General features: G+C 68.6%; 49 protein-coding genes (2 of these 49 only partly in view). 28 read left to right on the forward strand and 21 right to left on the reverse strand.

Going from position 1 to position 57671, the window contains the following annotated elements; genetic code table 11:
* Together AC1DER_RS10400 and AC1DER_RS10405 are read right to left on the reverse strand one after the other, a co-directional pair.
* Positions 1-220: the 5' portion of a S9 family peptidase gene (locus AC1DER_RS10400; protein ID WP_477248215.1), read on the reverse strand. Its footprint begins 1991 nt before the window's first position; the window shows 220 of its 2211 coding nt (coding positions 1-220); it begins with the start codon at positions 218-220; its stop codon lies off the left edge, out of view.
* A 41-nt stretch (positions 221-261) separates the two neighbouring features.
* Positions 262-951 (reverse strand): glutathione S-transferase N-terminal domain-containing protein, encoded by a 690-nt coding sequence (locus AC1DER_RS10405; protein ID WP_477248187.1) that lies wholly within the window; start codon positions 949-951, stop codon positions 262-264.
* 152 nt (positions 952-1103) lie between these two features.
* Here AC1DER_RS10405 and AC1DER_RS10410 point away from each other — a divergent pair, with 152 nt between their 5' ends.
* The gene (locus AC1DER_RS10410; protein WP_441815458.1) at positions 1104-1712 is read left to right on the forward strand and encodes a TIGR00645 family protein; all 609 of its coding nucleotides are present in this window, start codon (positions 1104-1106) and stop codon (positions 1710-1712) included.
* Positions 1713-1718: 6 nt separating this feature from the next.
* Here the strand turns inward: AC1DER_RS10410 and AC1DER_RS10415 are convergent, their stop codons facing one another.
* Positions 1719-2672 (reverse strand): M61 family metallopeptidase, encoded by a 954-nt coding sequence (locus AC1DER_RS10415; RefSeq protein ID WP_441815457.1) that lies wholly within the window; start codon positions 2670-2672, stop codon positions 1719-1721.
* Positions 2673-2724: 52 nt separating this feature from the next.
* Between AC1DER_RS10415 and uvrD the strand changes: the two genes are divergently transcribed.
* Positions 2725-4905, forward strand: coding sequence for a DNA helicase II (uvrD, locus tag AC1DER_RS10420; RefSeq protein WP_477248190.1), 2181 nt, complete (start codon positions 2725-2727; stop codon positions 4903-4905).
* 19 nt (positions 4906-4924) lie between these two features.
* On the opposite strand, the gene AC1DER_RS10425 is transcribed toward uvrD, so the two are convergent.
* From AC1DER_RS10425 to AC1DER_RS10455, 7 genes are all read right to left on the reverse strand, one after another.
* On the reverse strand, positions 4925-5173 hold the full coding sequence (locus tag AC1DER_RS10425) for a hypothetical protein (RefSeq protein ID WP_477248192.1): 249 nt from the start codon (positions 5171-5173) through the stop codon (positions 4925-4927).
* Positions 5174-5242: 69 nt separating this feature from the next.
* On the reverse strand, positions 5243-5959 hold the full coding sequence (locus AC1DER_RS10430; RefSeq protein WP_477248194.1) for an MOSC domain-containing protein: 717 nt from the start codon (positions 5957-5959) through the stop codon (positions 5243-5245).
* 339 nt (positions 5960-6298) lie between these two features.
* Positions 6299-6943 carry a MarR family winged helix-turn-helix transcriptional regulator gene (locus tag AC1DER_RS10435; RefSeq protein WP_477248196.1) on the reverse strand — a complete coding sequence of 215 codons (645 nt, stop codon included), beginning with the start codon at positions 6941-6943 and terminating at the stop codon, positions 6299-6301.
* A 59-nt stretch (positions 6944-7002) separates the two neighbouring features.
* Positions 7003-7743, reverse strand: coding sequence for a 2OG-Fe(II) oxygenase (locus AC1DER_RS10440; RefSeq protein ID WP_477248198.1), 741 nt, complete (start codon positions 7741-7743; stop codon positions 7003-7005).
* Positions 7740-8282 carry a methylated-DNA--[protein]-cysteine S-methyltransferase gene (locus AC1DER_RS10445; protein ID WP_477248200.1) on the reverse strand — a complete coding sequence of 181 codons (543 nt, stop codon included), beginning with the start codon at positions 8280-8282 and terminating at the stop codon, positions 7740-7742. Before AC1DER_RS10445 ends, AC1DER_RS10440 begins: the two co-directional genes overlap by 4 nt.
* A 92-nt stretch (positions 8283-8374) precedes the next feature.
* Positions 8375-8833, reverse strand: coding sequence for a GNAT family N-acetyltransferase (locus AC1DER_RS10450; protein ID WP_477248203.1), 459 nt, complete (start codon positions 8831-8833; stop codon positions 8375-8377).
* 12 nt (positions 8834-8845) lie between these two features.
* A complete protein-coding gene (locus AC1DER_RS10455; RefSeq protein ID WP_441815449.1) occupies positions 8846-9145 on the reverse strand; it encodes a DUF2782 domain-containing protein in 300 nt (99 codons plus the stop codon).
* Between the two features lie 127 nt (positions 9146-9272).
* Between AC1DER_RS10455 and polA the strand changes: the two genes are divergently transcribed.
* Both polA and AC1DER_RS10465 read left to right on the forward strand, forming a co-directional pair.
* Positions 9273-12053: a DNA polymerase I gene (gene polA, locus AC1DER_RS10460; RefSeq protein ID WP_477248205.1), complete on the forward strand. Its 2781-nt coding sequence runs from the start codon at positions 9273-9275 to the stop codon at positions 12051-12053.
* A 518-nt stretch (positions 12054-12571) separates the two neighbouring features.
* Positions 12572-13060: a DUF421 domain-containing protein gene (locus tag AC1DER_RS10465; protein WP_477248207.1), complete on the forward strand. Its 489-nt coding sequence runs from the start codon at positions 12572-12574 to the stop codon at positions 13058-13060.
* A gap of 48 nt (positions 13061-13108) precedes the next feature.
* Here the strand turns inward: AC1DER_RS10465 and hemF are convergent, their stop codons facing one another.
* A complete protein-coding gene (gene hemF / locus AC1DER_RS10470; RefSeq protein WP_477248209.1) occupies positions 13109-14035 on the reverse strand; it encodes an oxygen-dependent coproporphyrinogen oxidase in 927 nt (308 codons plus the stop codon).
* A gap of 151 nt (positions 14036-14186) precedes the next feature.
* Between hemF and AC1DER_RS10475 the strand changes: the two genes are divergently transcribed.
* Positions 14187-15893 (forward strand): DUF3300 domain-containing protein, encoded by a 1707-nt coding sequence (locus AC1DER_RS10475; RefSeq protein WP_477357938.1) that lies wholly within the window; start codon positions 14187-14189, stop codon positions 15891-15893.
* Between the two features lie 13 nt (positions 15894-15906).
* Positions 15907-16809: a DUF2950 domain-containing protein gene (locus AC1DER_RS10480; protein ID WP_477248457.1), complete on the forward strand. Its 903-nt coding sequence runs from the start codon at positions 15907-15909 to the stop codon at positions 16807-16809.
* A 100-nt stretch (positions 16810-16909) separates the two neighbouring features.
* On the opposite strand, the gene AC1DER_RS10485 is transcribed toward AC1DER_RS10480, so the two are convergent.
* The gene (locus tag AC1DER_RS10485) at positions 16910-19294 is read right to left on the reverse strand and encodes a S9 family peptidase (protein WP_477248459.1); all 2385 of its coding nucleotides are present in this window, start codon (positions 19292-19294) and stop codon (positions 16910-16912) included.
* A gap of 178 nt (positions 19295-19472) precedes the next feature.
* Between AC1DER_RS10485 and AC1DER_RS10490 the strand changes: the two genes are divergently transcribed.
* The 4 genes from AC1DER_RS10490 (at position 19473) to AC1DER_RS10505 (ending at position 25670) form a co-directional block, all read left to right on the forward strand.
* Positions 19473-20921, forward strand: a complete 1449-nt coding sequence (locus AC1DER_RS10490; protein ID WP_477248461.1) for a cytochrome ubiquinol oxidase subunit I — start codon at positions 19473-19475, stop codon at positions 20919-20921.
* A complete protein-coding gene (gene cydB / locus AC1DER_RS10495; protein WP_441815441.1) occupies positions 20921-21934 on the forward strand; it encodes a cytochrome d ubiquinol oxidase subunit II in 1014 nt (337 codons plus the stop codon). Before AC1DER_RS10490 ends, cydB begins: the two co-directional genes overlap by 1 nt.
* 141 nt (positions 21935-22075) lie before the next feature.
* The gene (locus AC1DER_RS10500) at positions 22076-22345 is read left to right on the forward strand and encodes a YcgL domain-containing protein (RefSeq protein WP_477248463.1); all 270 of its coding nucleotides are present in this window, start codon (positions 22076-22078) and stop codon (positions 22343-22345) included.
* 52 nt (positions 22346-22397) lie between these two features.
* On the forward strand, positions 22398-25670 hold the full coding sequence (locus AC1DER_RS10505) for an ankyrin repeat domain-containing protein (RefSeq protein ID WP_477357991.1): 3273 nt from the start codon (positions 22398-22400) through the stop codon (positions 25668-25670).
* Positions 25671-25718: 48 nt separating this feature from the next.
* On the opposite strand, the gene AC1DER_RS10510 is transcribed toward AC1DER_RS10505, so the two are convergent.
* Complete coding sequence (locus AC1DER_RS10510) at positions 25719-27548, reverse strand: monovalent cation:proton antiporter-2 (CPA2) family protein (protein WP_477248468.1); 1830 nt, start codon at positions 27546-27548, stop codon at positions 25719-25721.
* Between the two features lie 155 nt (positions 27549-27703).
* On the opposite strand from AC1DER_RS10510, the gene AC1DER_RS10515 reads away from it, so the two are divergent.
* Both AC1DER_RS10515 and AC1DER_RS10520 read left to right on the forward strand, forming a co-directional pair.
* Positions 27704-28570: an energy transducer TonB gene (locus AC1DER_RS10515; RefSeq protein WP_477248470.1), complete on the forward strand. Its 867-nt coding sequence runs from the start codon at positions 27704-27706 to the stop codon at positions 28568-28570.
* A gap of 9 nt (positions 28571-28579) precedes the next feature.
* On the forward strand, positions 28580-29425 hold the full coding sequence (locus tag AC1DER_RS10520) for an energy transducer TonB (protein WP_441815437.1): 846 nt from the start codon (positions 28580-28582) through the stop codon (positions 29423-29425).
* Positions 29426-29490: 65 nt separating this feature from the next.
* Here AC1DER_RS10520 and rho read toward each other — a convergent pair whose 3' ends face one another.
* Both rho and trxA read right to left on the reverse strand, forming a co-directional pair.
* Positions 29491-31263, reverse strand: coding sequence for a transcription termination factor Rho (gene rho / locus AC1DER_RS10525; RefSeq protein ID WP_477248472.1), 1773 nt, complete (start codon positions 31261-31263; stop codon positions 29491-29493).
* Positions 31264-31522: 259 nt separating this feature from the next.
* Positions 31523-31849, reverse strand: a complete 327-nt coding sequence (gene trxA / locus AC1DER_RS10530; protein ID WP_441815435.1) for a thioredoxin TrxA — start codon at positions 31847-31849, stop codon at positions 31523-31525.
* Positions 31850-32136: 287 nt separating this feature from the next.
* On the opposite strand from trxA, the gene rhlB reads away from it, so the two are divergent.
* The 6 genes from rhlB to rpoH all read left to right on the forward strand — a co-directional run bounded on the left by rhlB (position 32137) and on the right by rpoH (position 38362).
* Positions 32137-33876, forward strand: a complete 1740-nt coding sequence (gene rhlB, locus AC1DER_RS10535; RefSeq protein ID WP_477357941.1) for an ATP-dependent RNA helicase RhlB — start codon at positions 32137-32139, stop codon at positions 33874-33876.
* Positions 33877-34096: 220 nt separating this feature from the next.
* Positions 34097-34783 (forward strand): cell division ATP-binding protein FtsE, encoded by a 687-nt coding sequence (ftsE, locus tag AC1DER_RS10540; protein ID WP_441815433.1) that lies wholly within the window; start codon positions 34097-34099, stop codon positions 34781-34783.
* 74 nt (positions 34784-34857) lie between these two features.
* On the forward strand, positions 34858-35772 hold the full coding sequence (ftsX, locus tag AC1DER_RS10545) for a permease-like cell division protein FtsX (RefSeq protein ID WP_477248438.1): 915 nt from the start codon (positions 34858-34860) through the stop codon (positions 35770-35772).
* Positions 35773-35783: 11 nt separating this feature from the next.
* Positions 35784-36626 (forward strand): response regulator, encoded by an 843-nt coding sequence (locus AC1DER_RS10550; protein WP_441815432.1) that lies wholly within the window; start codon positions 35784-35786, stop codon positions 36624-36626.
* Positions 36623-37342, forward strand: coding sequence for a uracil-DNA glycosylase (ung, locus tag AC1DER_RS10555; RefSeq protein WP_477248427.1), 720 nt, complete (start codon positions 36623-36625; stop codon positions 37340-37342). The genes AC1DER_RS10550 and ung overlap by 4 nt, the downstream gene beginning before the upstream one ends.
* 114 nt (positions 37343-37456) lie before the next feature.
* Entirely contained in the window at positions 37457-38362 is a 906-nt protein-coding gene (gene rpoH / locus AC1DER_RS10560; RefSeq protein ID WP_477248429.1) for an RNA polymerase sigma factor RpoH, read from the forward strand.
* A 66-nt stretch (positions 38363-38428) separates the two neighbouring features.
* Here the strand turns inward: rpoH and AC1DER_RS10565 are convergent, their stop codons facing one another.
* The 3 genes from AC1DER_RS10565 to tal are packed head-to-tail and all read right to left on the reverse strand — an operon-like array spanning position 38429 to position 42040.
* Positions 38429-39739: an NAD(P)/FAD-dependent oxidoreductase gene (locus AC1DER_RS10565; protein ID WP_477248431.1), complete on the reverse strand. Its 1311-nt coding sequence runs from the start codon at positions 39737-39739 to the stop codon at positions 38429-38431.
* A complete protein-coding gene (locus AC1DER_RS10570) occupies positions 39736-41070 on the reverse strand; it encodes an MFS transporter (protein WP_477248433.1) in 1335 nt (444 codons plus the stop codon). Before AC1DER_RS10570 ends, AC1DER_RS10565 begins: the two co-directional genes overlap by 4 nt.
* Before the next feature lie 19 nt (positions 41071-41089).
* A complete protein-coding gene (tal, locus tag AC1DER_RS10575) occupies positions 41090-42040 on the reverse strand; it encodes a transaldolase (RefSeq protein ID WP_441815427.1) in 951 nt (316 codons plus the stop codon).
* Between the two features lie 152 nt (positions 42041-42192).
* On the opposite strand from tal, the gene AC1DER_RS10580 reads away from it, so the two are divergent.
* Positions 42193-42948 carry an NYN domain-containing protein gene (locus tag AC1DER_RS10580; RefSeq protein ID WP_441815426.1) on the forward strand — a complete coding sequence of 252 codons (756 nt, stop codon included), beginning with the start codon at positions 42193-42195 and terminating at the stop codon, positions 42946-42948.
* Between the two features lie 29 nt (positions 42949-42977).
* Here AC1DER_RS10580 and AC1DER_RS10585 read toward each other — a convergent pair whose 3' ends face one another.
* Positions 42978-45176 (reverse strand): primosomal protein N', encoded by a 2199-nt coding sequence (locus AC1DER_RS10585; RefSeq protein ID WP_477357994.1) that lies wholly within the window; start codon positions 45174-45176, stop codon positions 42978-42980.
* A gap of 460 nt (positions 45177-45636) precedes the next feature.
* Here AC1DER_RS10585 and AC1DER_RS10590 point away from each other — a divergent pair, with 460 nt between their 5' ends.
* Positions 45637-46650: a sigma factor-like helix-turn-helix DNA-binding protein gene (locus AC1DER_RS10590; protein ID WP_477247316.1), complete on the forward strand. Its 1014-nt coding sequence runs from the start codon at positions 45637-45639 to the stop codon at positions 46648-46650.
* On the forward strand, positions 46637-47275 hold the full coding sequence (locus AC1DER_RS10595; protein ID WP_477247318.1) for a DUF3106 domain-containing protein: 639 nt from the start codon (positions 46637-46639) through the stop codon (positions 47273-47275). Before AC1DER_RS10590 ends, AC1DER_RS10595 begins: the two co-directional genes overlap by 14 nt.
* Positions 47276-47279: 4 nt before the next feature.
* Here the strand turns inward: AC1DER_RS10595 and AC1DER_RS10600 are convergent, their stop codons facing one another.
* Positions 47280-48773, reverse strand: a complete 1494-nt coding sequence (locus tag AC1DER_RS10600; protein ID WP_477247320.1) for a DUF3667 domain-containing protein — start codon at positions 48771-48773, stop codon at positions 47280-47282.
* Positions 48774-48931: 158 nt separating this feature from the next.
* Between AC1DER_RS10600 and AC1DER_RS10605 the strand changes: the two genes are divergently transcribed.
* Both AC1DER_RS10605 and sppA read left to right on the forward strand, forming a co-directional pair.
* Positions 48932-50314 carry an MATE family efflux transporter gene (locus AC1DER_RS10605; protein ID WP_477247321.1) on the forward strand — a complete coding sequence of 461 codons (1383 nt, stop codon included), beginning with the start codon at positions 48932-48934 and terminating at the stop codon, positions 50312-50314.
* A 125-nt stretch (positions 50315-50439) separates the two neighbouring features.
* On the forward strand, positions 50440-52323 hold the full coding sequence (gene sppA, locus AC1DER_RS10610; RefSeq protein WP_441815420.1) for a signal peptide peptidase SppA: 1884 nt from the start codon (positions 50440-50442) through the stop codon (positions 52321-52323).
* Positions 52324-52415: 92 nt separating this feature from the next.
* Here the strand turns inward: sppA and AC1DER_RS10615 are convergent, their stop codons facing one another.
* Positions 52416-52643, reverse strand: a complete 228-nt coding sequence (locus AC1DER_RS10615; RefSeq protein WP_441815419.1) for a hypothetical protein — start codon at positions 52641-52643, stop codon at positions 52416-52418.
* A gap of 104 nt (positions 52644-52747) precedes the next feature.
* Between AC1DER_RS10615 and AC1DER_RS10620 the strand changes: the two genes are divergently transcribed.
* The 5 genes from AC1DER_RS10620 to AC1DER_RS10640 all read left to right on the forward strand — a co-directional run.
* Positions 52748-53524 carry an SDR family oxidoreductase gene (locus tag AC1DER_RS10620; protein ID WP_441815418.1) on the forward strand — a complete coding sequence of 259 codons (777 nt, stop codon included), beginning with the start codon at positions 52748-52750 and terminating at the stop codon, positions 53522-53524.
* 221 nt (positions 53525-53745) lie between these two features.
* Positions 53746-55869 (forward strand): TonB-dependent siderophore receptor, encoded by a 2124-nt coding sequence (locus AC1DER_RS10625; protein WP_477247324.1) that lies wholly within the window; start codon positions 53746-53748, stop codon positions 55867-55869.
* A gap of 11 nt (positions 55870-55880) precedes the next feature.
* Positions 55881-56162 (forward strand): hypothetical protein, encoded by a 282-nt coding sequence (locus AC1DER_RS10630; RefSeq protein WP_441815416.1) that lies wholly within the window; start codon positions 55881-55883, stop codon positions 56160-56162.
* On the forward strand, positions 56162-56425 hold the full coding sequence (locus AC1DER_RS10635; protein WP_477247327.1) for a hypothetical protein: 264 nt from the start codon (positions 56162-56164) through the stop codon (positions 56423-56425). Before AC1DER_RS10630 ends, AC1DER_RS10635 begins: the two co-directional genes overlap by 1 nt.
* 31 nt (positions 56426-56456) lie before the next feature.
* Positions 56457-57671 carry the 5' portion of a PepSY-associated TM helix domain-containing protein gene (locus AC1DER_RS10640; RefSeq protein ID WP_477247329.1) on the forward strand. 399 nt of this gene lie beyond the right edge of the window, so the window shows 1215 of its 1614 coding nt (coding positions 1-1215); the start codon lies at positions 56457-56459; the stop codon falls past the right edge of the window.

Consider the following 57671-nt stretch of genomic DNA (forward strand, 5'->3'; position numbering starts at 1 on the left):
TCTGGCCGCTGGCGACGTCGTAGGCCCACAGGTCGAGGCGGTTCTTGTTGCTCTCCTTGCCGCGCAGGAAGGTCACCCGGCTGCCGTCGGGGGCGACCTTCGCCTTCATCAGGCTCGGCCCCGACAGCGGCGCATCGCCAGCCAACGCTTCGAGCGTCAGCTTCTGCGGCGTGGCCGGTGCGGTCTTCTGGGCGAGGGCGGGGACGGTTGCGATCGACATGGCAAGCAGGCAGGCGGCGGCGCCGCGGGCGGTGAAGTTCTTCATTTAGTCTCAGGTGTGCCGAACAGGATCTTGTGCATTTCAGGTGTCATCTCGCGCTTGGCGCCGTAGCGTTCGGCAACCGCATATGCGCGTTGCACCGCCGGCCGTGCGGCGACCTGGGCATGCCAGCGGCGCAGGTTGGCGAACGGCTCCAGGTCGAGCGGCGCCTTGGTGTAGGGATTGATCCACGGGTGCGCCGCCATGTCGGCGATGCTGAAGTGGCCGGCGATGTATTCACGGTCGGCCAGGCGCTTGTCGAGCACGCCGAGCAGGCGCAGCACTTCGCGCTTGTAGCGGTCCTTGGCGTACGGGAGGACTTCGGGCGCGTAGACGTGGAAGTGGCCGTACTGGCCCGTCATCGGTCCCAGTCCGCCCATCTGCCAGTGCAGCCACTGGTTGACCTCGACGCGGCCGCGCAGGTCGTCGGCGAAGAACTGGCCGGTCTTGTTGGCCAGGTACAGCAGGATCGCGCCGGACTCGAACACGCTGATCGGCTCGCCGCCGTCGGCGGGCGCCGTGTCGACGATCGCCGGCATCTTGTTGTTCGGCGAGATCTTCAGGTATTCGGGCCTGAACTGGTCGCCGGCGCCGATGTCGACCGGGTGGATGGTGTAGTCCAGCCCTGCTTCTTCGAGGAACAGGGTGATCTTGTGGCCGTTGGGGGTCGGCCAGTAGTGCAGGTCGATCATCAGGTGACGCCCTGGCAATGGGGAGGTCGGAGTGTAAGGCGGCCGGCCCGGTCCCGGAGCGTGCCGAACGGCCAGAAGATGCAAGGTCTGGATTGGCGGGGCCCGCGGCCGGCCGGTACCCTAGCCGGCCCGCAAACGAACGCCCCCGCCGCATGACGCAGACGTCCGAACGCCCCCTCAACCCCCTCCCGGCCCTGATCTTCAGCTCGCGCTGGATGCAGCTGCCGCTGTACCTGGGCCTGATCGTCGCCCAGGGCGTGTACGTCGTGTTGTTCATCAAGGAGCTTTGGCACCTGATCTCGCACGCGACCACGTTCAGCGAACAGCTGATCATGCTCGCCGTGCTCGGCCTGATCGACGTGGTGATGATCTCCAACCTGCTGGTGATGGTGATCGTCGGCGGCTACGAAACCTTCGTCTCGCGCCTGCGCCTTGAGGGCCACCCCGACCAGCCCGAATGGCTGAGCCACGTCAACGCCAGCGTGCTCAAGGTAAAGCTGGCGATGGCGATCATCGGCATTTCCTCGATCCACCTGCTCAAGACCTTCATCGCCATCGGGTCGCTGGGCGCCGATCCGGTCGTCGCCGCCGCAGCCACCACGGCAGCGGCCGATGCCGTGACGAAGGGAGCGGTCTACACCGAAGCCGGTGTGATGTGGCAGACCATCATCCACTGCGTGTTCATCCTGTCGGCGATCGGCATCGCCTACACCGACAGGCTGATGGCGCAGGTCGGCAAGCCGCACAAGGCGGCGCACTGACGGTCGTTACGGCTTGGCGTGCGGGCGCATGATCGCCGCACGCAGTTTCCGTGCGTCGGCGCGGTCGGAATACACCAGTCCGTCCGTGCCGCGCTCGATCCCCAGCGCCGCATAGGCCGCATCCAGCGACGGAAACTCGCGCGACTGCGCATAACGGCGGTACGCCGGCAGGAATACGGCCGCGCCTGCAAGTTCGTCGAGCTTCGCCATGAATGCCTCCGGTGCGACTTCACCGGTGCCGTGCAGGCAGCAGCGCGAATACTTCGAGAGCACCGCGTCGAGGCTGCTGCGATGCTCGCGTCGCAGCGCCAGGTCCGCCTCCAGCCAGAAGGCCGCGCCGGCCCAGTACACGCGCATCGTGCCGCGCCGGCCGAGGCCGTCCAGCGGCATGCCGCTGTGCTCGCGCTGGCCACGGCCGAAGCCTGCGTCCAGCTCCTGCCATGCCGCTTCGGGCGAGAGCAGCCCGGCCCGTGCACGCAGGACGTTCTGGTAGTAGCTGGCCAGGCCTTCGGCCAGCCAGCGGCCCTCGCGGCCAAGGTAGGGGTGGAACAGGTGCGAGAGCTCGTGCACCGCGGTCCAGTCGTCCCGCAACTCGGCCAGGTGGGCGTCGCGGCGGACGAACAGCAGCACCGCCACATCGCCTTCGCCGCGCTGGGTCTGGCCCCAGGGCACGGGGCTCTCATCGTCGCTGTCGATCTGGGTGATGCGCACGGTCGCATCGTCCAGCGGGTAGCGGCCGAATGCGGTCAGGGTCGCCGCGGCGGCCTCGGCCAGCCAGCGCTGCAGTTCGTCGACCCGGGCCGGGTCGGCGGTGTCGAGCACCTCCACGTGCAGCGAATTGCCGTCGGCCTGCAGGACGCGCGTGCTCGGGGCAGGTTCGCCGACGACCGCACCGCTGTCGTCGGCTGTCGCCGGGGTCGCCACCAGCAGGGCAAGCAATAACAGCAGCTTGGAGTGCACGGCGCGACGCTCCGGGCGGGGGGAGGGGTGACGGCCCCGCTACAATACCCGGATGGATGTCTCCCACCTGCTCGACGCGCTGAACCCTGCGCAGCGCGAGGCCGTCAGCGCTCCGCCCGGTCACTATCTGGTCCTCGCCGGCGCCGGCTCCGGCAAGACCCGCGTGCTTACCCATCGCATCGCCTGGCTGAACGAAGTCCACGGCGTGCCCACCCACGGCATCCTGGCGGTGACGTTCACCAACAAGGCCGCCGGCGAGATGCGCGCGCGCGTCGACGCGCAACTGCGCAACGGCGCCCGCGGCATGTGGATCGGCACCTTCCACGGCCTCGCCCATCGGCTGCTGCGCCTGCACTGGCAGGAAGCCAAGCTGCCCGAAGGTTTCCAGGTGCTCGACTCCGACGACCAGCTGCGCCTGGTCAAGCGCGTCGTGCAGGGCCTGGAGATCGACGAGGCGCGCTTCCCGCCGCGCCAGATCGCGTGGTGGATCAACGCCCAGAAGGACGAGGGCAAGCGCCCGCAGAACATCCAGCCCGTGGGCAACGACCCGTGGGCGGACGTGATGCTGAAGTCCTACGCCGCCTACCAGGAGCGCTGCGAGCGCGCCGGCCTGGTCGACTTCGCCGAGTTGCTGCTGCGCGCGCACGAACTGCTGCGCGACAACCCGGCGTTGCTGGCGCACTACCGCCACCGCTTCCGCGAGATCCTGGTCGACGAGTTCCAGGACACCAATGCCATCCAGTACGCATTCGTGCGCGTGCTCGCCGGCGACAGCGGCCACGTGTTCGTGGTGGGCGACGACGACCAGTCGATCTACGGCTGGCGCGGCGCCAAGGTCGAGAACATGCAGCGTTTCCTCAAGGACTTTCCCGGCACGCAGACGATCCGCCTGGAGCAGAACTACCGCTCCAGCGCCAACATCCTCGAAGCGGCCAACGCCGTCATCGCCCACAACCCCGACCGCCTCGGCAAGAACCTGTGGACCGACAGCGGCACCGGCGAGTCGATCGACCTGTACGCCGCCTACAACGAGATGGACGAGGCGCGCTTCGCGGTCGAGCGCCTGCGCCAGTGGGTGCGTGACGGCGGCAGCTTCGGCGAGGTCGCGGTCCTGTATCGCAGCAATGCGCAGTCGCGCGCCTTCGAAGAGGCGCTGCTGTCGGAGCAGGTGCCGTACCGCGTCTATGGCGGCCAGCGCTTCTTCGAGCGCGCCGAAATCAAGGACACCCTGGCGTACCTGCGCCTGATCGCCTCGCGCCTGGACGACGCCGCGTTCGAACGCGCGGTCAACACGCCCACGCGCGGCATCGGTGAGCGCACCCTCGACGAAGTGCGCCGGCGCGCGCGCACCGATGGCGTCGCGCTGTGGGAGGCGGCACGCCGCACCGTCAGCGAGAACGGCCTCACCGCGCGTGCGCGCAACGCCATTGCCGGCTTCCTCGCGTTGACCGACGACCTCGACACCGAGGTGCAGCCGATGACGCTGCCGGAGAAGATCGACCACGTGCTGATCCGTTCGGGCCTGCGCGATCACTACTTCAACGAATCGCGCGGCCAGCTCGACTCGCGCGTCGACAACCTCGACGAACTGGTCTCGGTGGCCTCGCGCTTCACCCGCAGCGACGAGGAAGACGCCGCGGCGATGCCGGAACTGGTCGCCTTCCTCAGCTACGCCGCACTCGAAGCCGGCGAAGGCCAGGCCCAGGCCGGCGAGGAAGGCGTGCAGCTCATGACGCTGCACAGCGCCAAGGGCCTGGAGTTCCCGCTGGTGTTCCTGGCCGGGATGGAAGAGGGCGTGTTCCCGAGTGGGCGCTCGACTGAGGAATCCGGGCGGCTCGAGGAAGAGCGTCGCCTGGCCTACGTCGGTATCACCCGTGCGCGGCAGAAGCTGGTGCTCAGCTACGCCGAGACCCGCCGCATCCACGGCAGCGACATGTATGGCGTGCCCTCACGTTTCCTGCGCGAGATCCCGCCGGCGCTGCTGCACGAAGTGCGGCCGAAGGTGCAGGTGTCACGGCCGATGTACAACTCGCAGCCGCGCCGCGACATGGGCCATGCCGCGATCGAGGCGCCGCCGATCAAGCTTGGCGCGATGGTGCGCCATCCCAGCTTCGGCACCGGCACGGTCACCGACTACGAGGGCGCCGGAGCGCACGCACGCGTGCAGGTCAACTTCGACGACGCCGGCAGCAAGTGGCTGGTGCTGGCGTACGCGAACCTGCAGCCGGCCTGAGGTCGGCTGAAGCGGTGGCTCAGCTGCCGCTGCGCAGGGTCGGTGTTTCGTCGAGGGTGCCGTCCGGGCGCAACGCCACGCAGCGGCGCCGGTCGCGATCGACCAGCACCGGCACCGGATCCTGGAACAGCGGTCGCCGCACGAACTGCAGCGTCCACTGGAAATGCTCCAGCGCTCCCAGCGTCCTGGCCTGCGCGTCGGTCAGGCCGGCGCGAAGGGCATCTGCGTCCAGCGGCGGGGCGGGTTTTCGTCTTTCTCGTGCGGACACACCGAATCCTGTTCTGCCTGCGTGGCATGGGATTGCCTGCTCGGTGTATCGGCCGGACCGGCGCGGACTTTAGTCCGGCTGCGGCCCTTCGATGCGCTTGCCCCAGTCCTCCACCGCACCGCGTTGCAGGCGGGTCTCGATCAGCTTTCGCCAGGACGGCACCAGCGGCAGGTCGAGGGCGGGGCGCAGCTCGGCCGGATCGAGCCGGCGCTCGAACAGCAGCGCCCCCAGCCGGCGCAGGTTCCACTGCGGGAACGGCCGCGCCTCCAGCGCGATGGTATCGCCCACGCGCACGCTGCCCGGCTGCAGTACGCGGTAGTACCAGCCGGTGCGACCACTGGCCTGCACGCGCCTGGCCATGTCGGCCACGCCGAACCGGTCGTTGAGCTTCCAGCACGGTTGCCTGCCCTGGCTCACTTCGAGCACGGCCGTACCGATGCGAAACCGGTCGCCCAGGCAGACCTCGCCTTCGTTCAGGCCCTGGCTGCTGAGGTTCTCGCCGAACGCACCCGCGAAGCGCAGCCGCTCCAGGTCGCCCAGGTCCTCGCGCCAGCGCGGGTAGTGATCGAACGGGTAATGGTGCACGGCCTTGTCCGGGCCGCCGTGGACGCGCGGATCGCCCTGCTCATCGCCCACCAGCCCGAGCGTTTCGATGCGTACCGGCTCGTCGATCGGTTGCTTGTCGATCGCGCTGACGCTGCCCGGACGCGTGTAGGGCCGTGCGTGGCCGAGCAGTACGGCGTCGATGTGCCACGGGAGTGACTTCGCGGAATGGGAGGTCTGCATGGAGGAAGTCTCGTGGAGTCGTTGCCGGCGCGGCGCACGGATGCGCCGCGCCCAGCGCCGGCACTGACCGCACGCCGGCGAGCTCGGCCTCGTCGATGCGCGAAGGCGACTCGCCCAGATGGACGACCTCCACTTCAAAACGGTCCGGATCGAGTGCGTGCGCAAGCTGCTGCTCGGCATCGACGCAGACCGGGCAACCGGCGTGATAGAAAACGGCCTTCTGCTTCATACTGATATTCCTTCATTTCGCTGTGACGCGGGGGAGGGGGTTACTACGTGGGTACTGCGTGTAGCCGGGTGGCGTCCGATGTCCGTCGGGCGCCGCCCACTTTCGCCGGCTCATGAAGGGCCGGCATCCCGGAAGCGCTGCACGGCAATGGCCAGCGCCTCCTCGGATTGGGGTTTGTGCTCGGCACAGTCCACGCGCAACGCGGCGTCGCCGAACGGCGCGCCGACATAGGCGCAGAAATGCGGTTGCTTCGGATCGGTCGAGGCGTAGGGGCGGAAGAATTCACAGCCCAGGCAAGTGCGCAGACCGCTGGCCAGGCCACGTTGCTGGGCCTCGCGCATCATCAGCTGGACCACCCGAAGCAACTGCCCGAGTTCCCGTTCCGGCAGGGCCTGCAGCAGCGGACCCAGGCCGGCGGCGGGGTCCTGCAGGCGCCGTGCGAGGGTCTTGCCGGCCCGGGTGAGCGACATGCGCCAGGCGCGGCCGTCATGCGGGTCGGGTTTGCGCTGGACCAGGCCCTTGCCCTCCAGCGTGCGCAGCGAGTCGCTGATCGTTGGCGCGGAAACGCCCAGGCGCGCCGCCAGATCGCCGCTGCGCAAGCCGTTGGCCTGGCCAGCCAGGGCCAGCAGCAACGACCGTTGCGCCGGGTGCAGCGCGGGCGCGTCGTTCGCGGCCCAGGATTGCGCCCGCAACAGCCCCGACAGCCGTTCGATGCCGATGCGGGCCTGCTGCAGCTTTTGCGGGTCGACGTCCATTGACCAATAACTTAGGACTCCTAAGTTTTAGTTGCAAGCCGGTTGTCGGGCAGGACCGCTCAGCGCGCGTCGTGGAAGATCACGCCCAGTGCGTGGCGCCGGCCCGAATGAATGCGGCTGACCCCGTGCCGCATCTGCACCCGGTAGACACCGCGCGTTCCCCGTACAGGCCGCTCGCGCACGGCGAACACCGCGGCATCGCCCTGCTGCAATGGCACCACCTCGGCACGCGACTGCATGCGCGGACGCTGCTCCGTCAGGACCAGTTCGCCGCCATCGAAGTCGTGTCCGGGCCGGGAAAGCAACACCACCAGCTGCAGCGGGAACAGATGTTCGCCATAGACGTCCTGGTGCAGGCAGTTGTAGTCGTCACTGTCATAGCGCAACAACAACGGCGTCGGCCGGCTCTGATCCGCATCGCGGCAACGCGCGATGAACCGGTCGTGCTCGTCGGGGAATCGCACGTCGATGTTCATCGCCTCATTCCAGCGGTTGGCGATGGTGGCCAGCCGCGGGTAGATCGCCGTGCGCAGGGCCGCGACCGTGGCCGGGAGCGGATACGCGAAGTAGCGATACTCGCCCCGCCCGAAACCATGGCGGGCCATGTTCACGGTGCTGCGGAAGCCGTCGGGCCGGTCGTACAGGCCTGCGATTGCATCGCAGTCGGCCGGCTCCAGCAGCGCCGGTATGCGCACGCAACCGCGGGCGTCGAGCCGTGACGACACGCCCGGCCAGTCGATCCAGTCGATCCGCTGCATCAGGCCCTGGGTCTTCCAGTGTGGTCGCAGGATCGCGCTCATGCCCAGGCCTCGCGTTCCAGCAGGGCGCGCTTGCGGGCAACGCCCCAGCGATAGCCCGACAACGCGCCATCGCGACGGACAACACGGTGGCAGGGAATGGCCACGGCCAGCGTGTTGGCGGCACAGGCGGCGGCAACGGCGCGGACCGACGCGGGCGCGCCGATGCGCGCGGCGACGTCGCTGTAGCTCGCCGTGGCTCCGGCCGGGATCGTGCGCAACGCAGCCCAGACGCGCTGCTGAAACGGACTGCCGGCGATATCCAGCGCCATGTCCAGCCCGCGCCGCGGTGTTTCGATCAGCGCGCCAACGGCCCGCACATGGCGGGACAGGCCGTCGGCGTCGGTCAGCAGATGCGCCCGTGGCCAGCGCTGCTGCAATTGGCGCGCGACTTCGTCGGCATCGTCGCCAAGCAGGATGGCGCGCAGTCCGCGGACCTCGCCGGAGGCGACTGCAACCAGGACATAGCCGAGTGTGCACGGCGCCACGGCGAAGCGGAGCGTCTCGCTGGCGGCGTCATTGTGGAGCGTGGAAGTGTTCATCGCGTGCCTCGCAGGCGGGGGACGCGAATGACTCTAGGCGGCAGACGGACCGCCCGATATCCGGTTCTTGCAACTACTTCAACGCAGCCCCTTCAGCACGGCCCCTTCAGCACGGTCCCGAAATGGAACGCCTCGATGCGCAGCCCCTCGCGCAGGTAGAAAGCATGCGCATCCTGGCGGTGCGTGCCCGAATCGAGCTGCAGGCGCGCGCAGCCCAGGCGACGTGCCTCGACCTTGAGCCAGTCGAGCATGGCCTTGCCGTAACCGCGGCTGCGCACGGTGCCGTCCACCACCAGGTCATCGACGTAGACATGCTTGCCTACCGCGAGCATCTCCATCACCCGCCAGCAGGCGAACGACCGTGGCGTGCCGCCATCGTCGAACAGCACCGTCGCGCGGCAGCCTTCGTCGATCTGCCGCAGCATCTGGGCAACGAAACGGTCCTCGTCGAACTCCGGCCGCAACTGCGAGACCAGCGGCCAGATCGCGCGCAGGTCGGTTTCGGCGGTGAGCGTGCGGATGTCGTGTCCGCGGTCTTGCAATGTCGTCATCGTGCGCTTGGGTTACCAGCTGAAGAGCTTGTACTGCACCGGCGAGATCGGACCCTCGCCCTTGCTGCTGTCGAGGATGCCGTCGCCGTTGTTGTCCACCAGGTAGTAGACAGGGCCCCGGGCCGGGGTGATCTTCACGACCCGAAGCTGGCCGGCGACGCGGTATTCCTCCAGCACGTCACCGCCTTCGACCGTCCGCGTACGTACTTCCGCGCCCTGCAGGCCGGCGGTCGGATCGTCTCCCGCGCCCATGGTCGCGCACGCCGTCAAGGTGAGCGGCAGCAACAGGAAGGCGAGCAGGCGGTTGCGCATGGCGGTCTCCAGATCCGGTGGGGGTCGCAGGGCGACAGCATACGCGCTCGTACCCACCACGGCGGTGACGCCGCGTCGACATGCCGCTCCGCGAGCGACCCCGCAAACGACCCCGTAGAATCGGCCCATGAACCAGCCGACCCCCCGCCTCGTCCTGATCGATGGCTCCAGCTATCTGTACCGCGCCTTCCATGCGCTGCCGCCGCTGACCAACGACGCCGGCGAGCCGACCGGCGCGCTGTTCGGCGTGGTCAACATGCTGCGCGCGACGCTCAAGGAACAGCCGAGCTACGTCGCCTTCGTCGTCGATGCGCCGGGGCCGACATTCCGCGACGAGCTCTATCCGGATTACAAGGCCAACCGGCCGCCGATGCCCGACGACCTGCGCGCGCAGGTGCAGCCGATGTGCGACATCGTCGAGGCGCTGGGCATCACCATCCTGCGCATCCCGGGGGTCGAGGCCGACGACGTGATCGGCACCCTGGCGCTGCGCGCCGCCGAGCAGGGCATCGACGTCACCATCTCCACCGGCGACAAGGACTTCGCCCAGCTGGTGCGGCCAGGCATAGCCCTGGTCAACACCATGAGCGGCAGCCGCCTGGATTCGGATGCCACCGTGATCGACAAGTTCGGCGTGCGCCCGGACCAGATCATCGATCTGCTGTCGTTGATGGGCGACACCGTCGACAACATTCCCGGCGTCGACAAGTGCGGCCCGAAGACCGCAGCCAAGTGGCTCGGCGAATACGGCACGCTCGAGGCGGTGATCGCCAACGCCGACCAGATCAAGGGCAAGATCGGCGAGAACCTGCGTGCGGCACTGCCGCGCCTGCCGCTGAACCGGACGCTGACGACGATCCGCACCGACCTGGAGCTCGAGCGCGCGCCGACCGAACTGGCCCTGCGCGCGCCGCACAACGACGATCTTCGGGTGATGTACGCGCGCTACGGCTTCAAGCAGGCGCTGAAGGAACTCGAAGGTGGCGGCGGTGCGGGTGACGACAGTCGCGGCGGCGGCGCGGGCGTGCGCAATACCGCGGCCGGCTATGCCCGTTCCGCATCGGCTGCGGGCGAAGCTCCGCCTCCGGAACTGGCTGCACCCGGCGAGTACGAAACCATCCTCACCCAGGACCAGCTCGACGCCTGGATCAACCGCCTGCGCGAGGCCGACGAATTCGCGTTCGACACCGAGACCGATTCGCTCGACCCGATGCAGGCGCGCCTGGTCGGCCTGAGTTTCGCCGTGGAAACGGGCCGGGCCGCCTACCTGCCGCTGGCGCACGATTACCCGGGCGTACCGGCGCAGCTCGACCGCACCGAGACCCTGGCCGCACTGGCGCCGCTGTTCGCCGACGCCAACAAGAAGAAGCTCGGCCAGCACGGCAAGTACGACCTGCACGTCCTGCGCCGCAACGGCATCGAGGTGGCCGGCTACGCCGACGACACCATGCTCGAAAGCTTCGTCTACAACGCCACCGCGACCCGTCACGACATGGATTCGCTGGCCAGGCGCTACCTCGGTTACGACACCATCAAGTACGAGCAGGTCGCGGGCAAGGGCGCCAAGGCGATCTCGTTCTCGCAGGTCGCCCTCGACGACGCCACGCGCTACGCCGCCGAAGACGCCGACGTGACCCTGCGCCTGCATCGCGCGCTGGCGCCCAAGCTGCTCGCCGAAGCGGGCCTGGAACGCGTCTACCGCGACATCGAGATGCCGCTGGTGCCGGTGCTGGCGCGCATCGAAGCCAACGGCGTGATGATCGACGGCGACGAACTGCGCCGGCAGTCGGCCGATCTCGGCCGGCGCATGCTCGCCGCGCAGCAGAAGGCGACCGAGATGGCCGGGCGCAGCTTCAACCTGGATTCGCCCAAGCAGCTGGGGCAGTTGCTGTTCGACGAACTCAAGCTGCCGGCGCTGGTGAAGACGCCGTCGGGAGCGCCATCGACGAACGAGGAAGCGCTCGAAGCGATCGCCGAGCAACACGAACTGCCGCGCGTGATCCTCGAATACCGCGGCCTGGCCAAGCTGCGCAGCACCTACACCGACAAGCTGCCGGAGATGGTCAACCGCGACACCGGCCGCGTCCACACCAGCTATCACCAGGCCGGCGCTGCCACCGGTCGGCTGGCGTCGAGCGATCCGAACCTGCAGAACATCCCGATCCGCACCGACGACGGTCGCCGCATCCGCCAGGCCTTTGTCGCCCCGCCGGGTCGGCGCATCGTCGCCTGCGACTACTCGCAGATCGAGCTGCGGATCATGGCCCACCTGTCGGAAGACGCCGGCCTGCTGCGCGCGTTCGAGTCGGGAGCCGACATCCACCGCGCCACCGCCGCCGAGGTATTCGGCAAGGCGATGGAAGACGTCAGCGGCAACGAACGCCGCGCGGCCAAGGCCATCAACTTCGGCCTGATGTACGGCATGGGCGCGTTTGGTCTCGCGCGCCAGCTGAGCATTTCCCGCGGCGAGGCGCAGGACTACATCGCGCTGTACTTCAGCCGCTACCCGGGCGTGCGCGATTTCATGGAGCGCACGCGCCAGCAGGCGCGCGAGCAGGGCTATGTCGAAACCGTGTTCGGCCGGCGCCTGTACCTGGAGAACATCCAGGCCCGCAACCAGGGCCTGCGCGCGGGTGCCGAGCGTGCCGCGATCAACGCACCGATGCAGGGAACGGCCGCCGACATCATCAAGCGGGCGATGATCACCATCGATGCCTGGCTGGCCGGGCAGGGCGAACGCGCGCTGATGGTCCTGCAGGTCCACGACGAACTGGTGTTCGAGGTCGAGGAAGGCTTTGTCGATACGCTCCTGGCCGAAGTCGGATCCAGGATGTCCGGGGCGGCCCAGCTCAGGGTCCCGCTGGTGGTAGACAGCGGGATCGGGGCGAACTGGGACGAGGCCCACTGAGCCGTCAGAGGACGCCGCCAGCCGACGGACGGCCAGGCCGGGAGATCGCCTCGGCGGGGTCGGGCCGTCGGCGAGTTTCGTGCCAGCGCATTCAGTGTTTCGCTGAACGGGAAAAACGCAGGGGTAAGCGTTTTCTCAGAATGAATCTGTCCTGAATCCAACAAATTGTTAACCCGGATCTTCACGAACCATCCATGTACGGAATGGTCATATAGGTCGCGACAGGTGCAACGCCTGTCGTAGATCTCTCCCTCCCCTGGAGTGATCCCCCGGAGCGAAGACCCCTCCCCAGGTCCCGCTCCACCAGCCCCGCCGGCCCCCCCTGCCTGCGGGGCTTTTTATTGTCTGCGCTTTTTGCCCAGGCAATAAAAACCCAAAGTTTGCGTTGCAAGCCTTGGGCCCCGCTATATGCTTCCGATCCCCAGCGCCCGACACCGTCAACGTGTGCCCCGGCATTCGCCGGTAGGACGCGAGGCCAGTGGTGCACAATCGCCGCGACCCTCACGCTGGAGCGCCGCATGTTCGAGATGTCGATGCCGTGGTGGGAGTTCGTCTTCCGCGCGGTCGTGGTCTACGTCGTGCTGCTGGCGATGATCCGCATGTCAGGCAAGCGCACGATGGGGCAGTTCACCGCATTCGACATGCTGCTGATCGTGCTGCTCGGCAATGCAGTGCAGAACGCACTGCTCGGCAAGGACACCTCGATGACCGGTGGGCTGTTGCTGGCGGCCACGCTCATCGTGCTCAACTGGCTCGTGGGCTATATCACCTCGCGCAGCAAGGTCGCCGAGCACCTGCTGGAAGGCGCGCCGGTGGTGCTGGTGCGCAACGGGCACGTCTATCGCGACGTGCTCAAACGCGAACTCGTCAATCGCGACGACCTCGCCAAGGCCATGCGCGAGTCCGGTTGCAGCGACATCGGACGGGTGCGGCTGGCGCTGCTGGAAACCGACGGCCACATCACGATCATGACGAACGACCAGAAGGACGACGGCAGCGACGATTGATCGGGCTGCGCCCTGTCCAGGAGCGCGGCGCGGCAATCGCCGCGCTGATCAGCGAACGAGTTCCTTCAACCAGTCGCGCGGTCGCAGGTAGTCGGCCAGGCGCCCTTCGGCGCTGCCGTCCTCGGGGGTGAACCCGTACTCCCAGCGCACCAGCGGCGGCAGGCTCATCAGGATCGATTCGGTGCGGCCGCCGGACTGCAATCCGAACAGCGTGCCGCGGTCGAACACCAGGTTGAACTCGACATAGCGTCCGCGACGGTACAGCTGGAATTGCCGCTCGCGATCGCCATGCGGGGTGTCGCGACGACGCTCGACGATCGGCAGGTAGGCGTCGAGGAAACCGTCGCCGACCGCGCGCATGTAGGCGAAGTCCTGATCGGCGTCTTCGTGCAGGTCGTCGAAGAACAGCCCGCCGACACCGCGCGTCTCGTTGCGGTGCTTGAGGAAGAAGTACTCGTCGCACCAGTGCTTGTGCTTGTCGTAACGCTGCTGGCCGCCGAACGGCTCGCACAGGTCGCGCGCGACGCGGTGCCAGTGCAGTACGTCGGCATCGAACGGATAGAACGGGGTCAGGTCGAAGCCGCCGCCGAACCACCACGCCACGGTTTCGCCGTCGCGGATCGCGCGGAAGTGGCGGACGTTGGCGTGGGTGGTGGGCAGGTACGGGTTGCGCGGGTGGAACACCAGCGATACGCCGACCGCGCGCCACGACGCGCCGGCCAGCTCCGGCCGGGCGGCCGTGGCAGAGGGCGGCAGCCTGGTGCCGGAGACATCGGAGAAGCCGATCCCCGCCTGCTCGAAGACGCCACCGTCGCGAAGGATGCGGGTGCGTCCGCCGCCGCCCTCCGCGCGCTGCCACAGGTCTTCGCTGAAGCGCGCGCTGCCGTCCACGGCTTCGATGGATGCGCAGATGCGGTCCTGCAGGCCGGTGAGGTAATCGCGGACGGCGTCGAAGCCGGGGGAGGGCTCGGTCATGTTCACAAGAAACTTGCAGGGGTGGTGCGCATGATAGCCGCCGCCTGAACCAGGGGCCGCACCGGAGCCGTCATGGCCGGGCGGCAGCAGGATTCAAACGCCACAGCGTTGGGAGTCGTCCGTGCGCAACCATCGTCGAATTGGCCTTCTCATGGTCCTGTTGTCGCTGGCGGCATGCTCCGGCGACAAGACGCCCGCGCCGGCTGCCACAGCGCCGGCACCCGCTCCGGTCGCGCCGGCTGCCGCGCCCGCCGCCACACCCGCTGCGGCGCCTGCGGCCTCCACGTCGTTCAGCAAGGAAGAGCTCGACCAGATGGTCGCGCCGATCGCGCTCTATCCCGATCCGCTGCTGGCGCAGGTGCTGATGGCGGCGACCTATCCGGGCAACGTCGCCGATGCCGCGGCGTGGTCGAAGGCGAATCCGAACGCCAAAGGCGATGACGCGGTCAAGCAGGTCGCCTCGCAGCCGTGGGATCCAAGCGTGCAGGCGCTGGTGGCCTTCCCGCAGGCGCTCGACACGCTTGGCCAGGATCCGGCCTGGGTGCAGCGCCTGGGCGACGCGTTCCTGGCCCAGCCCGATGCCGTGATGGATGCCGTGCAGCGGCTCCGCCGCCAGGCCCAGGCCGCCGGCAACCTCTCGTCCAACCAGTACCAGAACGTCACCGTGCAGGCCGCGCCGGCAGCCGCGCCCGCGCCCGCCGCAGCGCCATCCGACGGTGGCACCACGGTCATCCAGGAAGCACCGCCGCCGGCCGAGCAGACGATCATCATCGAGCCGAGCGACCCCGAAGTCGTCTACGTGCCGTCGTACAACCCGACCCAGGTCTATGGCAACTGGGCGTATCCGTCCTATCCGCCCGCGTACTACCCGCCATCGCCGGGCTACTACGCCGGCAGCGCACTGATGGCCGGTCTCGCCTTCGGCACCGGTATCGCCGTCACCAATGCGTTGTGGGGCGACTGCAACTGGGGCAGCAACGACGTCGACATCAACGTCAACCGCTACAACAACATCAATACCAACCGCACCATCAACAACAGCAACTGGCAGCACAACTCGCTCAACCGCGATGGCGTGCCGTACCGCGACAACGCCAGCCGCGAGCGCTACGGCCGGCAGATGGATGGCGCGCAGAACCGCAACCAGTTCCGCGGCGACGACCCGGCCCGCGCCGACGCCCGCAACCGCGCCCGCAGTTCGATGGAGAATCGCGGGATCGACTCGCCTGCCGCGAGCAACCGCGAAGCGCGCGATCGCGCACAGGCGGCCAATCGCGACCTGCGCAACAATCCGCAGGCGCGCGACCGCGTGCAGGGCGGCGGTGCGCAGACGCGCGATGCGCAACGCGAGCGCGCCCAGTCCGCCGCGCAGCAGCATGCGGCGCGCGACCGTTCCAAGCCGACCGACCTCGGGGGCAACCGCCCCAATGCCGCGCAGGACCTTGCCTCGCGCGACCGCTCGCACAACGCCGATCGTGACCGCGCCCGCACCGCCGCCGGCGGCGGCACCGGCAACCGCACCCAGGCCGATCGCCAGCGCGCCCAGCAGACCGCGCAGAATCGCCAGCAACAGCGCCCGCAACAGCAGCAGCACCGGCAGACGCAGGGCAACAACCAGGCCCGGCAGCAGGCGCGCACGCAGCACGCGTCGCGGCAGTCGCCCAGCAACAACGCTTTCGCCGGCGCGCACAATCCGCAGCAGTCGCGCGCGCAGGCCAATCGCGGCGGTGCCAGCCATGCTTCGGCCCAGCGCTCGCAGCAGCATCGCGGCGGAGGTGGCGGCGGTGGTGGTGGTCATCAGGTGTCACGTCAATCCCATCCGCCGCAACGCCAGGGTGGCGGCGGTCGTGGTCGCTGAGGGGGACTCATCCATGAAATCCGTCCTGCGCATGCTTCCTGTAGCGATGCTGGCACTGCTGGCCGTGCCGGCATGGGCGCAACAGGCCTACCCCACGCCCGACGCGGCTGCCGAGGCATTCGTCGCCGCGCTCGGCACGCAGCGCGCCGACGAGCAGAAACTCGCGGCGCTGCTGGGGAACGACTGGCGCGAATACATCCCGATCGCCGGCGTCGACCGCAGCGATGTCGAGGCGTTCCTCAAGGGCTATCGCGAAAAGCACGTCATCCAGACCGGCAAGGACGGTCGCGCGCATCTGGCCGTGGGCAAGGACGCATGGACGCTGCCGATCCCGCTGGCCAAGGGCAAGGGCGGCTGGGCATTCGACACCCATGCCGCGACCGAGGAGATCCGCGTGCGCCGCATCGGCCGCAACGAGGACGACACGATCGAATCGGAACTGGCCTACCACGACGCGCAGACGGAATACGCGCTGGTGGATCGCGACGGCGACGGCGTCCTCGAGTACGCGCAGAAAGTGCTCAGCACCGATGGCCTGCACGATGGCCTGTACTGGGCCGACGACGACAGCGGCCAGGTCAGCCCGCTGGGGCCGTTGTTCGCCGACGCCGAGCCTGGCAGCGACTGGCATGGCTACCACTTCAAGATCCTGGCCGCGCAGGGGCCGTCGGCGCCGGGCGGCGCCTACAGTTACCTGCTGGGCAAGAACATGAGCCGCGGTTTCGCCCTGGTCGGCTGGCCGTCGAAGTACGGCGATACCGGCGTGATGACCTTCATGATCAGCCACGAAGGCGATGTGTTCGAGAAGGACCTCGGCCCTGACAGCGAGAATCTCGCCAAGGCGATGACGAAGTTCGATCCGGACAGCAGCTGGAAGGAAGTGAAGCCGGACGTCGCGGCGGCTGCGTCGAAATGAGCAGCCCTTCTCCCGCTGGCGGGAGAAGGTGCCTGCGGGCGGATGAGGCAGGCCCCTCGTCCCGCGCCTCTCCCGCCAGCGGGAGAGGGGGAAAGTCGGATTACTTCAGCGTCCGCTCAAACAACTCATAGATCCGGCGGTACTCGTCGTACCAGCTGTCCGGGTGCGTGAAGGTGTGACGCTCCATCGGGTACGGTGCGATCTCCCACTTGTCCTTGCGCAGCTCGATCAGCTTCTGGCTGAGCATCACCGAGTCCTTGAAGAACACGTTGTCGTCGATCATGCCGTGCGCGATCAGCAGGTTGTCCTGCAGGCCGCCGGCGAACTCGATCGGTGACGACACCTTGTACGCCTGCGGATCAAGCTCGGGCGTGTTGAGGATGTTGCTGGTGTACTCGTGGTTGTACTGCGACCAGTCGGCGACCGGGCGCAGCGCCGCGCCGGCCTTGAACGTGCCCGGCGAGCGGAACAGCGCCATGAACGTCATGAAGCCGCCGTAGCTGCCGCCGTAGATGCCGGCATGGTCCTTGTCGCCGCCCTTGTTGGCGACCAGCCAGTCCAGGCCGTCCAGGTAATCCTCGAGCTCCGGATGGCCCATCTGGCGGTAGATCGCCGTGCGCCAGTCGCGTCCGTAGCCTTCGCTGGCGCGATAGTCCAGGTCGAGCACGATGTAACCCTGCTGCACCAGCAGGTTGTGGAACATCTGCTCACGGAAGTAGTTCGGGTAGCGATCCGACACGTTCTGCAGGTAGCCGGCGCCGTGCACGAACATCACGATCGGATACTTGCGCGAGGGGTCCGGATTCTTCGGGCCGTAGTACTTGCCCCAGACCACGCCGGCGCCGTGCTTGCTGGGCACCTGCACGTACTCGGGCTTGATCCATTCGCGCGCCTTGAACTCCGGCTTGCGCGTGTCGGTCAGCTGCACCAGGCCGTTGCCGCTGGTGTTGACCACCGCCAGCTGCGGCGGCATGTAGCTTTCGGAATGGCGCACCAGCACCTTGGAGCCGTCCGGCGACAGCGAGAAGTCCTCGACGCCGTCGAGCGAGGTCACTTCGCGCACGTCGCCGCCGTTGCGATCGACCGCGCAGACTTCATAGTCGCCCGGCCACTTGCGGTTGCAGACGAAGTAGAAGCTGCGGCCGTCGTTGGACAGCTGCGGCGCCGACACTTCCCACTTGCCCGAGGTCAGGGCGCGCGACTTGCCGCCGCCGTCGTTGACGTACAGGTGCGAGTAACCGCTGCGCTCGGACAGGAACCACAGCGCACCATCGTTGGTCCAGCCGAAGTCGTTGAAGCCCCAGTTGATCCAGGCCGGGTCGGTGAGGCGGTCGCGCAGCGCGAGCTTCGCATCGCCGCCTGCCGGTGCGATCGTGGCGATCCAGCGGTCCTTGTTGTCGACCGCGCGGATCAGCACCGCGGCCTGGCGGCCGTCGCTGCTCCAGTGGATCGCCGGGCCGGTGCCGTCGCCATCGGTCTCGATGCGGACCGCGCGATTGCCCTTGAGCGGGTCCTGCTTGGCGGCCTTGCGCATCGCCGCCAGCGGGTCGTCCTGGATGCCGGGCAGGGTGTCGAACTTCAGCTCGGTCGCCTTCGATGCGTTGACATCGACCAGCCACAGCTTGTGCGCCACCGGCGCGTTGCGGCCGACGCGGACACGCACGTCCTCGAATTCCTCGTAACCCGATTCGGTCACGTACTTGGGCATCTTGCCGGCCTTGCCGTCGTCGGCGTCCTTGGCCGAGGTGACGACCAGCAGCCACTTCGCGTCCGGCGACAGTGCGCTGTCGACGATCTTGACGTCATCGCCGAGGTAGGTCGGCGCGGCGGCGCGGGTCGGGTCGGCCTGGCGCCACTGCTCGTTCTGCAGGCGCGCAGCTTCCTTCTGGGCGCGGTCGTTCTTGAGCGTGGCGATCATGTCGAGCTGGCGCGTGCGCAGGTCGTCTGCCTTCGGCGCGGCCGCCGGGTCCTTCTCGGCTTTCACGACCGCCGCCTGCGCGGTGCCCTGGCCGGCACGCCACTGATACCAGTCGTTGCCGCTGCGGAAGACCAGGTTGCCGTCGCTGCTCCACTGCGGCGTGGCCTCGTCGTCGTTGCTGCGCGTGACCTGGGTCAGCGCACCATTGCGCAGGTCGCGGACGAACACGTCGCCATTGCGCACGAACGCCATGCGCGTGCGCTGTGCGTCGAGCACCGGCTGGGCGGCATCGAGGTCGGTCCGTGCGGCGCCGTCGAGACGGGCAGCGGTACCGCCGGCGATGCCCTGCTGCCAGGTGTCGCGGATCGTCTCGCCTTCGCGGCGCAGCAGGTACTGCACGCGCTGGCCATCCCATGACCACCAGGCCTGGTCGACCGGCGGCCCGATCCAGTCCGGGTCGGCCATGGTCTGGGCCAGGGTCAGCGGGCTGGGGGGCGTCTGTGCGTGGGCGCTGGAAAACAGCAGCGTCGACAGGGTCAGGGCAGTGGCAAGCGGCGTAAGGCGCATTGGGTCGGGACCGGGCGTATGGACAAGGCGGGTGTGCAGCAAACCGCCGAAGCGTATCAGTCCGCGGGTTTGCCGGATCGGGTCATGCGTCATGGGAAACACTGAAGTGACCCGGGCGAACGTGACAGCCCCACATGCGCGGCGCACAATCATGTGCAAGAAGTCACGGAGTTGCACCGTGGACGCACTGTTGCTGTCGCGCATCCAGTTCGGCTTTGTCATCTCGTTCCACATCCTGTTCCCGGCCTTCACCATCGGCCTGGCGAGCTGGCTGGCCTTCGTCGAATGGCGCTGGCTGCGCACCCGCGACACGTCGTGGCGCGATCTGTATTTCTTCTGGACCCGGATCTTCGCCCTGTCGTTCGGCATGGGTGTGGTGTCGGGCATCGTCATGAGCTTCCAGTTCGGCACCAACTGGGCCACGCTCAGCGAGCAGGCCGGCAACATCCTCGGGCCGCTGCTCAGCTATGAAGTGCTGACCGCGTTCTTCCTGGAGGCGACCTTCCTCGGCGTGATGCTGTTCGGCTGGGGACGCGTCAGCGAACGCATGCATTTCCTCGCCACCTGCATGGTCGCGCTGGGCACGCTGATCTCCACGTTCTGGATCATCTCCGCCAACAGCTGGATGCAGACGCCGGCCGGCTACACCATCGTCGATGGCGTGTTCGAACCGGCGAGCTGGTGGCAGATCGTCTTCAACCCGTCGTTCCCGCTGCGCCTGGCGCACATGGTGCTGGCGGCCTTCATCACCACGTGCTTCGTGATCGGTGGCGTCGGTGCGTCGTACCTGCTGCGCGGCGTGCACGTCGAGGCGGGCAAGCGGATGCTGAAGGCGGCGGTGATCTTCGCGGCCATCACGGTGCCGACGCAGGTCATCGTCGGCGACCAGCACGGCCTGGTCGCGCTGGAACACCAGCCGATCAAGGTAGCGGCGATGGAGGGCCACTGGGATCACTATCCCAAGGGCGAAGGCGTGCCGCTGGTGCTGTTCGCCGTGCCCAATGAAAAGGCCGAGCGCAACGACTACGAGGTGGTGATCCCGAAGCTGGGCAGCGTGATCCTGACCCACACGCTTGACGGTGAGGTGCAGCCGCTGAAGTCGGTGCCGGCCAGCGAGCGACCGCCGGTGAAACCGGTATTCTATGCATTCCGGGTGATGGTCGGACTGGGCACGCTGATGCTGCTGCTGGCGATGGCGTCGCTGTGGATGCTCTGGCGCGGTCGCCTGTACCAGTCGCGGATCGTGCTGCTGGGCTGGAAGACGCTGATGCTCTCCGGCTTCGTCTGCATCCTCGCCGGCTGGTACGTGGTCGAGATCGGTCGCCAGCCCTATGTCATCTACGGCCTGTTGCGCACCGCCGACGCGGTCAGCCCGATCCTCGCCGCGGCCAGTGTGATGACCTCGCTGATCGTCTATGCGCTGGTGTATGCCATCGTCTTCGGCGCCGGCATCTGGTACCTGCGCAAGCAGGTGCTGAAGGGCCCGCTGCCGCACGAACCGCCGCAGCACACCGAAGGCGGCGACAAGACGCCGGCGCGGCCGCTGTCGGCAGCAGTGGACGACAGCGCGGTAGATGGCCGCACGGTTGCTGGCAGCACAGTTGAAAGCAGCCCGGAGGGCGCGTGATGGACATGGCGACCGTGCTGCCGGTGGTGTGGTTCGGCGTGATCGGATTCGGCGTACTGATGTACGTCGTGCTCGACGGCTTCGTGCTCGGCCTGGGCATCCTGGCGCCGTTCGCCGAAGACGAGCACCAGCTCGACCACATGATGAACACCGCCGCCCCGATCTGGGACGGCAACGAGACCTGGCTGGTGCTCGGCGGCGCCGGTCTGCTGGCGGCGTTCCCCAAGGCCTACGCGGTGGTGCTGTCGGCCTTGTACCTGCCGGTGCTGCTGATGCTGATCGCCCTGGTCTTCCGCGGCGTCGCCTTCGAGTTCCGCTTCAAGGCGCATCGCAGCAAGCCGGCCTGGGGTGCGGCGTTCTCGCTGGGCTCGATGCTGGCCGCCTTCGCCCAGGGCGTGATCCTGGGCTCGCTGGTCGAAGGCATGCCGCTGCAGGGCGGAAAGTACCTGGGCGGCGTGTTCGGCTGGTTCAGCCCGTTCTCGATGCTGACCGGCGTGGCCGTGGTGTTCGGCTACGCGCTGTTGGGCTCGACGTGGCTCATCCTCAAGACTGAGGGCCGCATGCAGCTGATCGCGCGCAGCCTGACCCGCCCGCTGGTGCTGGTCGTGGTCGCCTTCATGGGGCTGGTCAGCGCCTGGCTGCCGTTCCTGGACTCGCGGATCATGGCGCGCTGGTTCGACGGCCCGAACTTCTGGTGGCTGGCGCCAGTTCCGCTGCTGGCCCTGGCCAATGCGTTCGCCCTGTGGCGGGCGGCGATGCGCGAGGGCCGCGATGCCGCGCCGTTCCTGCTGACCCTGTGCTTCTTCGCGCTCGGCTTCGCCGGGCTGGTCCTGGGTATCTGGCCCAACATCGTGCCGCCGGCCCTGACGATCTGGGATGCGGCCTCGCCGCCGTCCTCGCAGGGCTTCGTGCTGGTCGGCCTGATCGTCCTGCTGCCGGCCATCCTGGGCTACACCTACTGGTCCTACAGCGTGTTCAGGGGCAAGGTCGCGGCGGACGCCGGCTACCACTGAGCCTTACCGACAGCTACGCAGAACCGGGCCGATGCAGGCGAAAAACCTGAACCTGTCGTTGTGCGCGTGCGCCACAACGACAGGTATGCTGTGTCCAACATCACGTTGCGGCCGTATTTGCCGCTGCTTTCGTCCGGACCGATGCAAGCCTACGTCTACAAGAGCCTCCGCAAGGCCGACACCTACGTGTACCTCGCCAAGCGCGACGACTTCGCGCGCCTGCCCGAACCGCTGCGTTCGCAGCTGGGGGCGATGCAGTTCGTCCTGGAATTGGCGCTGACGCCGGAACGCAAGCTTGCGCGCGGCGACGTGGCCGTGGTCCGGGAGAATCTGTCGGCGCGCGGTTTCCACCTGCAGTTCCCGCCGACCCAGGCCGATCCGATGACGGAGGACTGGGGCACCGATGCCTGAGCAGATTCCGCTGCGAACCTCACCACCGCCGCGACCCTCGCCGTCGCTGCCGATGCGGCTGGGCGGCCTGCTGGCCGGCGCGATCTCGCTGGGCCTGGTCGCCGGCCTTGGCGGCATCGTCGCCGTGCTGGCTGGCGTTGTGGCGCAACCGCTGGCGGCGCTGGCCGTGCGCGGCTGGCGCGATGGCGGCCTGCCGACACGCAGCGAGGCAGTGCGCGAGGCCGGTGTGCTGGCGCTGCTGTGGGCGGCGGCAGTCGCGGTCCTGGCCGCGGTCGTCGCCTGGCCGCTGTCTTCACTGCTGCAGACCGGGTCGCTGACTTCGGCGCTTGGCCTCAGTGCGGTCGTCGGTGTGGCCCTGCTCGGATTGTGGCGGCTGTGGCCGCTGTGGCTGGGCATGGAGCGCGAAGGCGGACCGCTGCGCGAGCACTGGCAGGCCCTGGGCGAACTCGAACTCAGCGCCTGGCGCGGCCTCGGCGTTGCCGCGATCGTGCTGGCGCTGGCCGCGGCGGTGCTGATGCTGGCCTGGCCGGGACTGCTCGGCGCCAGTACACGCTGGATCCTCGCCGTCGTGTTCGCACTGGCCGCACCGGGCCTGCACCTCGTCCTGCAGCAAGTGGCGCCGGCCGATCCGCTGCCGGGATTCGCCTACGACGATGACGAGGAAGAAGACGAGGAACCCGTTGCCCTCGTCGACGGCGAACCGCTGGCCCCGGCGCTGTACGCCGCGGCTCGCAGCGGTCGCGTTGAACGTGCGCTGGAACTGATCGAACTGGGCGCCGACGTCACCGCGCCGCCGCCGGCCGACGAGCGCGACCAGCGCAGCCTGGCCGTGCTCGCCGCGGTGCTGCCCGACCTGCGCCTGCTGCGCACGCTGATCGCCAACGGCATCGACCTCAATGCCACGCACGCCGGCATGAACCCGCTGCTGGCCGCCACCCGCGACAGCTGGCACGGGCGTCCGGACGCGGTCATGACCCTGCTTGCCAATGGCGCCGATCCGCGCCTGACCGACGCCGAGGGCAACACCCCGCTTCACCATGCCGCGCGCAGTTCCGACCCGGGCGTGGCGGCGCTGCTGCGCGATGCCGCGGCCGAGCTGGATCCGCTCAACCACGACGGTCTGTCGCCGCTCGGCGTCGCCTGCGCCGGCGGCAACTGGCGCCTGGCCAAGTTCCTGCTCGAGCGCGGTGCGCGCCCGGAGCCGGCCGGTGGCCAGCCGGTGCTGCTCGCCGCCGCCGGTGGCGACGAGGACGACGTCGCCGGCGTTGGCCTGCTGCTCAAGCACAAGGCGCGCGTGGACGGGCGTGACCGCCGCGGCCGCAACGCCTTGCACGAAGCCGCGTACGCCGGCCACCTCGACATTGCCGCGGCGTTGCTCGCCGCCGGCGCCGACGCCGATTCGCGCGACCTGGAAGGACGCAGCCCGGTGCTCGAAGCGGCACGCGGCGGCCATCTCGATCTGCTCGAACGCCTGCTCGCGCAACTGCCGCGCGGTGGCGCCGACGCCGCCCGGGCCATCGACAGCCGCGGCCGCAACGCGCTGGTGCTGGCGTGCATGGCCGAGTCGCCGTCTCCGGCGCTGGTGCAGCGCCTGCTTGATCTGGGCGTGGACGCCGAGCAACGCGACGCCGACGGCAAGCGCGCGATCGACCGCGCCGCCGAAGCCGGGCGCTGGTCGCTCGTGGCCGCGCTCGACCGCGCCTATCCGCTGCCGTCCGCGCTCAGCGAGGAAGGCGAGGACGATGCGCCGTTGCCCGATCGCGCGCCGACCGTGCTGCTGCGCGATGGCCTGCGCGACGGCCGCGCCGGAGAGCTGGGTGGACTTGCGCAGCTGCTCAGCGCCAGCGAACGCGGCGCGCTCCTGCACGACGACGAATCGGCGGTCTCCGCCACGCGCGTGGACTGGCTGCTGGCGCAGGGTGCCGATGCCGAAGCGCGCAACGCGGCCGGCGATACCCCGGTGATGGCATTGCTGGCACGCGGCGGCGACGCCCTGCCGTCGCTGCTGGCGTTGCTGCGCCGCGGCGCTTCACCGGCCGGTGCCGGTGGCTTCGCCCGCTTCCTCGCCGCCTGCCATGGCGGCGACGCCGACGGCGCAGCGGCGGAGTCGCTGGCGCTGGAACTGATCGAACGCGGCGCCGACCCGTTCGCGCGATCGCCCGCCGGCGATCCGGCGTTGGCGTTGGCGGTGCGGCTGGACTGGTCGCGCGTGGTCGAGCGCCTGCTCGCAATCGGCGTCGACCTCAATGCCCGCGACAGCCATGGGATGAGCGCGCTGCACTTGGCCGCCGCGCTGGGTCGCGACGGCATGCTCAAGCGCCTGGTGGCGCAGGGCGCCGCTCCCGACCTGGTGGCCGCCGACGGCCAGACCCCGTTGGGCGTGGCCCTGGCTTCGGGCCGGCGCGACCTTGCCGACTGGCTCGACTGGCGCGGCTGGCCGTTGCCGCGGCGTCCGCTGCAAGCGCAGGACGTGCCCGCGGCCGCGATCATGGGCGATGCCGACGCAGTGCGCCGCCTGCTCGACCTGGGCCTGGCGGTCGACGCGGTCGATGCGCAGGGCTGCACGGCACTGCTGCGTGCGTCCGGTGGCGGCCATCGTGCCGTCGTGGACCTGCTGCTGGCGCGCGGCGCCGACCCGAAGGCGACGGCCAATTCCGGCGCGACGCCGCTGTCGGCGGCGGTGAGCATGCGCCATGCAGAAATCGTCGATCGACTGATCGCTGCCGGCGCGCCGCTCGAACAGCGGTTGCCCGGTGACCTCACCGTGCTGATGGTGGCCTGCGCACTCGGACTGACCGACCTGGCCGCGCGCCTGCTCGCCGCCGGTGCCGACGTCCAGGCCTGCGATGCGCAAGGCCGCCAGGCGCTGCACTGCGCGGCGATGTACGGTTTCAATGCGCGTGAACGTTCGCGCCTGGTGGCGCTGTTCGACACGCTGCTGCTGGCCGGCGTCGACGCCGATCATCCGGCGGCCGGCGCCACGCCGCTGCTGCTGTTGCTGGGTGCGCGCGCCGAACCCGGCACGGGCGCCGACGAGGACGTGCTGATCGCCGGCATGCAGCTGCTGATCGACCACGAGGCCGCGCTCGACGCCAAGGACCCGCGTGGCTTCGGCCCGCTGCACCTGGCGGCGCTGCACGGCCTGCTGCGCGTGGTCCAGTTCCTGATCCGCGCCGGCGCCGATCCGGACCTGCGCGACGCGCTCAACCGCACCCCGCGCGAGATCGCGGTGATGCGCGGTTTCATCGACATCGCCGCGGAGTTCGCGCCGCCGGCCTCAGGCCAGAACGTGTCGATGGCGCGCTTCCTGCGCGAACCGCGCTGACGCCTCGGCATTGCTCACGTCATCCCGGCGAACGCCGGGGTGACGTGGTTACTCCTCGTCCAGCACGTTCGCCTCGTTGCGCGTCGCATCGGCGATCTGGCCGAGCATGCCTTCGCCGAAGTCGGCGTTGAACAGTTCCTCCAGTTCGCGCCGCGCATCCTGCGTCGACTGCAGCAGCGCGTCCTCGTCGTCGCGGATCAGGTACTGCGCGCGCAGCAGCCGCTGGTCGTGCTCGCGGAAGCGTTCTGCGTGGTCGCGCGCCACGTCTTCCGGCAGGCCCAGTTCGACCAGCACCTTCTCGCCCATGCGCAGGCTGCTGTAGAAGGTTTCGCGCAGCGCCCGCGCGCCCAGGTCCATCAGCTCCCAGGCGTGGCGGCGGTCGCGCGCGCGTGCGAACACCGTCGCCTCCGGATACAGGCGGCGGATGGTGCTCACGGTGTGCAGGTTCTCCTCGACGCTGTCGATGGCGACCACGAACACCTTGACGTTGGCCGCACCGGCCGAGCGCAACAACTCGCTCTTGGCCGGATCGCCGTAGTAGACCGGGTTGCCGAAGCGCCGCACGAAGTCGACCTGGTCGGCGCTGTGCTCGATGCCGATAAACGGAATCTTCTGTGCCACCAGCAGTCGCGCGACGATCTGGCCGAAGCGGCCGAAGCCGGCGATCATCACCTGCGGCTGACCGTCGTCGGGGAAGGTGTCGAACTCGCGCTCCTGCTTGCGCGTGCGGTTGGAGGCCAGAATGCGTCCGATCGCGATCAGCAGCAGCGGCGTCAGCGCCATCGACACGCCCACCGCAGCAGCCAGGCGGTCGCGCACCGGGTCGTCGATCAGGCCGGCCTTCACGCCTTCATTGAAGACCACGAAGGCGAACTCGCCGCCCAGCGCCAGCACACCGCCCAGCTTCAGCGCCGCGCGCGGATCCAGCCCGCCCGGTCGCCGCCCGATCAGGTAGAGGATGGCGAACTTCACCACCATCAGCACGGCCACCAGGCCGGCGATGATCCACGGTTCCGAGAGTACGCGCTGCAGGTCGATGCTCATGCCCACGGCGATGAAGAACAAGCCGAGCAGCAGGCCCTTGAACGGATCGATCTGCGCTTCCAGTTCGTGGCGGAATTCCGAGTCGGCCAGCAGCACGCCGGCGATGAACGCACCCAGGCCGGCAGACAGCCCCGCGATCTGCATCAGCCATGCGCTGCCCAGCACCGTCAGCAACGCCGCGCCGGTGAACACCTCGGGCATGTTCGCGCGCGCGACCACGCGGAACACATGCCGCAGCAGCACGCGGCCGCCGATCACCAGCGCCGCCATTGCGCCGACGGCCTTGACCACCTCTTCCCAGCTGAACTCGGCGGCGCCGGCGCGGCCCAGCAGCGGGATCGCCGCCAACAGCGGGATCGCCGCAAGATCCTGGAACAGCAGGATGCCGAACGCGACACGACCATGGTCGGTGGTCAGTTCCTTGCGTTCCGACAGCAGTTGCAGACCCACCGCCGTGGACGACAGCGTCAGGCCGAGCCCGATGACGATCGCCGCCTGCCACGTCACGCCGGCGACCATCGACAAACCGCCCAGGGCCAGGCCGGTCAGCAGCACCTGCAGCCCACCGATGACGAACACCGGCTTGCGCATCACCCGCAGGCGCGCGGCCGACAGCTCCAGTCCGATCACGAACAGCAGCATCACCACGCCGATCTCGGCGGCAGTGAGCACGCGCTCGGCCTCGGTGACGACGCGGAAGCCGTACGGCCCCAGCGCCACGCCCGCGGTCAGGTAACCCAGCACCGCGCCCAGCCCGAAGCGGCGGAACACCGGCACCGCGATCACCGCGGCCAGCAGGAACACCAGAGCCAATTCAAGACCGCCGCTGTGCATGAGCACCTCCTGGACGCAGTATAGGTGGCGCGCATCGCATCCCGACTGCAGCGCCTTCACCCGGACCCACTGCGATGCGCCGGCAAGCGGCAAGGGCTTGCATGGAGCCCCGTTTCCGGTTCTGATCTTCGCAGCTCATGGATGGGGGAGATCGCATGGCAAGGCAGGGATGGCTGGCGCTGGCACTGGTGCTGCTGGGCACGGTGGCGCAGTCGCAGGCGCAAACGCGGTCGCGCGCGCCGGAGGAAGTGCGAAAGCAGATCGTGGTCACCATGCTGGTGACCGGTACGGTCGATATCGAACGCGATGGCAGCGTCAGCGGTCATGCCGTCGACAAGGCTGGCGCGTTGCCCCGACTCGTCGTCCAGCTGGTCGACAAGGCCATAGCGGCCTGGCGCTTCGAACCGGTGGTGGCCGCCGGCCAGGCGGTCGCGGTGCGCAACCCTTTCAGCCTCAGGGTCGTCGGCAACCAGGGCGATGACGGCGATTTCGCGTTGACGATCTCGGGCGTCAGTTTCGGCAAGGACAACGAGGGGATTCCGACCAAACGCGGCCGGCTGGCACCACCGCGTTACCCCGCGGGCATGGCGCGAGGCGGCATCGGCGGCACCGTCTATCTCATATTGCGGATCGGTCGCGACGGCAACGTCGAGGACGTCGCCGCACGCCAGGTCAATCTGCGTGTCGCCGCACGACCGGCGGAGATGGAGCGATTCCGCAACGAGTTCGCCGACGTCTGCGTCTCCAAGGCCCGCCAGTGGAAGTTCGATCCGCCGACGCAGGGTGGGGACGTCGACGCAGCGTCGTGGTCGGTGCAGGTTCCGGTCGACTTCTACGCACCGGATCGGCCGCCGCCGGGCTACGGGCAATGGGAAGCCTACGTGCCCGGCCCACGTCTGGCGGTGCCGTGGCGGGACAACGCAGACGACGCGCGCGATCCCGTCGACGCGATCGCCGCCGGCGGCATCTATTCCGACAACGACACTGGCCCGCGCCTGCTGACACCGGCAGGGCAGGGGTAGGAGACGCCAATGAAATTCATCCGATGGATTGCGACGTTGAGCCTGATGTTCTGGTTCACCGCTGCCCTGGCCGCCGGCCCCGCTGCGGTGCGCAAACAGGTCGAATCGACGCTGCTGGTGGCTGGCATGATCGACATCGAGCCCGACGGCAGCGTCAGCGGCTACACCCTCGACCGCGGCGCGGAGTTGCCGCCAGTGGTCACCGCGCTGCTCGACAAGGCCACCCCGGGCTGGAAGTTCGAGCCCGTCGAGATCGCAGGCAAGCCGGCGAGGGTGCGTACCGCGATGAGCGTCCGCCTGGTGGCCAGGCGCGCCGCAACGGGCGACGGTTTTGATGTCCGCATCGCCGCCGGAAACTTCGGCAATCCGAACGAGGAAGGATCCCTCGCGAGCGCATCGTTGAAGCCGCCGGCTTATCCGATGGACGCCGCGAGCGCAGGCGTCTACGGCACGGTCTATTTGATTGTCCGCATTGGCCGCAACGGCAACGTCGAGGACGCCATCGCCGAACAGGTCAACATGAAGGTCATCGACAGCGAGGCCGGGCTGGAGCGCTGGCGCCGCGTGCTGGCGAAGGCGGCGGTGCGCGGTGCGAGCGCCTGGACGTTCACCCCGCCGACGCGCGGCGACGAAGTCGATGCCCCATTCTGGCTGGCGCGCGTTCCGGTCGACTTCGTTGCCCACGACGCCAAACCGCTGAAGTACGGCGAGTGGGAGGCGTACGTCCCGGGCCCAAGGCAAAGCGCGCCATGGATTGGCGCAATGGATACCTCACTGGGCGCCGATGCGGTCGCCAATGGCGCCATCCAACCGTTGGGGACCGGGCCGAAACTGCTTACCCCGATCGGCGGCTGACACTGCGGATCACCAACAAAAACGCCCCGCATCGCGGGGCGTTTTCGTTACGGCGGGCGCCGGACTCAGCGCTTCATCGAACTGAAGAACTCGTCGTTCGACTTGCTCGTCTTCATCTTGTCGAGCAGGAACTCCATCGCGCCGATCTCGTCCATGCCGTGCAGCAGCTTGCGCAGGATCCAGATCTTCTGCAGCAGTTCCGGCTCGATCAGCAGGTCCTCGCGGCGGGTGCCCGAACGGTTGATGTTGATCGCCGGGTAGACGCGCTTCTCGGCGATACGACGGTCCAGGTGCACTTCCGAGTTGCCGGTGCCCTTGAACTCTTCGTAGATCACCTCGTCCATCTTGCTGCCGGTATCGATCAGCGCGGTGGCGATGATGGTCAGCGAGCCGCCTTCTTCAACGTTGCGCGCGGCACCGAAGAAACGCTTCGGGCGGTGCAGGGCGTTGGCGTCGACACCACCGGTCAGGACCTTGCCCGACGACGGCACGACGTTGTTGTAGGCACGGGCCAGGCGGGTGATCGAGTCGAGCAGGATGACCACGTCGCGCTTGTGTTCGACCAGGCGCTTGGCGCGCTCGATCACCATTTCGGCGACCTGCACGTGGCGCGCGGCCGGCTCGTCGAAAGTCGAGGAGACCACTTCGCCGCGCACGGTGCGCTGCATCTCGGTCACTTCTTCCGGGCGCTCGTCCACCAGCAGCACGATCAGGTGCACGTCCGGGTGGTTGTGCGTGATGGCCGTGGCCACCTGCTGCATCATCATCGTCTTGCCGGCCTTGGGCGGCGAGACGATCAGGGCGCGCTGGCCTTTGCCCTGCGGCGCCATCAGGTCGAGGATGCGGCCGGTGATGTCCTCGGTCGAGCCGTCGCCGCGCTCGAGGCGGAACTTGCGGCGCGGGAACAGCGGCGTCAGGTTCTCGAACAGGACCTTGTTCTTGCTCGCTTCCAGCGGCTCGCCGTTGATCGTGTCGACCACGGCCAGGGCGAAGTAGCGCTCGCCGTCCTTCGGCCAGCGGATGCGGCCCGACAGATGGTCGCCGGTGCGAAGGTTGAAGCGGCGGATCTGGCTGGGCGAGATGTAGGTGTCGTCCGGACCGGCCAGGTAGCTGGCCTCATGCGAGCGCAGGAAGCCGAAGCCGTCGGGCAGGATCTCCAGCACGCCGTCGGCGGCGACGCCTTCGCCGTGGCGGGTCAGGACCTTGAGCAGGGCGAAGATGACGTCCTGCTTGCGGGCACGGGCGACGCCTTCCTGGATCTGCAGGGTGTCGGCGAGGTCGAGCAGCTTGTTCGCCGGCATCCGCTTGAGGTCGCCCAGCGAGTACTGCGGGAAGCCCTCGGGGACCTGCGGGTGCGGGCGCGGCACGAACTGCTCGCCGTTGCCGCCGTCGTCCTCCATGCCACCCTGGAAGCGGTCGCGCTGGCGGTCACGGCGGTTGCGGAAGCGGTCGCGGCGGTTGTTGCGGCCTTCATCGCCGCCCTGGCCTTGCTGGCCCTGGCCGCCTTGGCCGCCCTGGCCCTGCTGGCCGCCATGGCCTTGCTGGCCCTGGCCACCCTGGTGCCGGTTTTGATTCTGGCCCTGATGCTGGCCACGCTGGCCTTGGCCGCCTTCGCCTTGCTGGGCGGGGGCGCCATCGGCGCGGGGTTCGGAGGGAGCGGCGGCCGGAGCGGGCGCGCTGGGAGCCGGGGCAGCCGGCGGCGGAGCTTCCGCACGCGGCGCCGGGGCGCTTTCGGATGGGGTCTGTGTGGCGGCGGCGTTGTCGGCTGCCTTGCTCACACGCGGCTTGCGCACGCGCTTTTCGGCGGTGTCGCCAGCGTCAGGGGTGTTATCGGACAAGCAGGGATTCCTCGCTGAGGCGAGCGCTCGCAGAGGGCGAGCGGGACGTCGGGGACGATTGGTTCAAGAAGGGGTGCGGCGCCGCGACAAGTCACGCGACACGTCTTACGGGAACGCCGGGTAGGACGAAACTAGCACTGCCACAGCGCGGCGGCAAGCGTCCGGACAGGGGGCGTTCACATCGCCGGGGCGGGCCGGCGGAGCTGCGCCCGCAGGGCGGACGCAGCCGGTGGGCTCGTTGCCAGGCCGGGGCCCGGCCTCAGAGCGCCTTGTCGATCATCTGGCTCAGCTGGGCCTTGCCCACCGCGCCGATCTGGGTGGCCTGGACCTGGCCGTTCTTGAACAGCAGCAGCATCGGGATCGAGCGCACGTGGTACTTCATCGCCGTGTTGCGGTTGTGGTCGACATTGACCTTGGCGATCTTGACCTTGCCCTCATAGGTGGCGGCCAGCTCGTCCAGGGCCGGGGCGATCATCTTGCACGGGCCGCACCATTCCGCCCAGAAGTCCACCAGGACCGGTTCGGACGACTGCAGCACGGCGGCATCGAAATCGGCATCGCCGACGTGCAAAATTTTCTCGCTCACGGGGTTCTCCTGCGGGTTGGATCGACGGCCGGGGGGCGGCACGGGCCGCCGGCCCGGCTGGGGCCGGCCCGGAACCGGCGGTGCCGGATCGGGCGTTACGGTAAACTGGGGCGTTTCGCGGCGACTTCAAGCCCGCCGCCGATACCGAACCTAGCCGGCACCCATGAGGAATGACCCTCTCAGGGACCGGCCCCGGCAGTCTGCGATGGCGGACGCCACCCACGCAAGCGCACCGGTGCAAAACTGCATGCTGCAGGTAGCACGGTCCCGCGGACAGACTGAATCTGATGAGCGACAAGCCCCTAACCGATATTTCCTTCTCCACCTTCGACCTGCATCCGAGCCTGCTGGCCGGACTCGAGGCCGCAGGTTTCACCCGCTGCACGCCGATCCAGGCGCTGACGCTGCCACTCGCGCTCAATGGCCGTGACGTCGCCGGCCAGGCCCAGACCGGCACCGGCAAGACGCTGGCGTTCCTGGTCGCGGTGATCAACCGGCTGCTGACGCGTCCGGCCCTGGCCGAACGCAAGCCCGAGGACCCGCGCGCGCTGATCCTGGCGCCGACGCGCGAACTGGCGATCCAGATCCACAAGGACGCGGTCAAGTTCGGCAGCGACCTGGGCCTGAAGTTCGCCCTGGTGTACGGCGGCGTCGACTACGACAAGCAGCGCGAGCTGCTGCAGAAGGGCGCCGACGTCATCATCGCCACCCCCGGCCGCCTGATCGACTACGTCAAGCAGCACAAGGTCGTGTCGCTGCACGCCTGCGAGATCTGCGTGCTCGACGAAGCCGACCGCATGTTCGACCTGGGCTTCATCAAGGACATCCGCTTCCTGCTGCGCCGCATGCCGATCCGCACCGAGCGGCAGACGCTGCTGTTCTCGGCCACGCTCAGCCATCGCGTGCTGGAGCTGGCGTACGAGCACATGAACGAGCCCGAGAAGATCGTCGTCGAGACCGAGTTCATCACGGCCGCGAAGGTCCGCCAGAAGGTCTACTTCCCGGCCGACGAAGAGAAGATCCCGCTGCTGCTGGGCCTGCTGTCGCGCAGTGAAGGCGCGCGCACGATGGTGTTCGTCAACACCAAGGCGTTCGTCGAGCGCGTCGCACGTTCGCTCGAGCGTGGCGGCTACCGCGTCGGCGTGCTGTCGGGCGACGTGCCGCAGAAGAAGCGCGAGTCGCTGCTCAACAAGTTCCAGAAGGGGCAGCTCGAGATCCTCGTCGCCACCGACGTGGCCGCGCGCGGCCTGCACATCGACGGCGTCTCGCATGTCTACAACTACGACCTGCCGTTCGATGCCGAGGACTACGTCCACCGCATCGGCCGCACCGCGCGCCTGGGCGCCGAGGGCGACGCGATCAGCTTCGCCTGCGAGCGCTACGCGATGTCGCTGCCGGACATCGAGGCCTACATCGAGCAGAAGCTGCCGGTAGTGGCGGTCGAGCCCGACCTGCTGGTTGCGCTGCCGCGCGCGCCGCGCGAAGTGCCGGCCGGCGAGCCGGGCGAAGAAGAAGAGAGCATTGGCGCGATCTTCAAGGAAGCGCGCGAGCAGCGTGCGGCCGACGAGGAGCGTCGTGGTGGTGGTCGCAGTGGCGGCGGTCGCAGCGGCAGTGGCGCCGGTGGCCCGCGTCGCAGCAGCGGTGGTCGCAGCGATGGTCGCCCTGGCGAGCGCCGTGAAGGCGGCGCGCCGCGTGGCGAGCGCAAGCCGCGCGCGGCCGCAGCCATGGCCGAAGGCGGTGCAGCCGTTATCGCCGCGCCTGTCGCTGCGGCGGTCACGGCGCCGACCCCGGGCCTGGACGATGCCGAGCGCGCACCGCGCAAGCGCCGTCGCCGTCGCGGTGGCAAGCGCGTGGAGGGCAATGGCGAGGCCACGGCCGCCGTCGCCACGCCGTCGGGCAAGGCCACCCAGGTGCATGCACAGAAGCCGAAGGCCGGTGCCGCGTCCGCCGAGAAGCCGGGCCTGCTCAACCGCATCGGCCGCAGTCTCAAGTCGCTGATCACCCGCGCACCGCGCAGCCAGCACTGAGCCTTGAGCCCCTCTCCCGCGTGCGGGAGAGGGGTTGGGGTGAGGCAGTAGCACGGCGCCGCAAGTGGCGCTCTCATCCGCCCTCCGGGCACCTTCTGCCGCACGCGGGGGAACGGACGCGTCTGTGCCAACCGGATCACCGTCGCGGTTTTCGCCCCGCCGCTGGCCTTCCTTGCCCGCGCCGCCGATACTTGGCGGCATCAGCAAGCACCGGTGAGCGATGAGCGTCCTGCGCTTCGACAATGTCAGCAAGCGATACAGCGGCGGCCACGACGCGCTGAGCGAAGTGAGCTTCGAAGTGGCGCCGGGCGAGATGTTGTTCGTGACCGGCCATTCCGGTGCCGGCAAGAGCACCCTGCTCAAACTCATCCATCTCTCCGAACGGCCCAGCCGCGGCGCGGTGCTGTTCGGCGACCGCAACCTGCTCAAGGTGCGCGGGCGTCGCATCGCCCTGCACCGGCGCGAAGTCGGCGTTGTCTTCCAGGACCATCGCCTGCTCGCCGATCGCAGCGTCGCCGACAACGTCGCCCTGCCGCTGATCCTGCGTGGCCTACGCCGTGGCGATATCGGCAAGCGCGTGCGCAGCGTGCTCGACAAGGTCGGCCTGGGCGCTCGCGCCGAGGCATTGCCGACGCAGCTGTCGGCCGGTGAGCAGCAGCGTGTCGGTATTGCCCGCGCCATCGTCGGCGAACCGCGCCTGCTGGTCGCCGACGAACCCACCGGCAATCTCGACCCCACCTTGTCGGCGGAGATCATGGCGCTGTTCGAGTCGCTGCCCGAGCGCGGCACCAGCGTGCTGGTCGCCAGCCACGACCTGGCGCTGGTCAAACGCATGAAGAAGCGCGTGCTCGTGCTCAACCAGGGCCGCCTGGTCGATGACATCTCGCCCGAGGACCTGGCCCAGTGAGCGCCACGTCGCCGGACGCGGCCAAGCCGCAGCCCGCAGCCGCCAAGCCGCGCCCACAGGCGCCGCGTTCGCGCCTGGGTACCTGGTTCGACCATCATCTCTACAGCCTCGTCGCCAGCCTCGGCCGGATGTTCCACAAGCCCTGGGCGACCGCACTCACCATTGGCGTGATGGCGGTGGCGATCACTCTGCCGCTGGGCCTGTGGGCGGCGCTGGGCAACATCGAACGCTTCACCGGCTCGGTGCAGCAGGCGCGCCAGATCAGCCTGTTCCTCAAGCCCTCGGTTGCGCTCGACCGCGCCCGTGCGCTCGCCGACGAGCTGCGCGGTCGCGCCGATGTCGCCGCGCTCGAACTGCGCACGCCCGAGCAGGGCATGCAGGAACTGCGTGAGCGCAGCGGCCTGGGCGACGCGATATCCGCGGTCACGTCCGATGAAGGCGAGGGCAATCCGTTGCCGAGCGTGCTGATCGTCAGCCCGAAGGGCGACGAGGCCCAACTAGCCGCATCGCTGGAGAACCTGCCCGAAGTCGACGTCGTCCAGCACGATGCCGGCTGGCGCCAGCGCCTGGACAGCTGGCTGCGTTTCGGCGTGCGCCTGGCCTGGGTGCTGGGCATGCTGCTGGGCCTGGGCGCGCTGCTGGTGGTCGGCAACACCGTGCGCCTGGACATCCAGTCGCGACGCGAGGAAATCGCCGTGCTGCAACAACTCGGCGCCACCGACGGTTTCATCCGTCGCCCGTTCCTCTATCTCGGCCTGAGCTACGGTCTGGTTGCGGGCCTGATCGCGCTGGCCCTGCTCACCGCGGCCGACCTGGCGCTGCGCGTGCCGCTGGCCGACCTCGCCCGCAGCTACGGCAGCGGCTTCGCGCTGCAGGGTTTCGACCTGGCGCATGCGGGTGCGATTGTTTTCGGGTCCGGCCTGCTCGGCTGGATCGGCGCCGGTTTCGTTACCGGTCATTACCTGCGCCAGACCCGGCCCATTTCGTAAGTGATCCAGGCATGAGTTCCCACGACCTTCGACACCTCGCCAGCACCGCGCCGCGGATCATGGTCGTGGACGGTTCCAAGCTGGTGCGCAAGCTGATCGGCGACGTGCTCACGCGCGAACTCGCCGACGCGGTGGTCGTGCCGTGCGCGGGCATCGCCGAAGCACAGGCGGCGCTGGCCGAAGGCCCGGTCGATCTGGTCACCACATCGCTGTCGCTGCCCGACGGCGACGGCATCGCCCTGGCGCGCGCCGTGCGCGAGTCGGCCGGTCAGGCCTACGTGCCGATCATCGTCGTCTCCGGCGACGCGCAGTCGCACCTGGAATCGCGCAGCTTCACCGAAGACGTCACCGACTACTTCGACAAGGGCCTGGGCCACAGCGCACTGGCGGCCTTCATCCGCGGCTACGTGCAACCTCAGCCGATCCCGGGTGCGCGCGTGCTTTACGTCGAGGACAGCAAGGTCGTCGCCCTGGCGACCAAGCGCATGCTCGAACGCGCCGGCCTGAGCGTGCTGCACTTCATCGGTGTCGAAGAAGCGCTGGAGTTCCTCGAGACCCGTCGCGGCCAGGACGACATCGGCGCCGACCTGGTGCTGACCGACGTCTATCTGAAAGGCGCGCTCAGCGGCAACGACCTGCTCGAACGCCTGCGCCACGACTTCGGCCACGGCAAGCGCCGCCTGCCGGTGCTGGTGATGACCGGCGACGCCAATGCCCACAACCAGAGCGCGCTGCTGCGCGCCGGCGCCAACGACCTGGTGCTCAAGCCGATTGAAGAGCGCCTGCTGATCACCAAGACGCTGTTCCAGCTGCGCCTGTCGCGGCTGCCGGAGCAGGCGGCACTGGACGCATGAACGACGGCGGTGACCGCTCCGCCCGCGTCAGCCTCGAACCGTCCTGGAAGGAGCGGGTAGGCGACTACCTGCAACGTCCCGACATGCAGGCGCTGTCGAGCTACCTGCGTGAGCGCAAGGCCGCCGGCGTCAACGTCTATCCGCCGGGCCCCACCATCTTCGCCGCCTTCGACGCAACGCCGTTCGATGCGGTCAAGGTCGTCGTCCTCGGCCAGGACCCGTACCACGGCCACGGCCAGGCCCACGGTCTGTGCTTCTCGGTGCAGCCCGGCGTCGCCGTCCCGCCTTCGCTGCTCAACATCTTCAAGGAGATCGAGCGCGACCTCGGCATCGCCCGACCCGACCACGGCTGCCTGTTGCCCTGGGCGCAGCGCGGCGTGCTGCTGCTCAACGCGGTGCTGTCGGTGGAGGAAGGCAATGCCGGCGCCCACCAGGGCAAGGGCTGGGAGGGGTTCACCGACCACGTCGTCGAGACCCTCAACCGCGAGCGCGAGGGCCTGGTGTTCCTGCTCTGGGGCAGTTACGCCCAGGCCAAGGGCAAGGTCATCGATTCGCGCCGGCACCGGGTGCTCAAGGCGCCGCATCCCTCGCCGTTGTCGGCGCACCGCGGGTTCCTGGGCTGCGGGCACTTTTCGGCCGCCAACGAGTACCTGCAGCGGCGTGGCCAGGCCGGAATCGACTGGTCCCTGCCGCCCCGGTCCCAGCTGGCACTCTGACCCCGCCTGCGGCGCGATCCCGAACCTGAACGGTTCCATTGTTGCACTGCTGCAACAGTGCGGAACTTCCAGGGCCTTTAGCAGTCCTACAACCCGACTGCTAAGATGCCTGCCATGACCACGACGAGCTTTTCCAACAGCGGCCTTCCCAACAGCGGCCTGTCTACTGCCCTGGTCGCCAACAACATCCCCGTGCCGAGCGCGCTCGGCTCGCTGGACGCCTACGTCAACGCGGTGCACCGCATCCCGGTGCTGACCGTCGAGGACGAACAGGCGCTGGCCCGCCGTTTCCGCGAAGGCGAAGACCTCGACGCCGCCCGTGAGCTGGTGCACTCGCACCTGCGCTTCGTCGTGCACGTCGCCCGTGGCTACAACGGCTACGGCCTGCAGATCGGCGACCTGATCCAGGAAGGCAACATCGGCCTGATGAAGGCCGTGAAGCGTTTCGACCCCGATCAGGGCGTGCGCCTGGTGTCGTTCGCCGTGCATTGGATCCGTGCCGAGATGCACGAGTTCATCCTCAAGAACTGGCGCATCGTCAAGGTCGCCACGACCAAGGCGCAGCGCAAGCTGTTCTTCAACCTGCGCAAGTCCAAGACCCGCCTGGGCTGGATGAACGCCGAAGAAGTCCGTGCCGTCGCGCGTGATCTCAACGTCTCCGAGCGCGAAGTGCTGGAGATGGAATCGCGTCTGTCGGGCCGTGATATCGGCTTCGACGCGCCGGATGACGACGACGATGGCGCACCGCCGTCGCCGGTGGCCTACCTGCGCGCCGATGGCGAGGATCCCTCGCAGACCTACGAGCGCGAAGACGAGGAAGACGGTCACCTGGCGCTGCTGCGCGAAGGCCTGTCGGAACTGGATGCGCGCTCGCGCGACATCATCAAGCGCCGCTGGCTCGACGACGAAAGCAAGATCACGCTGCAGGAGCTGGCCGACGAGTACGGCGTCAGCGCCGAACGCATCCGCCAGATCGAAGCCAACGCGCTCAAGAAGATGCGCGCGCTGTTCGCGGCGTAAGCGTCAGCGGCATGCAATGCAGAACGGCCCGGGAAACCGGGCCGTTTTCGTTTGCACTGAGCACCGTCATCCCCGCGAAGGCGGGGATCCATGGACGTTGCTCTGACTCACGGGGCCCGCCGCCTTGTCCTGCCCCAGGATGATCCGCGCGTGCCGCTGGTAGCTCCAGTACGCCCACGCCCAGTTGATCAGCACGATGATCCGGTTGCGGAAGCCGATCAGGAAGAACACGTGCGCCGCCAGCCAGAACCACCACGCCAGCAACCCTGACAGCTTGAAGCCATGCAGGTCGACGACCGCGGCCATGCGCCCGATCGTCGCGAGGTTGCCGAAATCGCGATAGCGGAACGCCGGTGCCGGCTTGCCCGAGAGCCGCGCGCGGATCGCCGCGGCGACGTGCGCACCCATCTGCTTCGCCGCCGGGGCCACGCCGGGCACCGGCTTGCCGTCCTGCACCACGCTGGCCAGGTCGCCGGCGACGAAGATCTCCGGATGGCCCGGCACGCTCAGGTCGGCCGCAACCGGCACGCGCCCGGCACGATCGCGCTCCACGCCAAGCAACGCCCCCAACGGGGATGCCGCAACGCCTGCGGCCCACAACACCGTGCGTGCGGGAACGAACTGCTCGCCCAATGTGTATCCACGCGCATCGATGCGGCTGACCGGCGTACCCGTCACCACCTCGACGCCGAGCTTCTCCAGCTGGCGCCGCGCCTTGTCGGACAGCGACTCGGGAAACGACGCCAGCACGCGTGGCCCGGCTTCCACCAGCCGGACGCGCGCATGCGAAGGATCGATGTTGCGGAACTCGCGCTTGAGCGTGTGCCGCGCGATCTCCGCCAGCGTGCCGGCCAGTTCGACACCGGTCGGGCCGCCGCCGACGACGGCGAAGCTCAGCCACGCCGAACGCTCCTCCGGGTCGTCGCACGCCTCTGCGCGCTCGAACGCCAGCAGCAGTCGCCGACGAATCGCCAGCGCGTCATCCAGCGTCTTCAGCCCCGGCGCATCCTTGCTCCATTCGTCGTGGCCGAAGTAGGCATGGGTGGCGCCGCTGGCCAGCAGCAGGCAGTCGTAGTCCAGTCGTTCGCCATCGGCAAGCCTCACCGTACGCACCTGCGTATCGATGCCGGTGACCTCGCCCAGGCGCACCTCGACATTGCGCTGGTTGCGCAGGATGTGGCGCAGCGGCGCGGCGATGTCGGGCGAGGACAGGCCGGCGGTGGCGACCTGGTAGAGCAGGGGCTGGAACAGATGATGGTTGCGGCGGTCGATCAGGGTGATGTCGACGTCGTCGCCCGCCAACGCACGCGTGGTCCACAGGCCACCGAAGCCGCCACCGACGACGACAACGCGGGGGCGTGCAGGAATCGAACTCATGCTTTGGCTGCTCCATGTTGCGCATCCACGTCGTCGTGGTCGCGATCAATGCGCGAGTGATGCTTGGTATCGCGCATGAACACATACACCAGCAGCGACACCGCCACGCAGGCCGTCACGTACCAGTAGAAGTACGACTCATGGCCGATCTGCTTGAACCACAGCGCAAGGTACTCGGCGGTGCCGCCGAACAGCGACACCGTCAGCGCATACGGCAGTCCGACCCCGAGCGCGCGAATGTGCGCGGGGAACAACTCGGCTTTCACCACCGCATTGATCGAGGTGTAGCCGCTGACGATGACCAGCCCGGTCATGACCCAGGCGAACGCGCTCCACACGCTGCCTGCGCCGGCGATGCCGCTGAGGATCGTATACGTGCACAGCGTGCCGAGCACGCCGAACGCGATCAGGATCGGACGCCGGCCGATGCGGTCCGACAGGGCGCCGACCAGCGGCTGCAGCAGCATGAACACCAGCAGCGATGCCGCCGACACCAGCGTCGCATCGGCCTTGCTGAAGCCGCCGGTGTTGACCAGGAACTTCTGCGGATACGTGGTGAAGGTATAGAACGAGAGCGTCCCGCCCATCGTCAGGCCGACGACAGTCAGCACCTCACGCGGATGCTGCAGCAATACGCGCAGGCTGCCACGCTGCTTGTGATCCTGGCTTCTGGCGATGGCAAACGATTCGGTTTCCTGCATGCCGCGGCGCAGGTACAGCGCAGTCACCGCGCACAGCGCACCGACCACGAATGGGATCCGCCAGCCCCAGTCCTGCAGCTGCTCCTCGGTCAAGAGCAGGCGCTGCAGCAACACCAGCAATCCTAGCGCCAGCAGCTGCCCCATCACCAGCGTTACGTACTGGAAGCTCGACCAGAATCCGCGCCGACGCGCATCGGCCATCTCGCTGAGATAGGTCGCCGATGTGCCGTACTCGCCGCCAACGCTCAGGCCCTGCAGCAACCGCGCGAACACCAGCAGCGCCGGCGCGGCGATGCCGATGCGCTCATGGCCCGGCGCCACCGCGATCAGCAGCGAGCCGGCGCACATCAGCAGCACCGACAGCATCAGCGCCGCCTTGCGGCCGTGGCGGTCGGCATACAGCCCCATCAGCCAGCCGCCGACGGGACGCATCAGGAAGCCGACCGCGAACACCGCCGCGGTGTCGAGCAACTGCGCGGTGGTGTCGCCCTTGGGGAAGAAATGCGGCGCGAAGTAGATGGCGAACGCGGAGTAGGCGTACCAGTCGTACCACTCCACCAGGTTGCCGACCGAACCGCTGAAGATGCTGCGCAGGCGGTGGGCGGGAGTCATCCGGGTCGTCGCATCCATGCGCACAGTTTGCCCGAACTCAGCCCAGTCGCTGCGCCAGCAAGGCCTCGAGCTTGCGCTGGTCGGCTGCGAAGCGGCGGATGCCGTCGGCCAGCTTGTCGTTGGCCATCGCGTCCTCGTTGTGCTGCCAGCGGAACGCGGCTTCGTCGAGTGCCGCCGGTGCCGGAGCACGGTCGCCGGTGTCGTTGAGCGCGCGCGGCACGCCGCCTTCGCTGGCGGCCAGTTCGGCCAGCAGCTCCGGCGAGATCGTCAGGCGATCGCAGCCGGCCAGCGCCAGCACCTGCCCGGTGTTGCGGAAGCTCGCGCCCATCACCACGGTGTTGAAGCCGTGGCGCTTGTAGTGGTGCCAGATGCGGGTGACCGACTGCACGCCCGGGTCGTCCTGCGGCGTGGCCGGCTTCTCCGCGCCGTTGGCCAGGTGCCAGTCGAGGATGCGACCGACGAAGGGCGAGATCAGGAACACGCCGGCCTCGGCGCAGGCGACGGCCTGGGCGAACGAGAACAGCAGCGTGAGGTTGCAGTTGATGCCTTCGCGCTCGAGCTGTTCGGCGGCGCGGATGCCTTCCCAGGTCGACGCGGTCTTGATCAGCAGCCGCTCGCGACCGATGCCGGCCTTCTCGTACAGCGCGACCAGCTTGCGTGCCTTGGCCAGCGTGGCTTCGGTGTCGAAGCTCAGGCGGGCGTCGACTTCGGTCGAGACGCGGCCCGGGATCAACTTGAGGATCTCGGTGCCGATGGTGACTGCCAGCACGTCGGAGGCATCGGCGATGCGCTCGGCCAGGTCGGAACCGCGCGCCTGCGCCAAGGCTGCATCGATCAGCGGCGAATAGGCCGGGATGGAGGCAGCCTTGAGCAGCAGCGACGGGTTGGTGGTGGCGTCGAGCGGATGGAAGCGGGCGATCGCTTCGATGTCGCCGGTATCAGCGACGACGGCGGACAGGCTGCGCAGTTGTTCGAGCTGGCTGGTCACGATCTGGGGGGTCCTGGCGTCGATGGGTCGAGTGTCGGGGGCATTGTCCCCGATTAAATCATGGTAGCGCTAACATTCACCGCACGGTCCAACGTAATGCCGTCGCCTCCGCCCTGGGTTAGGCTCGGCGCGACCCCGCCTGGAAGCGTGTCATGGCCGAACCGCAACGCCGAATCGCCCTGCTGGTCGACGCCGACAACGCCCCGGCCGCCAAGATCGACGTGATCCTGGCCGAGGTCGCGCGCCACGGCGTCGCCAATGTCCGCCGCGCCTACGGCAACTGGAAAAGCCCGCACCTCAAGAGCTGGGAAGCGACGCTGCACGAATACGCGATCCGCCCGATCCAGCAGTTCGCCTACAGCAGCGGCAAGAACGCATCGGACATGGCGATGGTGATCGACGCCATGGACCTGCTGTACGCGCGCAACCTGGACGGCTTCGCGATCGTCTCCAGCGATGCCGACTTCACCCCGCTGGTGATGCGGCTGCTGACCGACGGGGTGAAGGTCTATGGCTTTGGCGAGAAGAAGACGCCGCTGCCGTTCGTCAATGCGTGCTCCAAGTTCACCTACCTCGAAGCCCTCGTCGAGCCCAGCACCGAAGCCACGGCGGTGGCGACAAAGCCGCGCACGGCCAAGGAACTTCGCGACGACACCCGCCTGCTGCAGATGCTGCGCAGCGCGGTCGAGTCGGCCAGTGGCGACGACGGCTGGGCGCACCTGGGCCAGGTGGGCCACCAGATCAGCAACCAGGCCTCGTTCGATTCGCGCAACTACGGGTTCCGCAAACTCAGCGACCTGATCGAAGCGACCGGCCTGTTCGACGTCAACCGCGAGAACCAGATCCTGTGGATCCGGCCCAAGCAGCGGGCGAAATCGAAGGCGGCGGAGAAAGGCGCCGGCGCATAGGCGGCACTCAAGCCGCGCTCAAGTAGCGGTCAATAGAGATCGACCGGGTCGACGTCGAGCGACCAGCGCACTTTGCGCGCGTCGGGCAGGGCATGGATCGCCGGCATCGCGGCATCGAGCGCCATGTGCAGCGTGCGACGGTCCTGCGCCGACAGCAGCAGCTGCGCGCGCTGGTAGCCGGCGCGGCGTGGCATCGGCGCCGGCAGCGGGCCGTGCAGGTCGAGTGCGGCGCCGGTGTCGTGCAATGCCGCGCGCGCGGAACGCAGGAAGTTCTCGCAGGCCTCGGTGTGCCTGGCTTCGGCGCGAATCATCGCCATGTGCGCGAACGGCGGGAAACCCGCGGCCTCGCGCTGCGCCAGTTCTTCCTCGGCGAAGGCGGCGTAACCACCGGTCAGCAGTGTCGCCAGCAGCGGATGGCCGGGATGGTGCGTCTGCAGCAGCACTTCACCGCGTCGCTCGGCGCGACCGGCGCGACCGGCGACCTGGATCAGCAACTGCGCCAGTTTCTCCGGTGCGCGGAAGTCGGCCGAGAACAGGCCTTCGTCGATGCCGACCACGGCCACCAGGGTCAGCTGCGGCAGGTCGTGGCCCTTGGCCAGCATCTGCGTGCCGACGAGGATGCCGCGCCGGGTGCCGAAGCGCGCCAGGTGCTGTTCCAGTGCATCGCGATGCTGGGTGGTGCCGCGATCGATGCGCAACACCGGGACATCCGGGAAGCGGGCGGCGAGGGCTTCCTCGATGCGTTCGGTGCCTGCGCCCTGCGCCTGCAGCGCCAGCCCGCCGCAATCCGGGCAGGCATTGGGCACGGGCCGGCGCGCACCGCAGTGATGGCATTGCAGGCGACGACCTCCTGCATGGACCGTCATCGGCGTGCCTGTCGTCTCGGTGCTGCAACGCTGGCATTGCGCGCTCCAGCCACAGTCATGGCACAGCAGCACCGGCGCATAGCCGCGGCGGTTCTTGAACACCAGCACCTGGCCGTCGGCGTCGAGCGCGCGGCCGATCGTGTCGAGCAGTTCCTGCGACAGGCCCGCTTCGAGCGGGCGCTTGCGCACGTCGCACACGCGCACCGTCGGCGGCTGTGCATCGCCGGCGCGCTCGCGCAGGCGCAGGTGGGTGTAGCGGCCGAGCTGGGCGTTGCGCAGCGTCTCCAGCGACGGCGTCGCGCTGCCGAGCAATACCGGGATGCCCAGTGTCTTGCCGCGCACCAGGGCAAAGTCGCGGGCGTGGTAACGAATGCCGTCGAGCTGCTTGAAGCTGCCGTCGTGTTCTTCGTCGATCACGATCAGGCCGGCCTCGGGCATGGGCAGGAACACCGCCGAGCGCGTGCCCACCACCACCCGCGCCTCGCCACGGGCGAACGCCGCCCAGGTGCGGGCGCGCTCGCCGTCGCCCAGGCCCGAATGCAGGGCGTGGACCGGGACGCCGAGGCGGGCCCGGAAACGCGCCAGGGTCTGCGGCGTCAGTCCGATCTCGGGCACCAGCACCAACGCCTGGCGACCGCGCGCCAGGCAGTCGGCGATGGCATGGAGGTAGACCTCGGTCTTGCCGCTGCCGGTGACGCCGTCCAGCAGCAACGCGGCGAAGCCGTCGCGGGCCGCCAGCACGGCGTCCACGGCGGCGTGCTGCTCGCCGTTGAGGGTGGGCCCGGGGCGCGGCGCCGGTGCCCGTGGCGTCACCGGCACGGCGATGCGCTCGGCCAGGCCGCGCTTGGCCAGGGCGCGGGCGGCGCTGCGCCAGTCGTCGAGGTCGTCGTCGAGGCTGTCCTCGTCGCAGGCGCCCGCCTGGAGCCGGTCGGCCAGGCGGCGCGGCTTGCCGGCACGCAGGCGTTCGCGCCCGGTCTGCCCGGCCTCGGTCAGTTGCCAGGCCCAGGCATGGGTGTCGGCCAGGGGCTCGCCACGGCGCAGGGTGGCCGGCAGGGCAGTCGCCAGCACCTCGCCCAGGGGGGCATGGGTGTAGCGCGCGAGCCAGCGCAGCGAATCGAGCAGCTCGCCGTGGAACACCGGTTCCGGATCGAGCCGCGCCAGGGCGTGCTTGAGCTGGGGAGCGTCCTCGCCGGCGTTGCCGACTTCGGCCACCACCCCGACCAGTTCGCGACTCCCGAACGGCACCCGCACCCGGCTGCCGACATCGCCTGCCCGCGCCGCCTCGCCCTCAGGCGGGAGGTAGTCGAACAGGCGCGGCAATGGCAGTGGCAGGGCCAGTCGCCAGACCGGCGAATCAGGCATCGAGGCATCGGGCATCGGCGCAGTCTACCGAGGCGCGCGAGGGACGGCCCGACTGCTGAAAGTTGCAGGGCATTGCTCCGCGCTATGTGACATAAGTCACGCAAGTGTCGGATGTAAAAGGCAATTGACCTTTATCCACATCGCCTGTGGATAAATCTGTGCATGGTGTGTCGGCAGATTGGTCCGACTACACAAAAACAGGCCTTGCGGCCACGTTGGTGAAAAAATCGCCATCGCGGTTATTGTCTTTTGAATCAAGAGGTTGACTGTGAAACATCGCTGTCATGGGACGCCGGGGCGGGGTCTGGCGTCTGGTCGTGACGATTCCATTACTGCTGTGCACAACCGCTTTTCGGGTGCGGGCCGCGTCCTGCTTCGCGGAGCACGAGTTAGCGCGTTGTCAAGCGGTTTTGTGGCATGACGGCATCGCTATGATGCGGGGCATGGCGATGCAGTCCCGATGAGCGTTTCTTCCCCCTCCCCCCACTCCGCTCCGCCCCCCGCGCTGTCCGCGTTCGTGCGCGGCGTCGAGCGTCGTGGCGCGGTCCTGGCCGAACTCCAGGCCGGCGATGCCGTCCTCGGCGACGCTGCCCTGGCGGCGGCCATGGCGCAGTTCCGCGTCGAGGCCGAATCGGTGCCCATGGCGGCGTGGCCGGCCCGGTTCTGGGCGCTGTTACTAAGCCAGCCGCAGCTGCGCAATCGCACCGCGGTGGCCTTGCCGATCGATGTCACCGACCGCCTCGGCGAGCTCGGCAGCGGGCCGCGCGCGGCCCTGCTGCTGCGAGTGGCCGCGGGCCTGTCGGAAGAGGAGGGCGCGGCCGTGCTGGGCGTATCCCAGCCGAGCTTCCGCCTGGCCCTGCAGCGGGCCCTGCCGCACCACGAGGACGGCCGGGCCGACCCCGAGGCCTGGCAGCGGCTGCGCGAGCAGATCCACCGCCGGATCAAGACCCTGCCGGCCGACCGGCTGGTGCGACTCAGCGGTGCCCGCGAGGCCGCCATGCGCGGTGTCTCCGGTCCGACCGCGACATCGGCCGGCAGCCCGGCAACGCCGCGCCGCCCGCGCTGGCTGCTGCCGCTGCTGTGGTCGCTGTTCGCGCTGTGTGCGCTGGCCCTGGCCGCCAGCTTCATCTGGCCCGGCTCGCTGACCCCATGGCAACGCGCGCTGGGGCTGGAGCCCGGGGTGAAGCGGATTCGCGTGGAGGCACTGCCGGAAGGCGATGCGCCGGCCTCGCGCTACTCCGCCGAGACCGCCCTGGTCGCCCATCGCGACTTCGAACTCCTCGCCGACCCGCAGGGCCAGGCCGACGCGCGCGACCTCGAGTTCCACAGCTGGTTCGCTGCGCAACAGGCAGCCGGCGTGACCGAGCCGACGCCGCCCACGGACGTGCCGCCGGCGGATTCGGTTGCACCGACCCCGGCCGATGCCGCCACGAGCGCCGAAACCGACACGGAGACCTCCGATGCGCCGATGTGAAGGCCGTCTGCGTGGCCTGCTGGCGCTGTCGCTGGGGCTGATGATCGCTTCGGCTTGGTCGGCGCCGTCCGAGCTGCTCGACGTGATGGCCCGCCTGCCGCCCGCCGCGCATGCGCAGCTGCAGCGGCAATGGCAGCAGTGGAGTGGCTGGTCACCGCAACAACGCGGCGACTTCAGGCAACGCGCCAAGGACTGGGATGCGTTGCCTCGCGCCGAACGCGATGCCCGTCGCGAGCGCTACCAGGCGTGGCGTGCATTGCCGGCGAGCGAGCAGGTCAGCATCCAGGCCGCCACGACGCAGCTGGCGGCGATGCCGTCCGAACGACAGCAGGCCTGGCGCGCGCAGTTCGATGCGCTCGATCGCAGTGAACGCCGTGGCTGGCTGCTGGGGCCGTCGCTGGGAGTCGACTACGCGATGCTGCAACCGCTCCTGGCGCAGGTGCCGGCAGGGGAGCACGCCGCGCTGATGCAGGCGTTGCGGACGATGTCACCGCAACAGCGCATCGACCTGGGCGTGCTGGCGCAGCGCACGCCTCCGACCAGGCGCGATGAACTGCGCCGCGGTCTGCTGGCTGCCGGCCCGCAAGGGCGCGGCGACTGGCTCTGGCAGCAGATGCAGCACTGAGGGCTTACATCCGCACCACGCTCGCCAGGGCGAGGAAGGTGGCGGCAAAGGCGAGCAGGACGAAGTAGAGGTTGCCGATCACCAGGTAGCGCACCGTGGTGACGATCCAGCCGTTGCCGTACACGCGCTTCTGCATCAGCCACAAGTAGACCGGCAGCCACAGCCACAGCAGCGTTTCGAGCGTGCCGCTGATCCAGCCGAATCCGCTCCACTGCGGCGAGATCGCGTTGTCCAGCGCGATCGACACGAAGAAGGCGAGCATCGCCAGGCACATGAAGGCGTGGCTGTAGAGCGCCACCACCAGGTGTTCGAGGTAGCGGCGCCCGGAGCCCAGGTACGCCAGCTTCAGCAGCAGCGCGAACACCGGCACCAGCAGGAACAGCGCCGACGGCACCGCCGCGAGCAGCGCGCGGACATACAGGCTCGGATCCTTTTGCGCGCGCGACACATTCTCGCGGCCGTGGGCGATCTGGCGATTGACCCAGTGGTTGAAGAAGGCCGGCGCCCAGCTGATCACCAGCGGGTTGGTTTCCTCGTCCCAGGGTTCATCGCTGCCGAACAGGGTCAACCGGTCGTAGCAGTCCGGATCGCCGTAGATGCGCGCGTCTTCGGATTCCTTGCGCGCGCGGCTGCCTTCGGTGCTGGTCGCCACCGCGATCTGCAACTTCGCTGCGCGGCAGCCGGCGGCGATGTTGATGTCGCGAATCTCGTTGAACTCGTGGCGGCGCGCGGCCGCCGCGCTGGCGGGCAGGCTCGCCAGCTTGACCTGGTGCGGTACCAGGCGTTCAACACGCAGGCGCTCGAGCGTGGTCAGGTCCTCGGCCTTGTCCATGCTCTGCTTGGAGGTTTCCAGTGCCTCGTTGGCGCGACGCTGGCCATCGGCCTTGGCCGCGGCGACCTGTTCGGCGCTCATGGCCTTTTCGCGGCCGATCGCCTCGATGCGGCTGTCGGCGGCGTGGTTCACATCCGCGATGGCGACGTCGATCGCCTTGCGAGCGTGCAGCAGCACCGACGGCACCGCCGAGCGCGCTTCGGCCAGGTCGGCCAGGTTCCTGCGGCGGATCTGCTCGACGTCGGCGATGCTGGCCGCCTTGGCGAAGGCCTTGGACTGCTTGGCCGAATTCTTGTTGCTCGACACGCCGTCCTCGAGCTGCACCATGGGATTGGCGCCCTCGTTGTTCTCGACGTGGATGGCCATCTGCGCGAAGAAGAACGTCACCACGCTCAGCACCAGGAACAACCGCAGCGGCGCGACATAGCGCGCGCGCTGGCCGGCGAGGTAGTTGACGGCCACGCGACCGGGCACGACCAGGTCGCGCAACGTGCGGAAGATGCGGCCATCGAGATGCCAGAACGACTCGAACACCTCCTCCAGCGCGTGCCTGGCGTCGCGCACCGGGTTCACCACCGATTGCCCGCAGTCGTGGCAGTAGTGCCCCTGCAGCGGCGCATTGCAGTTCTCGCAATGGCTGGGCGTGTCGTGTCCTGTTGCGCTCATCGGTTACTTCCCTCTCCCCGGGGTGTCGGGGCCTTGTTCAGGCCGCGACAACGAGCTGTTCAGATCAAGCCGCTAAGATAGCGGGCCGCCGCGACCCGGCGCCAGCGCCCGACATCGGATTCGGTCGCGCGGCCGCAGTCGTGCATCTGGTTGTAACGATGTCCCCGTCTTCCCCCGTCGCCTCCGCGGCCCGCACCGGCCTGCTCGGCGAAGTCCGCACCACCGCCCTCCTCGCCGCGCCGCTGGTGGGCGGGCACGTATCGACCGGCCTGATCGCGTTCGTCGACAACGTCCTGGCCGGCCACCACAGCACCACCACCCTGGCCTCGGTCACCATCGGCACCGCGTTGTGGTGGCTGCCGATGATGGTGCCGATCGGCACGCTGCTGTCGGTGCCGCCGTCGGTGTCGCAGCTCGACGGCGCCGGCCAGCGCGGGCAGATCGGCGCGCTGTTCCGGCAGGCGCTGTGGCTGGCGTTCGGGCTGGGGCTGGTGCTGTTCGCATTCCTGACCTTCATTCCCTACGCGCTGGGCGCGATGGGCATCACGCCGGAGATCATTCCCGGCGCCACCGCGTTCCTGCACGGCATCCGCTGGGGCGTGCTGGCGCTGACGCTGTTCTTCTGCATGCGCTACCTCAGCGAAGGCCTGCACTGGACTTTGCCGACTCTGGTACTTAGCGCCGGCGGCCTGCTGATATTGCTGCCGGTGGGCTACGTGCTGACGTTCGGCAGGTTCGGCTTCCCCGAAATGGGCGCCGGCGGCCTGGGCATCGCCTCGGCGATCATGCTGTGGCTGCAGGCCATTGGCTTTGCCATCGTGCTGTGGCGGGCCAGGCGCTTTGCCGACCTCAAGCTCTTCGGGCGCTTCGACCTGCCCGAGTGGTCGATCATCCGCGGGCTGCTCGCCACCGGCCTGCCGATCGGCGTGACGGTGCTGATGGAGGGCGGACTGTTCATCACCACCGCGCTGCTGATGGGGCGCCTGGGCGAAGTGCCGGCGGCCGCGCACCAGATCGCGATCAACCTGGCGTCGCTGTGCTTCATGGTGCCGATGGGCCTGGCCGAGGCCACCACCGTGCGTGTCGGCCACGCGATGGGACGCGGCGATTTCCACGGCGTGCGCCGGGCCGCGTATGCCGGCTACGCGATCGTGATCGGCACGCAATTGTTCTCCGGCCTGGTATTGCTGACCGGCAACGACCTGCTGGTGAGCTTCTACACCCGCGATACGGCGGTGGCGACGCTGGCCGCTTCGCTGCTGCTGTATGCGGCGGCGTTCCAGTTCCCCGACGGCGTGCAGGTGCTGTCGGCCGGCGCACTGCGCGGGCTCAAGGACACGCGCGTGCCGATGCTGCTGGCGGTGCTCGCCTACTGGGGCATCGGCATGCCGTTGGGCGCCGGCCTTGGCCTTGGACTGGGCTGGGGGCCGAAGGGAATGTGGATCGGACTGATCGCCGGCCTCACCGTCGCCGCCGTGTTGCTTTGCACCCGCTTCCTGCGCTCGAGCCAGCCCGACCGGCTGGTCATGCGTGGGCCTTGAGCGGGCCATGTAATTGATGCCCCACGGCCGCATCACGCCGGTTGCCGGGAGGGCGTGTTACGAATGGCGGGTGAATTCCATGCCATCCGGGATTAGGCTGGAACCGTACGCCAGGAGCCTTTGCAATGAATGACACACCCCGTCGCGGCCCGATCGCCCGTTTCTTCATCGGGTTATGGGATGCGATGAACTTCACTCGCCGGTTGATCCTCAACCTGGTGTTCTTCGCCTTGCTTTTCATCGTCCTCGCCATCCTTGGCGCCGGTCCGCGCACGCGGCCGCTGCTTGATCGCACCACGCTGGTGATCGCGCCGGAAGGCGCCCTCGTCGAGCAGTACAGCAACGATCCGCTGACGCGCGCACTCGGCAAGGCCATGGGCGAACGCGGCGGTGAAGTGCAGCTGCGCGACCTGGTGCGCGCGCTGGACGCGGCGCGCGACGACAAGCGCATCGAGCGCGTGGTGCTCGACCTGGACGAGCTGGACGCCAGTGGCTTCGCCTCGCTGCGCGAAGTCGCGCAGGCCGTGGCGCGGGTCAAGGCCAGCGGCAAGCAGGTCGTCGCCTTCGCCGAAATGATGGACCAGAAGCAGTACCTGCTGGCCGCGCAGGCCAACGAGGTCTACCTCGACCCGATGGGCGGGATGCTGCTGGAGGGCCTGGGCCGCTATCGCACGTATTACCGCCAGGGCCTGCAGGACAAGCTCGGCGTCGACGTGCACCTGTTCAAGGTCGGCGAGTACAAGTCGGCGGCCGAGCCGTACGTGCTCGACGCCGCCTCGCCGGAGGCCAAGGAAGCCGACCTGTTCTGGATGAACGACGTGTGGCAGCGCTACCTGGGCGACGTCGCCAAGGCGCGCAAGCTCGACGCCACGCAGCTGGCGCAGAGCATCGACCAGATGCCGGCGGGCATCGCCAGCGCCCAGGGCGACCTGGCCAGGTTCGCGCTGCAGACAAAGCTGGTCGATGGCCTGAAGACGCGCGAGGAAGTCGACGACCTGCTGGTCCAGCGTGGCGTCGCCGACGACGATGCCGATGGCGGCTTCCGCCAGGCATCGCTCGATGAATACCTGCTGCAGCTCGACAGCGGCCTTGAGGCCGTCGATGGCCGCCCGCAGGTCGCCGTCATCGTCGCCGAAGGCGAGATCCGCAGCGGCGAGCAGCCGCCGGGCACCGTCGGTGGCGAATCCACCGCTGCCCTGCTGCGCGAGGCGCGCGACGACGAGAACGTGAAGGCCGTGGTGCTGCGCGTGGATTCCCCGGGCGGCGAAGTGTTCGCCTCCGAGCAGATCCGCCGCGAAGTGGTCGCGCTGAAGAAGGCCGGCAAGCCGGTGTCGGTGTCGATGGGCGACCTTGCGGCATCGGGCGGCTACTGGATCTCGATGGATGCCGACCGCATCTATGCCGATGCCTCGACCATCACCGGTTCGATCGGCATCTTCGGCCTGATCCCGACCATCCCGCGTGCGCTCGACAAGATCGGCGTGCATTCGGACGGCGTCGGCACCACCCGCTTCGCAGGCGCCTTCGACATCACCCGACCGCTGCAGCCGGAAGTCGGCGAGGTGATCCAGTCGGTGATCAACAAGGGGTACCGCGACTTCACCGGTCGCGTCGCCAGCGCCCGCAACAAGCCGGTCGAGCAGGTCGATGCGATCGCCCGCGGCCGCGTCTGGAGCGGCGAGCAGGCCAAGGAGCGCGGTCTGGTCGACGAGCTGGGCGGCCTGCAGCAGGCGATCGAGTTCGCGGCCACCAAGGCCAAGCTCGGCAAGCCCGACAGCTACCACGTGCGCTACATCGAAAAGGCGGCGACGCCGTTCGAGCGGTTCTTCACCGGCTTCGTCGGCAGCCGCGCCGGTGGCGCCTGGCTGCGCGATTCGGACATGGCGCGCAGCCTGCTCGCCAAGGCTTCGCCGCAGGCGGCCGCCGACCTGCGCTTCCTCGAAGGTGCGATCACGCCGACCCGCGGCGTGCCGGTGAAGGCGCTGGCCTACTGCTTCTGCGGCCTGTAGCGCACCGCCCGAACGTCAGTCGAAACGGAAAACGCCCGGCCATTGCCGGGCGTTTTTCATTTGAGGCCGGGTCGCCCCGGGTTGGCAGGCGCTCAGTTCGACGTCGCGTCCGTCGCTGCATCGATCGCCGCGCGCTGCTCCTCGGCAGCCTTCCTGGCGTCTTCCTGGGCCTTCTTCGCCTCTTCCAGGGGAGCCTTCATGGCGTCGCGCAATTGCGTCGCCTGCGGCTCCGGCGGCCGTTCCTTCTCCGGCGGCTCGGGTTTCGAACAACCGGCCAGCAGCGCCAGCGGCAAAAGTGCCAACAGCAGCGATCGCGACATCCGGGCACCCTCGATTGGTCTGGCGGCTATGCTACAGCGGCCGTCGCGCGCGGCAACCTGCCGACTGCGACCCACTTCACCTTGTGCGATTCCCGGAGAGCTGCATGGACCCGAAGCGTTGGCGCCTGGACGGACAACTGGCCCTGGTCACCGGTGGCAGCGCCGGAATCGGTCGCGCGATCGCCCGCGAACTGCTGGGCTTCGGCGCCGACGTGCTGCTGGCCGCGCGGGACTCGACCGCGCTCGATGCCGCGCGCAGCGAGCTGGTCGAGGATTTCCCGGAACGCGACATCCAGGCCTTCGTTGCCGATGTCGCCGATGACGAGCAACGCCGCGAGCTGCTCGACTGGGTCGAGGATTTCGGCGAGGGCCTGCACATCCTGGTCAACAATGCCGGCGGCAACATCGGCAAGCCCGCCACCGACTACACCGAGGACGAGTGGCGGCAGGTGTTCGAGGTCAACCTGTTTTCCGCCTTCGAACTGTCGCGTTATGCGCACCCGCTGCTGATCCGGCATGCCGCGTCGAGCATCGTCAACGTCGGCAGCGTCTCGGGGATGATCCATGTCCGCACCGGCGCGCCGTACGGCATGAGCAAGGCCGCCATGCACCAGATGACGCGCAACCTGGCCGTCGAATGGGCCGAGGACGGCATCCGCGTCAATGCGGTGGCGCCCTGGTACATCCGCACCCGTCGCACCTCCGACAAGCTCGCCGATCCGGACTATCTCGACGAAGTGCTCCTGCGCACGCCGTTGGGGCGCATCGGCGAGCCGGAAGAAGTGGCGGCAGCGGTGGCGTTCCTTTGCCTGCCCGCGGCAGGGTATGTCACTGGCGAGTGCATCGCGGTCGACGGCGGGTTCCTGCGCTACGGGTTCTGACCCTCGCCCGTCATTCCCGCGAAGGCGGGGCCCAGCGTCGGGGGTTTTTCAATGACGGAGCAGCGCGCGCCGGCGGGGGCGGGCGCCGTTGCCCAAACCCGCGCCGGCCTCTAGAATGCGAATCATTCCCATTTTTATTGCGCGGAATGTCCACCGGTGGTCCCGGTGCGACTCCCAGACCCCATGGACGGGGCATCCGCCACCCCCACCCTGGTCTCCCCATGTCTTCTCGCCGCGCCGCTTCTTCCGTCGTTGCTTCACGTCACGCCCTCGCTCTGGCCCTGGCCGCCGCTCTGTGCGCCCCGCTCGCCGCCCAGGCCCAGGCGACGAAGTCGTCGGCCACCGACCTCGACGAGGTCCAGGTGCACGCGCCGCTGGCGCGCAGCAGCGGCAGCGCGACCAAGACCGACACTCCGCTGCGCGAGATCCCCGCGTCGGTCTCGGTGGTCACCGATGAGCAGCTGCGCGACCGCGCGGTGCACGGCGCCGAGGAAGCGATCTGGTACACCGCCGGCGCACTGGGCGGTGGCTTCGGTCCCGACCCGCGCAGCGACTGGCTGCTGGTGCGTGGCTTTACCCCGGCGCGCTACCTCGACGGCCTCGCCCTCGCCGATGGCTCGGGCACCAGCATCACCCGCATCGAGCCGTTCGGCCTGGAGCGCATCGAGGTGCTCAAGGGCCCGTCGTCGGTCACCTACGGCGCGATGCCGCCGGGCGGGCTGATCAACTACGTCAGCAAGCGCCCGGTCGACGAGCCGCTGCACGAGGTCGAAGTGCAGTTCGGCAGCTACGACATGATGCAGGCCGCGTTCGATTTCGGTGACGCGATCGGCGGCAGCGGCGAGTGGTCCTACCGCCTCACCGGCCTGGCCCGCAACAGCGATGACCTGATCGACTACGTCCACGACGATCGCTACTACTTCGCGCCGGCGCTGACCTGGAAGCCGGACGACGCCAACACGCTGACACTGCTCGCGCGCTACCAGCGCAACGACACCGTTGCCGGCGCCGGCTTCCTGCCGTCGCAGGGCACGCTGCTGCCGAACCCGAACGGCAAGATCCCGATGAACCGCTTCACCGGCGAGCCGGGCTACAACGGCTACGACAAGACCATGAAGTCGCTGGGTTGGGAGTTCACCCACGATTTCGGCGGCGGCACGGTCTTCAGGCAGAACGCACGCTACGGCACCACCGACATCGACCCGTCGGTCACCGTCGGCGCGTTCGGCCTGCTCGCCGACCAGCGCACGCTGTTCCGCTACCTGTGGGCGACCGAGGAAGAAGCGAAGAACACCGGCATCGACAACCAGCTGACGTTCTCCTTCAATACCGGTCGCGCCCAGCACACGCTGCTGGCGGGCCTGGACTACCGCGACTCGCGCACCGAGTACGCGCAGGCATTCGCGTTCAATGCACCGACGCTGGACATCTTCAACCCGGTCTACGGCAGCCCGATCGTCAAGCCCGACTACACCTCGCGCACCGTGCAGGACCAGGATCAGACCGGCCTGTACGTGCAGGACCAGATCAAGCTCGACCGCTGGGTCGTCACCCTCGGCGGACGCCAGGACTGGGTCGGCACCGACACGCGCGAGCTGATCGGCGGCGCCCGTGGCCACCAGAGCGACGACGAGTTCTCCGGCCGCGTCGGCATCAACTACCTGTTCGACAACGGCTTCGCTCCGTACGTCGGCTACTCGCAGTCGTTCCAGCCCACCGTCGGCACCGACTTCGCCGGCAACGCCTTCGTGCCCACCACCGGTGATCAGATCGAAGCCGGCGTGAAGTACCAGCCGGCGCACAACCGCATGCTCGCCACGCTCGCCGTGTACCGACTGGTGCAGCAGAACACGCTGACGGTCGACCCCAACCACACGCTGTTCCAGGTGCAGCAGGGTGAGACGGAAGTGAACGGCGTCGAGCTCGAAGGCCGCTGGAACGTCGGCAACGGTTTCAGCGTCTACGGCGCCTACACCTATATCGATTCGGAGGTCACCAAGAGCACCGACCCGCTGTCGCTGGGCACGGAAATCCCGCTGCAGCCGGGGCAGGTCGCCTCGCTCGGCGCCGATTACACGATCACGTCCGGCGTGCTGTCGGGCCTGGGCTTCGGCGGCGGCGTGCGCTACACCGGCGAGCACTTCGGTGATGCCTACAACCTGTGGGAAACGCCCTCCTACACACTGTTCGATGCCGCGGTGCACTACGACATCGGCCAGTGGCGCCTGCAGCTCAACGCCAACAATCTGACCGACAAGGAATACATCAGCGCCTGCAACAGCGCGGCCTGGTGCTATTACGGCTATCCGCGCACGGTCACCGCGACTGCGCGCTTCCACTGGTAAAGCGCACCGGCATGGACACGGCCCTGGCGCTGTCGGCACTGATCAGCACGCTGCTGTCGGCGCTGGCGCTGTATGCCGGTTCGCGCAACTGTCGCTGGACGCCGCGGCCGAAGCACCCGCGGCGATGGACCCGCATCGGCCTGTCGCTGGCCGTGGTCGGGCTGGTGCTGTGGATGGTGCTGCTCGGCGGCGGCGCCGGGCTGTGCGCAATGCTCGGCACCTGGATGCTCGGCCTGATCGTCCTGCCGTACCTGGCCCTGCGTTCGCCCGCCGGCGCCGGCGGGTCACGCTGATGTGGGGTCGCGCCACCGCCGCCGCGGTTCCCGGTTTCCTGCTGGCGGCGGGCATCACCGGGCTGGCCTGCTGGCTCTGGCCAGGCCCCTGGCAGTCGACGCTGGTCGCCGGCATCGTGGCGTTTTTCCCGCTGTGGATGGGCGCGATGGCGCTGGCCTTCCAGTTCCGCGATGGCAAGCGTGCGTGGGCCTGGTTCAGTGGTGGCGCGGCGCTCAGCCTTGGCCTGTTGTGGGCGTTGCAGGCGCTGCAATGGGTACGCTGAGCGCGCGCACCGAAGTGACCGAACCGGCATGATGAAGCTCAAGTCCAACACCCTGCGCACCTTCACCAGCGTGCACACCTGGGTCGGCCTGGTCGCCGGTTTCGCCTTGTTCGTGGCGTTCTATGCCGGCGCGATCACGGTGTTCCACCACGACCTGCAGGCCTGGCAGACCCCGCACGCGCCGATGTCGGCGCAGCAGGGCCTCGCCGACGCGCAGCAACTGCTCGACCAGACGCTGGCCCGCCACCCGCAGGCGCGCGAGCATGTCGGCATGGTGTTCCCCGGCGGCGAATACCCGCAGGCCGCCAGCTACTGGCAGGACGCCGGCGGCCAGTGGCGCTACGCCACGCTCGACAACCTGGAGGGCAGCGACCGCATGCCCGGCGGCGCGCTGTCGGAGCTGGTCAACGCATTGCACTACTCGCTGGGCATTCCCGTCGCCGGCCAGTACCTCATGGGCATCGTCAGCCTGCTCTACGGCCTGGCGCTGATCTCGGGCGTGATCATCCACCTGCCCAAGCTCGCCGACGACCTGTTCGCATTGCGCCCGGGCCGCAACCTCAAGCGCTTCTGGCAGGACGCGCACAACGTCATCGGTGTGCTCAGCCTGCCGATGCACGTCATGTTCGCCGTCACCGGCGCGCTGCTGTGCCTGATCATGCTGGTGATGACGGCGCTCAATCCGCTGGTCTTCCGCGGCCAGCTGATGTCGGCGCTGGGCCCGGCGATGGACACTGCGCCCGTGGTGACCGCGGCCGGACGCGTACAGCCGCTGGGATCGCTGGCGATGCTGCATGCGCGCTCGATCGAAATCGCACGCGGGCAGGGCCTGGCTTCGTTCGAGCCGGCCTACTTCAAGCTGGCGCATGCCGGCGACGCCAATGCCACGATCGAGATTGCCGGCCAGTCGCCGGGATCGATCGGGCCGATCGGTACGGTGGCGATGAACGCCAACACCGGTGCGTTGCTCGCCACGCAACTGCCGGGCAGTCGCGATGCCAACCACGCCACGCTGGCGTCGGCGTATGCGCTGCACTTTGGCGAGTACGGCAACAGTTGGGTAAGGGTGCTTTATTTCGTGCTCGGCATCGGCGGCGCGTTCCTGTTCTATTCGGGCAACCTGCTGTGGGTCGAGTCGCGGCGCAAGCGCCGCCAGGTCGAGCAGGGCAAGGCGCAGCTGGGCATGGCGCGCGCCACGGTCGGCGTGTGCATCGGCGTGTGCGTGGCGATCTCGGTGGCGTTCATC

This window comes from Lysobacter sp. 05T417, assembly GCF_056396405.1.

Bases quoted from the DNA above. Each gene is read 5' to 3' on its own strand.
- AC1DER_RS10405 (WP_477248187.1), bottom strand. From the start codon at position 951: ATGATCGACCTGCACTACTGGCCGACCCCCAACGGCCACAAGATCACC.
- AC1DER_RS10410 (WP_441815458.1), top strand. From the start codon at position 1,104: ATGACGCAGACGTCCGAACGCCCCCTCAACCCCCTCCCGGCCCTGATC.
- uvrD (WP_477248190.1), top strand. From the start codon at position 2,725: ATGGATGTCTCCCACCTGCTCGACGCGCTGAACCCTGCGCAGCGCGAG.
- AC1DER_RS10430 (WP_477248194.1), bottom strand. From the start codon at position 5,959: ATGCAGACCTCCCATTCCGCGAAGTCACTCCCGTGGCACATCGACGCC.
- AC1DER_RS10435 (WP_477248196.1), bottom strand. From the start codon at position 6,943: ATGGACGTCGACCCGCAAAAGCTGCAGCAGGCCCGCATCGGCATCGAA.
- AC1DER_RS10440 (WP_477248198.1), bottom strand. From the start codon at position 7,743: ATGAGCGCGATCCTGCGACCACACTGGAAGACCCAGGGCCTGATGCAG.
- AC1DER_RS10445 (WP_477248200.1), bottom strand. From the start codon at position 8,282: ATGAACACTTCCACGCTCCACAATGACGCCGCCAGCGAGACGCTCCGC.
- AC1DER_RS10450 (WP_477248203.1), bottom strand. From the start codon at position 8,833: ATGACGACATTGCAAGACCGCGGACACGACATCCGCACGCTCACCGCC.
- AC1DER_RS10455 (WP_441815449.1), bottom strand. From the start codon at position 9,145: ATGCGCAACCGCCTGCTCGCCTTCCTGTTGCTGCCGCTCACCTTGACG.
- polA (WP_477248205.1), top strand. From the start codon at position 9,273: ATGAACCAGCCGACCCCCCGCCTCGTCCTGATCGATGGCTCCAGCTAT.
- AC1DER_RS10465 (WP_477248207.1), top strand. From the start codon at position 12,572: ATGTTCGAGATGTCGATGCCGTGGTGGGAGTTCGTCTTCCGCGCGGTC.
- hemF (WP_477248209.1), bottom strand. From the start codon at position 14,035: ATGACCGAGCCCTCCCCCGGCTTCGACGCCGTCCGCGATTACCTCACC.
- AC1DER_RS10475 (WP_477357938.1), top strand. From the start codon at position 14,187: ATGGTCCTGTTGTCGCTGGCGGCATGCTCCGGCGACAAGACGCCCGCG.
- AC1DER_RS10480 (WP_477248457.1), top strand. From the start codon at position 15,907: ATGAAATCCGTCCTGCGCATGCTTCCTGTAGCGATGCTGGCACTGCTG.
- AC1DER_RS10485 (WP_477248459.1), bottom strand. From the start codon at position 19,294: ATGCGCCTTACGCCGCTTGCCACTGCCCTGACCCTGTCGACGCTGCTG.
- cydB (WP_441815441.1), top strand. From the start codon at position 20,921: ATGGACATGGCGACCGTGCTGCCGGTGGTGTGGTTCGGCGTGATCGGA.
- AC1DER_RS10500 (WP_477248463.1), top strand. From the start codon at position 22,076: ATGCAAGCCTACGTCTACAAGAGCCTCCGCAAGGCCGACACCTACGTG.
- AC1DER_RS10505 (WP_477357991.1), top strand. From the start codon at position 22,398: ATGCGGCTGGGCGGCCTGCTGGCCGGCGCGATCTCGCTGGGCCTGGTC.
- AC1DER_RS10510 (WP_477248468.1), bottom strand. From the start codon at position 27,548: ATGCACAGCGGCGGTCTTGAATTGGCTCTGGTGTTCCTGCTGGCCGCG.
- AC1DER_RS10515 (WP_477248470.1), top strand. From the start codon at position 27,704: ATGGCAAGGCAGGGATGGCTGGCGCTGGCACTGGTGCTGCTGGGCACG.
- AC1DER_RS10520 (WP_441815437.1), top strand. From the start codon at position 28,580: ATGAAATTCATCCGATGGATTGCGACGTTGAGCCTGATGTTCTGGTTC.
- rhlB (WP_477357941.1), top strand. From the start codon at position 32,137: ATGAGCGACAAGCCCCTAACCGATATTTCCTTCTCCACCTTCGACCTG.
- ftsE (WP_441815433.1), top strand. From the start codon at position 34,097: ATGAGCGTCCTGCGCTTCGACAATGTCAGCAAGCGATACAGCGGCGGC.
- AC1DER_RS10550 (WP_441815432.1), top strand. From the start codon at position 35,784: ATGAGTTCCCACGACCTTCGACACCTCGCCAGCACCGCGCCGCGGATC.
- ung (WP_477248427.1), top strand. From the start codon at position 36,623: ATGAACGACGGCGGTGACCGCTCCGCCCGCGTCAGCCTCGAACCGTCC.
- rpoH (WP_477248429.1), top strand. From the start codon at position 37,457: ATGACCACGACGAGCTTTTCCAACAGCGGCCTTCCCAACAGCGGCCTG.
- AC1DER_RS10565 (WP_477248431.1), bottom strand. From the start codon at position 39,739: ATGAGTTCGATTCCTGCACGCCCCCGCGTTGTCGTCGTCGGTGGCGGC.
- AC1DER_RS10570 (WP_477248433.1), bottom strand. From the start codon at position 41,070: ATGGATGCGACGACCCGGATGACTCCCGCCCACCGCCTGCGCAGCATC.
- AC1DER_RS10580 (WP_441815426.1), top strand. From the start codon at position 42,193: ATGGCCGAACCGCAACGCCGAATCGCCCTGCTGGTCGACGCCGACAAC.
- AC1DER_RS10585 (WP_477357994.1), bottom strand. From the start codon at position 45,176: ATGCCTGATTCGCCGGTCTGGCGACTGGCCCTGCCACTGCCATTGCCG.
- AC1DER_RS10590 (WP_477247316.1), top strand. From the start codon at position 45,637: ATGAGCGTTTCTTCCCCCTCCCCCCACTCCGCTCCGCCCCCCGCGCTG.
- AC1DER_RS10595 (WP_477247318.1), top strand. From the start codon at position 46,637: ATGCGCCGATGTGAAGGCCGTCTGCGTGGCCTGCTGGCGCTGTCGCTG.
- AC1DER_RS10600 (WP_477247320.1), bottom strand. From the start codon at position 48,773: ATGAGCGCAACAGGACACGACACGCCCAGCCATTGCGAGAACTGCAAT.
- AC1DER_RS10605 (WP_477247321.1), top strand. From the start codon at position 48,932: ATGTCCCCGTCTTCCCCCGTCGCCTCCGCGGCCCGCACCGGCCTGCTC.
- sppA (WP_441815420.1), top strand. From the start codon at position 50,440: ATGAATGACACACCCCGTCGCGGCCCGATCGCCCGTTTCTTCATCGGG.
- AC1DER_RS10615 (WP_441815419.1), bottom strand. From the start codon at position 52,643: ATGTCGCGATCGCTGCTGTTGGCACTTTTGCCGCTGGCGCTGCTGGCC.
- AC1DER_RS10620 (WP_441815418.1), top strand. From the start codon at position 52,748: ATGGACCCGAAGCGTTGGCGCCTGGACGGACAACTGGCCCTGGTCACC.
- AC1DER_RS10625 (WP_477247324.1), top strand. From the start codon at position 53,746: ATGTCTTCTCGCCGCGCCGCTTCTTCCGTCGTTGCTTCACGTCACGCC.
- AC1DER_RS10630 (WP_441815416.1), top strand. From the start codon at position 55,881: ATGGACACGGCCCTGGCGCTGTCGGCACTGATCAGCACGCTGCTGTCG.
- AC1DER_RS10635 (WP_477247327.1), top strand. From the start codon at position 56,162: ATGTGGGGTCGCGCCACCGCCGCCGCGGTTCCCGGTTTCCTGCTGGCG.